Annotated in this window: 56 protein-coding genes, 10 tRNA genes and 1 other RNA gene (1 of these 67 only partly in view); 45 read left to right on the forward strand and 22 right to left on the reverse strand. The window is 60.0% G+C overall.

Features of this window, described 5'->3' with window-relative positions; all coding sequences use genetic code 11:
- From ffh to Q0W88_RS00585, 6 genes are all read left to right on the forward strand, one after another.
- The coding region (gene ffh / locus Q0W88_RS00560; protein ID WP_297798865.1) for a signal recognition particle protein at positions 1 to 1,367 on the forward strand (1,367 nt) is incomplete at its 5' end.
- Positions 1,368 to 1,464: 97 nt separating this feature from the next.
- Positions 1,465 to 1,719, forward strand: a complete 255-nt coding sequence (rpsP, locus tag Q0W88_RS00565) for a 30S ribosomal protein S16 (protein ID WP_297798867.1) — start codon at positions 1,465 to 1,467, stop codon at positions 1,717 to 1,719.
- 16 nt (positions 1,720 to 1,735) lie between these two features.
- Complete coding sequence (gene rimM / locus Q0W88_RS00570; protein ID WP_297798869.1) at positions 1,736 to 2,260, forward strand: ribosome maturation factor RimM; 525 nt, start codon at positions 1,736 to 1,738, stop codon at positions 2,258 to 2,260.
- A complete protein-coding gene (trmD, locus tag Q0W88_RS00575; protein WP_297798871.1) occupies positions 2,260 to 3,018 on the forward strand; it encodes a tRNA (guanosine(37)-N1)-methyltransferase TrmD in 759 nt (252 codons plus the stop codon). Before rimM ends, trmD begins: the two co-directional genes overlap by 1 nt.
- A 91-nt stretch (positions 3,019 to 3,109) precedes the next feature.
- A complete protein-coding gene (rplS, locus tag Q0W88_RS00580) occupies positions 3,110 to 3,469 on the forward strand; it encodes a 50S ribosomal protein L19 (protein WP_297798873.1) in 360 nt (119 codons plus the stop codon).
- Between the two features lie 60 nt (positions 3,470 to 3,529).
- Positions 3,530 to 3,931: an RNA-binding S4 domain-containing protein gene (locus Q0W88_RS00585; protein WP_297798875.1), complete on the forward strand. Its 402-nt coding sequence runs from the start codon at positions 3,530 to 3,532 to the stop codon at positions 3,929 to 3,931.
- Position 3,932: 1 nt separating this feature from the next.
- Here the strand turns inward: Q0W88_RS00585 and mutS are convergent, their stop codons facing one another.
- Positions 3,933 to 6,512, reverse strand: a complete 2,580-nt coding sequence (gene mutS, locus Q0W88_RS00590) for a DNA mismatch repair protein MutS (RefSeq protein ID WP_343212518.1) — start codon at positions 6,510 to 6,512, stop codon at positions 3,933 to 3,935.
- 50 nt (positions 6,513 to 6,562) lie between these two features.
- Between mutS and Q0W88_RS00595 the strand changes: the two genes are divergently transcribed.
- Both Q0W88_RS00595 and Q0W88_RS00600 read left to right on the forward strand, forming a co-directional pair.
- The gene (locus Q0W88_RS00595) at positions 6,563 to 7,069 is read left to right on the forward strand and encodes a CinA family protein (protein WP_297798877.1); all 507 of its coding nucleotides are present in this window, start codon (positions 6,563 to 6,565) and stop codon (positions 7,067 to 7,069) included.
- A gap of 54 nt (positions 7,070 to 7,123) precedes the next feature.
- On the forward strand, positions 7,124 to 9,004 hold the full coding sequence (locus Q0W88_RS00600) for a glycoside hydrolase family 13 protein (RefSeq protein ID WP_297798879.1): 1,881 nt from the start codon (positions 7,124 to 7,126) through the stop codon (positions 9,002 to 9,004).
- A gap of 46 nt (positions 9,005 to 9,050) precedes the next feature.
- Here the strand turns inward: Q0W88_RS00600 and Q0W88_RS00605 are convergent, their stop codons facing one another.
- From Q0W88_RS00605 to Q0W88_RS00620, 4 genes are all read right to left on the reverse strand, one after another.
- Positions 9,051 to 10,742 carry a hypothetical protein gene (locus Q0W88_RS00605; RefSeq protein ID WP_297798881.1) on the reverse strand — a complete coding sequence of 564 codons (1,692 nt, stop codon included), beginning with the start codon at positions 10,740 to 10,742 and terminating at the stop codon, positions 9,051 to 9,053.
- Between the two features lie 8 nt (positions 10,743 to 10,750).
- Positions 10,751 to 11,161 carry a hypothetical protein gene (locus Q0W88_RS00610; RefSeq protein WP_297798884.1) on the reverse strand — a complete coding sequence of 137 codons (411 nt, stop codon included), beginning with the start codon at positions 11,159 to 11,161 and terminating at the stop codon, positions 10,751 to 10,753.
- An 89-nt stretch (positions 11,162 to 11,250) separates the two neighbouring features.
- Positions 11,251 to 11,589, reverse strand: coding sequence for a hypothetical protein (locus Q0W88_RS00615; RefSeq protein WP_297798886.1), 339 nt, complete (start codon positions 11,587 to 11,589; stop codon positions 11,251 to 11,253).
- A gap of 1 nt (position 11,590) precedes the next feature.
- Positions 11,591 to 13,702: a toll/interleukin-1 receptor domain-containing protein gene (locus Q0W88_RS00620; protein WP_297798888.1), complete on the reverse strand. Its 2,112-nt coding sequence runs from the start codon at positions 13,700 to 13,702 to the stop codon at positions 11,591 to 11,593.
- Between the two features lie 130 nt (positions 13,703 to 13,832).
- Here Q0W88_RS00620 and lexA point away from each other — a divergent pair, with 130 nt between their 5' ends.
- From lexA to Q0W88_RS00725, 21 genes are all read left to right on the forward strand, one after another.
- Positions 13,833 to 14,489 carry a transcriptional repressor LexA gene (lexA, locus tag Q0W88_RS00625; protein ID WP_297798890.1) on the forward strand — a complete coding sequence of 219 codons (657 nt, stop codon included), beginning with the start codon at positions 13,833 to 13,835 and terminating at the stop codon, positions 14,487 to 14,489.
- 150 nt (positions 14,490 to 14,639) lie between these two features.
- Complete coding sequence (recA, locus tag Q0W88_RS00630; protein WP_297798892.1) at positions 14,640 to 15,671, forward strand: recombinase RecA; 1,032 nt, start codon at positions 14,640 to 14,642, stop codon at positions 15,669 to 15,671.
- On the forward strand, positions 15,671 to 16,162 hold the full coding sequence (locus tag Q0W88_RS00635) for a regulatory protein RecX (protein ID WP_297798894.1): 492 nt from the start codon (positions 15,671 to 15,673) through the stop codon (positions 16,160 to 16,162). The genes recA and Q0W88_RS00635 overlap by 1 nt, the downstream gene beginning before the upstream one ends.
- 73 nt (positions 16,163 to 16,235) lie before the next feature.
- The gene (gene alaS / locus Q0W88_RS00640) at positions 16,236 to 18,902 is read left to right on the forward strand and encodes an alanine--tRNA ligase (RefSeq protein ID WP_297798896.1); all 2,667 of its coding nucleotides are present in this window, start codon (positions 16,236 to 16,238) and stop codon (positions 18,900 to 18,902) included.
- A gap of 82 nt (positions 18,903 to 18,984) precedes the next feature.
- Positions 18,985 to 19,179, forward strand: coding sequence for a carbon storage regulator CsrA (gene csrA / locus Q0W88_RS00645; protein WP_297798899.1), 195 nt, complete (start codon positions 18,985 to 18,987; stop codon positions 19,177 to 19,179).
- Between the two features lie 66 nt (positions 19,180 to 19,245).
- Positions 19,246 to 19,338: transfer RNA gene (locus tag Q0W88_RS00650), tRNA-Ser, on the forward strand.
- A 112-nt stretch (positions 19,339 to 19,450) separates the two neighbouring features.
- Positions 19,451 to 21,220 carry a copper resistance system multicopper oxidase gene (locus Q0W88_RS00655; RefSeq protein WP_297799032.1) on the forward strand — a complete coding sequence of 590 codons (1,770 nt, stop codon included), beginning with the start codon at positions 19,451 to 19,453 and terminating at the stop codon, positions 21,218 to 21,220.
- Entirely contained in the window at positions 21,217 to 22,029 is an 813-nt protein-coding gene (locus tag Q0W88_RS00660; protein ID WP_297798901.1) for a copper resistance protein B, read from the forward strand. The genes Q0W88_RS00655 and Q0W88_RS00660 overlap by 4 nt, the downstream gene beginning before the upstream one ends.
- Before the next feature lie 97 nt (positions 22,030 to 22,126).
- Positions 22,127 to 22,203: transfer RNA gene (locus Q0W88_RS00665), tRNA-Arg, on the forward strand.
- Positions 22,204 to 22,221: 18 nt separating this feature from the next.
- Positions 22,222 to 22,298 (forward strand) — tRNA-Pro (locus Q0W88_RS00670).
- A gap of 56 nt (positions 22,299 to 22,354) precedes the next feature.
- A tRNA-Arg gene (locus Q0W88_RS00675) sits at positions 22,355 to 22,431 on the forward strand.
- Positions 22,432 to 22,443: 12 nt separating this feature from the next.
- A tRNA-His gene (locus Q0W88_RS00680) sits at positions 22,444 to 22,520 on the forward strand.
- Positions 22,521 to 22,646: 126 nt separating this feature from the next.
- Positions 22,647 to 22,731: transfer RNA gene (locus tag Q0W88_RS00685), tRNA-Leu, on the forward strand.
- Between the two features lie 86 nt (positions 22,732 to 22,817).
- Positions 22,818 to 24,116: a trigger factor gene (gene tig / locus Q0W88_RS00690; protein ID WP_297798903.1), complete on the forward strand. Its 1,299-nt coding sequence runs from the start codon at positions 22,818 to 22,820 to the stop codon at positions 24,114 to 24,116.
- 36 nt (positions 24,117 to 24,152) lie between these two features.
- Entirely contained in the window at positions 24,153 to 24,776 is a 624-nt protein-coding gene (gene clpP / locus Q0W88_RS00695) for an ATP-dependent Clp endopeptidase proteolytic subunit ClpP (RefSeq protein ID WP_297798905.1), read from the forward strand.
- Positions 24,777 to 24,853: 77 nt separating this feature from the next.
- Positions 24,854 to 26,137: an ATP-dependent Clp protease ATP-binding subunit ClpX gene (gene clpX / locus Q0W88_RS00700; protein WP_297798907.1), complete on the forward strand. Its 1,284-nt coding sequence runs from the start codon at positions 24,854 to 24,856 to the stop codon at positions 26,135 to 26,137.
- A gap of 130 nt (positions 26,138 to 26,267) precedes the next feature.
- A complete protein-coding gene (gene lon / locus Q0W88_RS00705; protein WP_297798909.1) occupies positions 26,268 to 28,730 on the forward strand; it encodes an endopeptidase La in 2,463 nt (820 codons plus the stop codon).
- A gap of 194 nt (positions 28,731 to 28,924) precedes the next feature.
- Positions 28,925 to 29,200, forward strand: coding sequence for an HU family DNA-binding protein (locus Q0W88_RS00710; protein ID WP_188448939.1), 276 nt, complete (start codon positions 28,925 to 28,927; stop codon positions 29,198 to 29,200).
- Between the two features lie 71 nt (positions 29,201 to 29,271).
- A tRNA-Val gene (locus Q0W88_RS00715) sits at positions 29,272 to 29,346 on the forward strand.
- A gap of 20 nt (positions 29,347 to 29,366) precedes the next feature.
- Positions 29,367 to 29,443: transfer RNA gene (locus Q0W88_RS00720), tRNA-Asp, on the forward strand.
- A gap of 100 nt (positions 29,444 to 29,543) precedes the next feature.
- The gene (locus Q0W88_RS00725) at positions 29,544 to 31,487 is read left to right on the forward strand and encodes a SurA N-terminal domain-containing protein (protein ID WP_297798914.1); all 1,944 of its coding nucleotides are present in this window, start codon (positions 29,544 to 29,546) and stop codon (positions 31,485 to 31,487) included.
- A 63-nt stretch (positions 31,488 to 31,550) separates the two neighbouring features.
- On the opposite strand, the gene Q0W88_RS00730 is transcribed toward Q0W88_RS00725, so the two are convergent.
- Positions 31,551 to 32,306 (reverse strand): lytic transglycosylase domain-containing protein, encoded by a 756-nt coding sequence (locus Q0W88_RS00730; RefSeq protein WP_297798916.1) that lies wholly within the window; start codon positions 32,304 to 32,306, stop codon positions 31,551 to 31,553.
- Between the two features lie 5 nt (positions 32,307 to 32,311).
- Positions 32,312 to 33,076: a hydroxyacylglutathione hydrolase gene (gene gloB, locus Q0W88_RS00735; RefSeq protein WP_297798918.1), complete on the reverse strand. Its 765-nt coding sequence runs from the start codon at positions 33,074 to 33,076 to the stop codon at positions 32,312 to 32,314.
- A 60-nt stretch (positions 33,077 to 33,136) separates the two neighbouring features.
- Between gloB and Q0W88_RS00740 the strand changes: the two genes are divergently transcribed.
- Genes Q0W88_RS00740 through dnaQ form a run of 3 tightly spaced genes read left to right on the forward strand, consistent with a single transcriptional unit; the run spans position 33,137 to position 34,904 of the window.
- A complete protein-coding gene (locus Q0W88_RS00740) occupies positions 33,137 to 33,748 on the forward strand; it encodes a methyltransferase domain-containing protein (RefSeq protein ID WP_297798921.1) in 612 nt (203 codons plus the stop codon).
- Positions 33,745 to 34,200 (forward strand): ribonuclease HI, encoded by a 456-nt coding sequence (gene rnhA, locus Q0W88_RS00745; protein ID WP_297798923.1) that lies wholly within the window; start codon positions 33,745 to 33,747, stop codon positions 34,198 to 34,200. Before Q0W88_RS00740 ends, rnhA begins: the two co-directional genes overlap by 4 nt.
- An 8-nt stretch (positions 34,201 to 34,208) precedes the next feature.
- Entirely contained in the window at positions 34,209 to 34,904 is a 696-nt protein-coding gene (dnaQ, locus tag Q0W88_RS00750) for a DNA polymerase III subunit epsilon (RefSeq protein WP_297798924.1), read from the forward strand.
- Here dnaQ and Q0W88_RS00755 read toward each other — a convergent pair.
- Positions 34,901 to 35,569, reverse strand: coding sequence for a SpoIIE family protein phosphatase (locus Q0W88_RS00755; protein ID WP_297798925.1), 669 nt, complete (start codon positions 35,567 to 35,569; stop codon positions 34,901 to 34,903). The genes dnaQ and Q0W88_RS00755 overlap by 4 nt on opposite strands.
- Positions 35,570 to 35,683: 114 nt before the next feature.
- Here Q0W88_RS00755 and Q0W88_RS00760 point away from each other — a divergent pair.
- Positions 35,684 to 35,773 (forward strand) — tRNA-Ser (locus Q0W88_RS00760).
- A 55-nt stretch (positions 35,774 to 35,828) separates the two neighbouring features.
- Here the strand turns inward: Q0W88_RS00760 and Q0W88_RS00765 are convergent.
- The gene (locus Q0W88_RS00765) at positions 35,829 to 36,527 is read right to left on the reverse strand and encodes a response regulator (protein ID WP_297798926.1); all 699 of its coding nucleotides are present in this window, start codon (positions 36,525 to 36,527) and stop codon (positions 35,829 to 35,831) included.
- 178 nt (positions 36,528 to 36,705) lie between these two features.
- Here Q0W88_RS00765 and Q0W88_RS00770 point away from each other — a divergent pair, with 178 nt between their 5' ends.
- Entirely contained in the window at positions 36,706 to 37,392 is a 687-nt protein-coding gene (locus tag Q0W88_RS00770; protein WP_297798927.1) for a response regulator transcription factor, read from the forward strand.
- A 13-nt stretch (positions 37,393 to 37,405) separates the two neighbouring features.
- Here the strand turns inward: Q0W88_RS00770 and Q0W88_RS00775 are convergent, their stop codons facing one another.
- The 7 genes from Q0W88_RS00775 to Q0W88_RS00805 all read right to left on the reverse strand — a co-directional run bounded on the left by Q0W88_RS00775 (position 37,406) and on the right by Q0W88_RS00805 (position 43,332).
- Entirely contained in the window at positions 37,406 to 38,803 is a 1,398-nt protein-coding gene (locus Q0W88_RS00775) for a glycosyltransferase family 4 protein (protein ID WP_297798930.1), read from the reverse strand.
- 102 nt (positions 38,804 to 38,905) lie between these two features.
- Positions 38,906 to 39,325, reverse strand: coding sequence for a hypothetical protein (locus Q0W88_RS00780; RefSeq protein WP_297798931.1), 420 nt, complete (start codon positions 39,323 to 39,325; stop codon positions 38,906 to 38,908).
- Between the two features lie 119 nt (positions 39,326 to 39,444).
- Complete coding sequence (gene rfbC, locus Q0W88_RS00785; RefSeq protein ID WP_297798932.1) at positions 39,445 to 39,993, reverse strand: dTDP-4-dehydrorhamnose 3,5-epimerase; 549 nt, start codon at positions 39,991 to 39,993, stop codon at positions 39,445 to 39,447.
- The gene (gene rfbA, locus Q0W88_RS00790) at positions 39,990 to 40,877 is read right to left on the reverse strand and encodes a glucose-1-phosphate thymidylyltransferase RfbA (RefSeq protein ID WP_297798934.1); all 888 of its coding nucleotides are present in this window, start codon (positions 40,875 to 40,877) and stop codon (positions 39,990 to 39,992) included. Before rfbA ends, rfbC begins: the two co-directional genes overlap by 4 nt.
- A complete protein-coding gene (rfbD, locus tag Q0W88_RS00795; protein ID WP_297798936.1) occupies positions 40,874 to 41,764 on the reverse strand; it encodes a dTDP-4-dehydrorhamnose reductase in 891 nt (296 codons plus the stop codon). Before rfbD ends, rfbA begins: the two co-directional genes overlap by 4 nt.
- Positions 41,761 to 42,822, reverse strand: coding sequence for a dTDP-glucose 4,6-dehydratase (gene rfbB, locus Q0W88_RS00800; protein WP_297798938.1), 1,062 nt, complete (start codon positions 42,820 to 42,822; stop codon positions 41,761 to 41,763). Before rfbB ends, rfbD begins: the two co-directional genes overlap by 4 nt.
- 132 nt (positions 42,823 to 42,954) lie before the next feature.
- On the reverse strand, positions 42,955 to 43,332 hold the full coding sequence (locus Q0W88_RS00805) for a hypothetical protein (RefSeq protein ID WP_297798940.1): 378 nt from the start codon (positions 43,330 to 43,332) through the stop codon (positions 42,955 to 42,957).
- A gap of 197 nt (positions 43,333 to 43,529) precedes the next feature.
- On the opposite strand from Q0W88_RS00805, the gene Q0W88_RS00810 reads away from it, so the two are divergent.
- Entirely contained in the window at positions 43,530 to 43,928 is a 399-nt protein-coding gene (locus Q0W88_RS00810; RefSeq protein ID WP_297798941.1) for a DUF6165 family protein, read from the forward strand.
- Positions 43,929 to 43,930: 2 nt separating this feature from the next.
- On the opposite strand, the gene Q0W88_RS00815 is transcribed toward Q0W88_RS00810, so the two are convergent.
- Complete coding sequence (locus Q0W88_RS00815; RefSeq protein ID WP_297798944.1) at positions 43,931 to 44,974, reverse strand: glycosyltransferase family 9 protein; 1,044 nt, start codon at positions 44,972 to 44,974, stop codon at positions 43,931 to 43,933.
- Positions 44,975 to 44,990: 16 nt separating this feature from the next.
- On the opposite strand from Q0W88_RS00815, the gene Q0W88_RS00820 reads away from it, so the two are divergent.
- The 6 genes from Q0W88_RS00820 to Q0W88_RS00845 are packed head-to-tail and all read left to right on the forward strand — an operon-like array spanning position 44,991 to position 48,630.
- Positions 44,991 to 45,722 (forward strand): 3-deoxy-D-manno-octulosonic acid kinase, encoded by a 732-nt coding sequence (locus tag Q0W88_RS00820; RefSeq protein ID WP_297798946.1) that lies wholly within the window; start codon positions 44,991 to 44,993, stop codon positions 45,720 to 45,722.
- Positions 45,719 to 46,474 carry an MBL fold metallo-hydrolase gene (locus tag Q0W88_RS00825; protein WP_297798949.1) on the forward strand — a complete coding sequence of 252 codons (756 nt, stop codon included), beginning with the start codon at positions 45,719 to 45,721 and terminating at the stop codon, positions 46,472 to 46,474. Before Q0W88_RS00820 ends, Q0W88_RS00825 begins: the two co-directional genes overlap by 4 nt.
- Positions 46,471 to 47,487 carry a GTP 3',8-cyclase MoaA gene (moaA, locus tag Q0W88_RS00830; RefSeq protein ID WP_297798951.1) on the forward strand — a complete coding sequence of 339 codons (1,017 nt, stop codon included), beginning with the start codon at positions 46,471 to 46,473 and terminating at the stop codon, positions 47,485 to 47,487. Before Q0W88_RS00825 ends, moaA begins: the two co-directional genes overlap by 4 nt.
- 1 nt (position 47,488) lies before the next feature.
- A complete protein-coding gene (moaC, locus tag Q0W88_RS00835) occupies positions 47,489 to 47,986 on the forward strand; it encodes a cyclic pyranopterin monophosphate synthase MoaC (protein WP_297798953.1) in 498 nt (165 codons plus the stop codon).
- A complete protein-coding gene (locus tag Q0W88_RS00840; protein ID WP_297798955.1) occupies positions 47,983 to 48,219 on the forward strand; it encodes a MoaD/ThiS family protein in 237 nt (78 codons plus the stop codon). Before moaC ends, Q0W88_RS00840 begins: the two co-directional genes overlap by 4 nt.
- On the forward strand, positions 48,220 to 48,630 hold the full coding sequence (locus Q0W88_RS00845; RefSeq protein ID WP_297798957.1) for a molybdenum cofactor biosynthesis protein MoaE: 411 nt from the start codon (positions 48,220 to 48,222) through the stop codon (positions 48,628 to 48,630). It begins immediately after the preceding gene.
- 14 nt (positions 48,631 to 48,644) lie between these two features.
- On the opposite strand, the gene ffs is transcribed toward Q0W88_RS00845, so the two are convergent.
- An RNA gene (ffs, locus tag Q0W88_RS00850) (signal recognition particle sRNA small type) lies at positions 48,645 to 48,736 on the reverse strand.
- Between the two features lie 37 nt (positions 48,737 to 48,773).
- Positions 48,774 to 48,866, reverse strand: a tRNA-Ser gene (locus Q0W88_RS00855).
- Between the two features lie 126 nt (positions 48,867 to 48,992).
- On the opposite strand from Q0W88_RS00855, the gene dnaX reads away from it, so the two are divergent.
- The 4 genes from dnaX to Q0W88_RS00875 are packed head-to-tail and all read left to right on the forward strand — an operon-like array spanning position 48,993 to position 51,895.
- Positions 48,993 to 50,618, forward strand: a complete 1,626-nt coding sequence (gene dnaX, locus Q0W88_RS00860) for a DNA polymerase III subunit gamma/tau (protein WP_297798959.1) — start codon at positions 48,993 to 48,995, stop codon at positions 50,616 to 50,618.
- Between the two features lie 7 nt (positions 50,619 to 50,625).
- Entirely contained in the window at positions 50,626 to 50,946 is a 321-nt protein-coding gene (locus Q0W88_RS00865; RefSeq protein ID WP_297798961.1) for a YbaB/EbfC family nucleoid-associated protein, read from the forward strand.
- Entirely contained in the window at positions 50,943 to 51,542 is a 600-nt protein-coding gene (gene recR / locus Q0W88_RS00870; RefSeq protein ID WP_297798963.1) for a recombination mediator RecR, read from the forward strand. Before Q0W88_RS00865 ends, recR begins: the two co-directional genes overlap by 4 nt.
- A gap of 8 nt (positions 51,543 to 51,550) precedes the next feature.
- The gene (locus Q0W88_RS00875; protein ID WP_297798965.1) at positions 51,551 to 51,895 is read left to right on the forward strand and encodes a histidine triad nucleotide-binding protein; all 345 of its coding nucleotides are present in this window, start codon (positions 51,551 to 51,553) and stop codon (positions 51,893 to 51,895) included.
- A 16-nt stretch (positions 51,896 to 51,911) separates the two neighbouring features.
- On the opposite strand, the gene Q0W88_RS00880 is transcribed toward Q0W88_RS00875, so the two are convergent.
- The 3 genes in view from Q0W88_RS00880 to Q0W88_RS00890 are tightly spaced (at most 27 nt apart) and all read right to left on the reverse strand, a layout consistent with a single transcriptional unit that may run on beyond the window.
- Positions 51,912 to 52,508 (reverse strand): hypothetical protein, encoded by a 597-nt coding sequence (locus Q0W88_RS00880; protein WP_297798967.1) that lies wholly within the window; start codon positions 52,506 to 52,508, stop codon positions 51,912 to 51,914.
- Between the two features lie 27 nt (positions 52,509 to 52,535).
- On the reverse strand, positions 52,536 to 54,482 hold the full coding sequence (locus Q0W88_RS00885; protein WP_297798970.1) for a DUF3488 and transglutaminase-like domain-containing protein: 1,947 nt from the start codon (positions 54,480 to 54,482) through the stop codon (positions 52,536 to 52,538).
- Positions 54,475 to 55,296 carry the 3' portion of a DUF58 domain-containing protein gene (locus tag Q0W88_RS00890; RefSeq protein WP_297798972.1) on the reverse strand. 144 nt of this gene lie beyond the right edge of the window, so 822 of the gene's 966 nt are visible here — the last part of the coding sequence; its start codon lies beyond the right edge, outside the window; the stop codon is at positions 54,475 to 54,477. Before Q0W88_RS00890 ends, Q0W88_RS00885 begins: the two co-directional genes overlap by 8 nt.

A 55,296-nucleotide genomic window follows, 5' to 3' on the forward strand; every position in this document is an offset into this window, starting at 1 on the left:
AATCGCTGACCCAACGCCTGTCCGGAACCCTGCAACGCCTGCGCGGCGTCGGCCGGCTGACCGAAGACAACATCAAGGATTCCCTGCGCGAAGTGCGCATTGCCCTGCTCGAAGCCGATGTCGCCCTGCCGGTGGTGATGGCCTTGATCGAGCGCATCAAGGCGCGCGCGGTCGGTCAGGAAGTGCTTAGTAGTCTCACCCCCGGGCAGGCTCTGATCAAAATCGTGCACGACGAACTCGCCGCGGTGATGGGTGCCGAGGCGGTCGATCTGAACTTCAATGTGCCGGCGCCGGCCATCATCCTGATGGCGGGTCTGCAGGGTGCGGGTAAAACCACGACGGTCGGCAAGCTGGCCAAATTCCTGAAGGAAAAGCGCAAGAAGAAAGTCATGGTGGTCAGCTGCGACGTCTACCGTCCGGCCGCGATCGCCCAGCTGGAAGCCTTGGCCAAGCAGGTCGGGGTGAACTTCTTCCCCAGCCAAGCCAGCCAATCACCGGTGGACATCGCCAAGGCCTGCATCAGCGAGGCCCGTAAAACCTACATGGATGTGGTGCTGGTCGATACCGCCGGCCGTCTGGCCATTGATGCCGACATGATGGCCGAAATCCAGCAGCTGCATGCGGCCCTGAATCCGGTGGAAACCCTTTTCGTGGTCGATGCCATGACCGGCCAGGATGCCGCCAATACCGCCAAAGCGTTCAGCGAAGCGCTGCCGCTGACCGGTGTGATCCTGACCAAAACCGACGGCGACGCCCGCGGCGGTGCCGCCCTGTCGGTCCGCCACATTACCGGCCAGCCGATCAAGTTCGTCGGCGTCGGTGAAAAGCCCGAGGGTCTGGATGTGTTCCATCCGGACCGGGCCGCCAGCCGCATCCTCGACATGGGCGATGTGCTCAGTCTGGTCGAGCAGGTGCAGTCGCAGGTCGATCACGAAAAGGCCGCCAAGCTGGCCCAGAAAGTGGCCAAGGGCAAGAAATTCGACCTGAATGACATGCGCGAGCAGTTCCAGCAGATGCAGTCCATGGGCGGCTTGTCCGGCCTGATGGACAAGCTTCCGGGCATGGCGCAGGTGCCGGATCACGTCAAAAACCAGGTCACCGGCAAGGAAATGCCGCGCATGATCGCCATCATCAATTCGATGACCCCGAAAGAGCGCCGCAATCCTGGGCTGCTGAACGGCTCGCGCCGGGCCCGCATCGCCCGCGGTTCGGGCACCACCCCGGCCGACGTCAACCGCCTGCTCAAGCAGTACCAGCAGATGGAAGGCATGATGGCCAAGCTCTCGCGTGGCGGCATGAAGGGCATGATGCGCGGCATGAAAGGCATGCTCGGCGGCGGCTTTCCGGGCGGATTCGGCGGTCGTTAAGCTTCCGGCTTTCCATAAGGCCGGTTTGGGGCTATAATATCGGGCTACCCGAGGCTTCGGCCCCGATTCCACCCCGAACTACAGAGCACATTACATTATGGTCAAGATCCGACTGACCCGCGGCGGCGCCAAAAAGCGTCCGTTCTACCACATCGTGGTGACCGACCAGCGCAACAAGCGCGATGGCCGTTCCATCGAGCGCGTGGGCTATTACAACCCGGTTGCCCAAGGCAACGAAAAGCGCGTCGAGCTGAACACCGACCGCGTCAACCACTGGGTTTCCCAAGGCGCGCAGCTGACTGACAAAGTCCGCATGCTCGTGAAAGAAGCCTCGAGCCAGGCCGCTGCCTGAGCCCGTCCTCGCGGCCATGACGCGAGGGCCTGACATTACGCCGGAGCGCCGCATCCTCATTGGCAGGATGGTCGGCGCTTTCGGCATTTCAGGCGAAATCAAATGCCAAAGCTTCGCCGATCCGCCCCAGCAGCTGCTCAAATACAAGCCGCTGATTCTGGTCAATGCGGGTCAGGAGCGCATTCTGGAAAGCCTGAGCGGACGCATGACCGCGAAAGGGCCGGTGATTCGCCTGCCCGGTGTGGATGACCGCGACGCGGCCGAAGCCCTGCACGGTGCCGAGTTGTGGGTGACCCGCAGCCAGCTGCCCAAGGCCAAGCCGGGCGAATACTACTGGATCGATCTGGAAGGTCTGCGCGTGACTAACCGCGAAGGCGTCGATTTCGGCACGGTCTCGCATCTGTTCGACACCCCGGCCAATCCGGTCATGGTGGTGGTCGGCGAGCGCGAACGCCTGATTCCCTTCCTGCTGGACCGGTTCGTGGATACCGTCGATCTCGAGGCCGGCGAAATCCGCGTCGATTGGGATGCCGATTTCTGATGCGCTTCGACGTCATCACCCTGTTTCCCGATTATTTCCGCCAGTGCCTGCAGGTCGGTGTGGTCGGCCGCGCCTTCGAGCGCGGTCTGGCCGGTTTGCATGTCTGGAATCCGCGGGATTTCACCCATGACAACTACCGCCGCATCGATGAGCGCCCGTTCGGCGGCGGGCCGGGCATGGTGATGATGGCCGATCCGCTGATGGAATGTCTGGATGCGGTGGTGCAGGCCGATGTGGCGCCCGCACATACCGTTTATCTGAGTCCGCAGGGACAGCCATTCACCCAGGCCAAGGCCCGCGAACTGGCCGGCCGGCCGCGTCTGGTGCTGCTGGCCGGACGTTACGAGGGCGTCGATCAGCGCTTTGTCGATGCCCGTATCGATGAGGAAATTTCGCTCGGGGATTATGTGCTGTCCGGTGGCGAGCTGCCGGCGGCCACCGTGATCGATGCCGTGGTCCGGCTGCTGGACGGCGTGCTCAATGATGCCGACTCGGCCATTCAGGACAGTTTTGAAGACGGCCTGCTGGACTGCCCGCATTACACCCGCTCCGAGGCCCTCGGCACGCAGGGGGTTCCCGAGGTGCTGTTGTCCGGAAACCATGCCCTGATCGCCCGTTGGCGGCGCAAGCAGAGTCTGGGCCGGACCTGGCTGAAACGCCCGGATTTGCTGGATGAAACCCGGCTGAGCAGGGCCGATGCCGCGCTTCTGGCCGAGTTCAAAGCTGAACAGACCGGCAATTCCCCGGCCAATGCCTGAAACCCCTAGTCAAAACCGCAACTTTCGGGCTATAATAAGCGGCTAAACACGCCGAGAGGCGTCCCCCAGAACGACTGAATCGTGGTGTCCTATGAACCTCCTGCAAAAATTCGAAGCCGAACAAATCACCCGCAAGCTGCCTGACTTCGGTCCCGGCGACACCGTCGTGGTCAACGTCAAAGTCAAAGAAGGCAACCGCGAGCGCGTGCAAGCCTACGAAGGCGTGGTCATCGCGATCAAGAACCGCGGCCTGAATTCCGCTTTCACCGTCCGCAAGATTTCGCACGGTTTCGGCGTCGAGCGCGTGTTCCAGACCCACAGCGCCACCATCGACTCCGTGTCGGTCAAGCGCCGCGGTGACGTCCGTCAGGGCAAGCTGTACTACCTGCGTGACCTCGAAGGCAAGAAAGCCCGCATCAAGGAAGACCTCAACTACGGCAAAAAAGCCTGAGTTGATGCCTGACCGTTTTGCACACACGGCCGCTCACGCGGCCGTTTGCATTTAAAGCGCATGAACAAAGACCCCCTCACCGAAGTCCGTGCCGATGTCTGGCTATGGGCCGCCCGCTTCTTCAAGACCCGGAGTCTGGCCAAGCAGATGCTGGCCGGCGGCAAGGTGCAGATCGGCGGTCAGGCCATCAAGCCCTCGCGCATGCTGCGCCGCGGCGATGTCCTGCAGATCACGCGCGCCAATGAGCTTTATGAAATCAGCGTGCTCGGCCTGAGCGAGCAACGCGGTCCGGCACCCGCGGCGCAGGCCCTGTATTGCGAATCCGAAGCCTCGCGCATCCGGCGTGAAAGCGAACGCGAGATGAAGCGCCTGGCCAATGCCGGCTACAAGGCGCCGCTGACCAAGCCCGACAAGCGCGCACGCCGGCTGATCCAGGCGCTCGGCGACATCGACGCGCTCTGATTCAGCGCAGCTGTTTCAGACGATACAAGGCTTCGAGCGCCTGCTTCGGCGTCAATTCATCCGGTTGCAGGGCGTCCACGGCATCGGCCAGCGCATTGTCGGTCACGAACAGGCCGAGCTGCGCGGGCTGCTCAAGCGCCTGCGCCTGCAGGTTCAAGGGCTGCTGCGGCTTGTTTTCCAGCTGGGCCAGCGCCTGTTTCGCACGGGTCAGCACCGGCCTGGGCAGACCGGCCAGCGAGGCCACCTGCAGACCGAAACTGCGGTTGGCCGGCCCGTCCTTCACCGCATGCATGAAGATCAAACGGTCGCCATGTTCCACCGCATCCAGATGCACGTTGCGGATGCCGGCGTGGGTTTCAGGAAGTGCGGTCAGTTCGAAATAATGGGTGGCGAACAGGCAGTAGGCGCGGTTGCCGTCACACAGGGCTTCCGCGCAGGCCTGCGCCAGTGCCAGACCGTCGTACGTCGACGTGCCGCGTCCGATTTCATCCATCAGCACGAATGAACGGGGTCCGGCATTACGCAGGATGAAACTGGTTTCCGCCATTTCCACCATGAAGGTCGACTGGCCGCGCGCCAGATCATCGCCGGCACCGATGCGGGTCAGGATGCGGTCGATCGGGCCGAGCTGGGCGGACTCGGCCGGAACGAAACTGCCGATGTAAGCAAGCAGGATGATCAGCGCATTCTGCCGCATGTAGGTGGATTTACCGCCCATGTTCGGACCGGTGATCAGCAGCATGCGCTGCTCGCCATCGAGAATAAGATCATTTGGTTCGAAAGCCTGCTCGCGGACCTGCTCCACCACGGGATGCCGGCCACGTCGGATGCGGATGCCATCGTCGTCCAGCAACTGCGGACGGCACCAGTTCAGGGCCTCGGCGCGCTCGGCGAAGGCTGCCAGCACATCACATTCGGCCAGGGCCTGGGCGCAGGCTTTCAGGCTCTGCAAATCGTCATTGAGCCGGTCGAGCAGCTGTTCATAGAGAAAGCGTTCGCGCGCCAGCGAACGTTCCCTCGCCGAAAGCACTTTGTCTTCGAAGGCTTTGAGTTCTTCGGTGATGAAACGCTCGGCGCCGGTCAATGTCTGGCGTCGGGTGTAGTGTGCCGGTGCTTTTTCGGCCTGGCCTTTGCTGATTTCGATGTAATAGCCATGCACGCGGTTGTAGCCGACCTTCAGCGTGGCAATGCCCGTTGCGGCTTTTTCACGCGCTTCCAGATCCACCAGAAACTGATCGGCATTGGTCGAAAGCACGCGCAGTTCGTCGAGTTCGGCATCGAAACCGCCGGCAAAGACGCCGCCATCCCGCAACAGGACCGCCGGTTGTTCCAGTAAGGCCGCCTGCAGGTGTGCTGCCAGTTCAGGATGCCGTCCCAGCGCGGCGCGCAACTCCCGCAGCCGGGGCGCTTCGGCCGGTTGCAGCACGGCTTCGATGTCGGGCAGACGCAGCAGTCCGTCGCGCAGGCCGCTGAGATCGCGCGGCCGTGCACTGCGCAGGGCAACACGGGTCAGCATCCGTTCCAGATCGCCGATGCCGCGGAACACGGCCCGAAGCGGCTCGGACCATTGACGGTCGAGAAGTTCGGCCACGGCCTCATGACGATGCCTGACGGTGTCGGCATTCCGCAAAGGACGGTGCAGCCAGCGCCGCAACAGGCGTCCGGCCATTGGACTGCAGGTCGTATCGAGGACGCCCAGCAAGGTGTGCTGCAATTGACCATCGAAGCGCTCATCCAGCTCCAGATGCCGGCGGGTGGCGGCATTCATGGCGATGGCATCATCGCTTGCTTCCCATTGCAGCGAGCTCAGATGCGGCAGCCGCTGTTTCTGGGTTTCTTCCAGATACCCAAGCAAAGCCCCGGCGGCGGCGATCCCGGCGCTGTAAGAAGGCGTGTTTTCATCCAAGCCGAAACCGCTGAGGTCGGCGACCCCGAAAAACTGCAGAAGCTGCCGTGCGCTGGTTTCAGCATCGAAATACCACACCGGCCGCCGGCGCAGGCCCTTGCTGCCGGCCAGAAGATTGGCGAGTTCATCGGAGTCCGGTATGAGGATTTCGGCGGGGTTCAGACGCGCCAGTTCCGCCGTCAGTTGCTCGGCATCGCCGGCATAACTGAGCAGGAAGCGTCCTGCGGCAACATCGGCCCATGCCAATCCGAATCCCTGTTTGGTCCGGGAAACCGACAGCAGCAGTTGTTCACGCCGGTCGTCCAGAAGGGCTTCATCGGTCAGCGTTCCGGGCGTGATGACCCGGACCACTTTGCGTTCCACCAGGCCCTTGGCCAGTGCCGGATCACCGATCTGCTCGCAGATGGCCACCGATTCACCGAGTGCGACCAGCCGGGCCAGATAGCCGTCGGCGGCATGGTAGGGCACGCCCGCCATCGGAATGGCGTTGCCGCCGCTCTGGCCGCGCTGGGTCAGGGTGATGTCGAGCAGACGCGCGGCCTTACGGGCATCGTCGTAAAACAGTTCATAGAAATCGCCCATGCGGAAAAACAGCAGCACATCGGGGTATTCGGCTTTGGCGCTGAAGAACTGCCGCATTAGCGGCGTGTGCTGGGATAAATCGTTCGAAGCCATGGGGTTTTCGCTTATGCTATGGCCATAGTCTAACCCGAGGCAGACCCTGCTTGAACGCTTTCGTTGATGGATCCGATATTGCCCTGCAACAGCTGGCCCGGCAGCTCGGCGACCGCCTGTTGGCGGAACACCTTACCCTGTGCACGGCCGAGAGCTGCACCGGCGGCTGGATCGCCAAGATCCTGACCGACATCCCGGGCAGCTCGGCCTGGTTCGATTGCGGCATGGCGGCCTACAGTTACGAGGCCAAACAGGCTTTGTTGCGGGTGCGTCCGGAAACCCTGATGGAACATGGCGCGGTCAGCAAGGAGACTGCCCTGGAAATGGTCTCCGGCGCGTTGATTACGTCCGGTGCAAGCCTGGCCGTGGCGGTAACCGGCATTGCCGGCCCGGGCGGCGGTCTGCCGGGCAAGCCGGTCGGCACGGTTTGGATTGCCTGGAAGCGGCGCGGCCATTATCCGAGCGCCCAGGTCTTTCATTTCGAGGGAGACCGCGAAGCCGTGCGCCGGCAAACGGTCGCAGTGGCTTTGCAGGGATTGATGCCCTTAATTGGTTAGAGTTTCCGATTTCCGGCCACGGCTTGACCGGGGCTTTCAACGAAGGAAAATGTCATGCGATTCCATCAATTTCTTACGGCGGTGCTGTTAGGCTGCGCTGCATCGGCTTCTTCGGCCGCGGAAACTTCACCGGAGTTCGTGCCGCAATGGGCGAAATCCGCCGTGTGGTATCAGATCTTTCCCGAGCGCTTCCGCAACGGCGATCCGTCGAATGATCCGACCGTGGCCGACATCGCCGGTGCCGATCCGATGGATCCGCCGAAGCAGTGGCGCGTTCATCCCTGGGGCAGCGACTGGTATCAGCTGCAGGACTACGAAAAAGCCAACGGTGAGCCGGAACTGTGGAAACATATGCAGCGCCGCCGTTACGGCGGCGACCTGCAGGGCGTAATCGACAAGCTCGATTACCTGCAGGATCTCGGCATCAATGCCATTTACCTGAACCCGGTCTTCGATGCGCCCTCGAACCACAAATACGACGGCGCCAGTTACCATCACATCGATCCGAATTTCGGTCCCGACCCCAAAGGCGACCGTGCTTTGATGGCCAAAGAAAACCCCGGCGATCCGAAAACCTGGGTGTGGACCAAAGCCGATGAGCTGGCGCTCAAGCTGATTGCCGAAGCCCACAGGCGCGGTATCCGTGTCATTTTCGACGGCGTCTTCAATCACATGGGCTTCAACAGTTTCGCGCTGCAGGACGTCCGCCGCAATAAGATGAAATCGCCGTATCTGAGCTGGTTCACCATCAAGAACTTCGATGACCCGGCCTCAGGGGTTCAGTTCGACTACGAGGGCTGGTGGGGCAACAAGTCGCTTCCCGAACTGCGCGAGGACGCCAACGGCATCGTTGCCGGTCCGAAGGCCTACATCTTCGCCGCCACCCAGCGTTGGATGAACCCGAAGGGGCAGGGCACGCAGCACGGCATCGACGGCTGGCGTCTGGATGTCGCCTACATGGTTGCGCATCCGTTCTGGAAGGACTGGCGCCGTCATGTCAAAGCCATCAATCCGGAGGCCTACCTCACTGCCGAGATCGTCAATACGCCCGAGGTCGTGAAACCGTACCTGCAGGGCGATGAATTCGACGCTGAAATGCATTACAACTTCGCATTCACGGCCGCCGAGTTCCTGTTCAACGAAGGCAAATACCGCATCAGTGCCCGCGAATTCGACCGCAAGCTGGCCGAGTTGCGCACGCTGTACCCGCCAGGCGTGGCCTATGTGAACCAGAATCTGTTCGGCAGCCATGACACTAACCGCATCGGGTCCTACATCGTCAACCGCGGCTTGGGCAACTTCCGCGACTGGGGCAAGTGGTTCCAGATGTCACAGCCGATCAACAATCCGGCATTCAGCGTGCGCAAACCGAATGCCGCCGAGCTCCAGCTGCAGAAACTGTTCGTGGTGCTGCAGATGACCTATGTCGGTGCTCCGATGGTGTATTACGGCGATGAAGTGGGCATGTGGGGCGGCAACGATCCGGATGACCGCAAGCCGATGATCTGGCCGGACATCGTCTATGAAAAAGAACGGGCTCTGCCGAAGCAGGACCTGCGGCCGGAATCCGAAGCCGATACGGTGGTGCAGAATGCCGATCTCCATGCGTTCTACAAAAAACTGATCGGCATCCGGAACGCCCATCCGGCGCTGCGTACCGGAAGCTACAAGACCCTGCTGGCGGACAATGGCGACGAGGTGTTCGCCTATGAGCGGCAGTCGGGCGACGAGGTCCTGTGGGTCATCCTCAATAATTCGGAAAGGGAACAGACCGTGCGTCTGCCGCGTGCGGGCTTCGATGAATTCGAAGACCTGCTCAACGGCCGGACCTATGCGGGGCAGCGGGCGGAGATGGAATTCAGCGTATCCGCCAAACAGGCGGCGGTATTGCGTGCTGTGCGTGTTCCGCTCAATGGCAGCGCTCCGGGCCGCTAGCCGGGACCGGCGGTAGCTGTCCCGGGTAGAGGCTCCGGCGGGCGTCCTAGAACTTCGACTTATCGAGGGGGCGTTCCCGGTGCATCAGCGTCCATTCGGCATGTTCGGCCAAGGCGGCCTCGCCCAGCGTACGCAGGATACGCCGCCGTTCCTCATCGGACCGGCTGCTGTCGAGCCGGCGTTTGGCGGCGTTGAAAATGCGGGCCATGAACCGGTACTGTTTGATCAGCTCTTTGTCGGCTTTCTTGTAAGCGTAGGCTTCATGCACCGCCGCCGTTACCGACAGCAGCCCCATGGTGGCGACCATCACGTTCTGCGCCAGGCCATCGATGGCGCGCGCGAATACCGCCAGAACCACGCTGATGCCGATGCCGATCCACAGGCAGGAAGCGGCCAGCCATTCATTGCGCCGGTGATGGCGGACGCGCTTTTCGGAAGTGGCCGAATAATACGCCAGCTGGCCGGGTGAATCCGAAGTGCCGATCCATTCGCGGATGACCGTATCGATGCCATCCAATGAAGGATCCAGCGGTTTGAGCATGCCTTCCAGGCTGGCTGCACGCATCACATTGCGGATCCAGCCCAGCTCCACATCCTGCTTCTGCAGGAAATTGTCGTGGGCGAAAGCCGGCCGGCCGGTATCGACAATGCCGGCGCGGCGCCAATACGATTGCACGCGCAGTCCTTCAGCAAGGGCACGGTAATCGATGTACTGGCGATGCCACTCACGCCGTGTGGCAACGCTGTTGATGCCGATGCCGGCCAGGAAGAACAGCAGGAACAGATAGATCATCACGTCCTTGGCCATGATGTCCGAGTACATGATGAAGGCATAGCCCATCAGGGCCGCAAGAACGTAGGTGATCAGCAGAATACGGCTGACCCGGCGCCGGTAGGTCGTCGCCAGCCAGTCGGCGCCGCCGAAGTAAACGCCGATAGGGCAGTCGGTTTTACCCAGGGATCCGGCTTCGAGGATTTCATCACGGTATTGCCGGCAATCATGATGGTATTCGACCTGTCGGCGGAACATGGTAGCGAAGGATTCCGGTATCCGTTCTGAAGGCTGGGCATCATCGCCCGAGGTCAGCCAACGGCCTTCGCCATCGAGGTCGGTTTCGCTGCTCTGGCGGCCGGCCGGAATGTGGAAAACCAATGATTCTTCATCGAGGCCCAGGTTTCCCGTGGCGGCTTGACGGCGGTCGACGGTCCCGGGCAGGGTGCCGTGCAGGTGGTATTCGACCACCTGCGCGGTTCCGCCGAAATGGCCGTTTTCGGAACCATCCCAGAGCGCCAGCAGGATATGGCAATGGCTGGAGGTGAACATGCCGGCATGGGCATACTGACGGTTGCGGGCATAGCCGCCATGACGGATATCATCCGGACTCCGTGCATCCTGCAATGCGAGCTCGAGGCAGGCGCATTGCTGCAGCTGCCGGTCGAATTCCGCCAGTTCTTCAGGGTCGTCGAAGTCACTCCGGTAGAGGACAGCCGGTACCGGCAGGGCGGCGATCACGCGGATGCCGCGTTCCAGCGCGATGCCGGCCACCAGCTGATCGGCGCCGGCCGCCAACGGGCAAAGCACCGTCAGCGGCAATTCGGGATAATCATGCTCCAGCAGATCGAACAACGCATGGATCTGTTTACGCAGGCGCGGTAATTCAGTGGCCCGCAGGTTACGGTGTCCGGTTACGCCAATGACCAGGCCTGCCGTTTCAGCGGTTTGATGAGTTTGAGCCATGGTCGCAATTACTTGTTAATGACCCTGGGGTCGCAACTCAGGAGCTCGCCGGTCTGCTTGTTCCTGAGGTTTATTTGGTAGTAAACATCGGCCGGACCGGTGTTTGCATTGAATATGTTGAGTACATTGCCGTTCCCGCCAGCCGCCTCCCTGAGCTGATCCGAACCTGGACCCTTGAATGAGGTCGGTTCGAAGACCAGGTCGTCGCCGTACAACACTTCGACCTGGATCTTCTTGCCGCCTGTTTTTTGCATGACCTCGACGTTCCCGTACCCATCCGTACCGCCGCTGAATTGGCAGCCGTTGATATTAAGTCCGACTTTGAAGTCCGGCACATTGCCATCCTGTGCGGATAGGCAGCTTGACCCAGCAATCATCGCCAACGCAAGGCCATGAAGATGAATTTGACTGAGGCGCATGTGATGTCCTTTGGATGATGAACGGCGTCGAGGTTCTGGGATGGCTTGGAATGGGCGGATTGCCGATGGACGGTCCGCGCCGTCATACTTTATTGATTGACAATCCTCGGGTCACAAAGCACATCGGGACCGCCGCTGGAGTCGCCGACGATGACCGTATATTTGACGTCGGCCGATGTTTGGCAATTGTCGTCGATATCGACCCGGCGCTCGTTGCCCTTGATGTCGAAGCTGAAATTTTCCTGTCCTGAACCCTGGAACTGGACGTCCTTGATGAAGTAGTTTGCGGCGGCATTCAGACTGACATGGATTTTCGAGGGTCCCTGGCCGACTGAGTTTTCGACATTGCCGTTGCCTTTGTTGCCACCGGAATACTGGTAGTTGCCGTTCTGTACGGATAATGAAACCTGCTGGTCTGAGTTGGGCATCTTAGTTCTCCTTGGAGGGGTTGATGGGTGAAGCGGATGAAACCAAAAATCCGGTCCCGCCAGGGTCCGGAGCGAAACGGGGGTCTTTGTAGCCGGCTTTCGACAATGCGGATTCGGTTTCTAAAGCTTTTGCGGCATCGCCAAGATTGATTGCCAGTAGACGGCGTACAGGACTGAAATCAAAAATCCGTATGGTCTGGTTGTCCAGATGCTTGGCGGTCTCGCCCCAGGTATCCTTCGCCAGGCCGGCTTTGCCATCTGCCATCTGCGCAGAACCAAGAATCAGGGCCGATTTCGCCAGTTCCGCGACAAGCAGAGGGGATTGCTCGGATTCTTTAAGCAGAACGGCAATCTGGTTGTGGCTCATTTCGGCAGATGCGAGGGCTTCCGCGGTTTTGCCGTTCTGGAGTTTACGCAGCGCTTTTTCACGATGCATTCCGGAAAGTATGGTTTTATTTTTGGTGTTTGATGGATCCCTTTCAATCAGGGTATTTAATCGGCTGATCAAACCATCCAGTTCAGCATCATGACTGCTCGACCAGCCACCACGGGGGATCATCGACAGACGTAGCAATTCGGCCTTGTGCAGCACCTGAAGCCAGTCGGCATTGTTCGGATCCTTCTGTGTCAGCATCGAAAGGATTCTCAGGGATTCCGCATTGAGGCGCTTTGCAGAATCGACATCGCCGATATAGAGTTTCGCATCCGTCTGGAATGTCAGGTTGGAGGCAAAAGTGAAAGTTGCACGCGCATTTTCATCTTTCAGGTAAATGGGTCGGAGCAGTTTCGCGATTTCGGTAAAGGCCTCATCGCTTCCGGCGAGATCGCCAAGGTCCATCTTGCTCGAACCGATCCAGGACCAGGCCTCGGCAAGGCTGTAGGCGAGTTCGACATCTTCTGGATTCTTTTTCAGCTCTTCGGCATTGATGTCGCGGCTTCGGATGAAATTATCGAGTGCTTCACGTGTATTTCCGCGCGCACGCGCCAGGCTGCCGAGATTGGAATACGCGTAGGACAGCTCCATGTTGTAGACCGAGTTGCCTGGGTCGCGTGCGAGCAGCTCGCGGCTATGCTGCATGTATTTGTTGAATGCATTTTCCGCGAGTTTCAGGTCGCCCCGTTCCCAGCCGACCGCGCCGACCCAGAATTCGGCCTGGCCGAGTTCGAACAGATTGTCATTGCTTTTCGGGTCGGCTTTGTAAAGGGCCTGCATTTGTTTAAGCGATTCCTCGAAGGCGGTCAGGGCAGCTTTCAGATCGCCTTTCGATTTGCGGACTTCGCCGATCTGGTGCAGGGCCTTGCCGCGCTCACGCAGTTCCTTGGGGGTGCCTCGGTCGCCGAGCGTTGCGAAATAATTCATGGCCTGGTCGCCGATGGAATCCAGGATTTCGAGCTTGCCGATGGGCTCAAGCCGTTCACGCAGGTCGCCGAGCATGAAGCCGATCAGGTTCTCGGCCTGGCTGCGGCGTATTTCCGATTCGCGTTTGGCATTCAAGGCGTAGACTGCCAGGCCGATGGTCAGTACCGAGATGAAGATCGCGCCGGCGGCCACGATCGACCAGAATCGGGCCTGTCGCTGGGCATCCCGGCGTTTGAGGTCATCAACGCCGACATCGAGCAGGCCTGCCGCGATTTTAAGCATCGCATTGCGTTTTCCATCCCCGCCCGGGGCGGCATCGGCGGCCAGAGGCTCATGAATGATGTTGCCGTTTTCATCCTGCAGAATGGCCGATGGAAATGCGCAGTCCGATGCGTGCGGATCCGGACTGCCGGCGACCAGCAGACAGAAAATGCGGTGACCCCGGCCGGAGGCCCGGAAGCGGCGGATTTCCTCATTGACCCAATGCGAGGCGCGTGCCGCTGGGGAGCAGATCACAATTAGCGCATCCGAGTCATCCATTGCTTTGCGGATCGATTCGGAAAGGTCGCCGCCGGAAGCCAGTTCATCGCGGTCACGGAACACCGGAAACAGGCGGGCGGGGAGTTCAGGTTTGCTCTGGCGAAGCGATTTCGGCAGCCGGTAACCTTCCAGCGCACGCTGAAGCCAGCGCGCCCAGGCCTCGTCGCTGTGGCTGTAACTGATGAATGCCCTGTAATGCCGTTGAACCGCCATGCCTTTACTGATCCCCTCGGCCCCCTTGCCTTGGCTAATACTACCCTTGAATCAAATGCTTGGGGTTTAATCAGGAATTATTCTTGCAAAGGGCTTGACAGGCCGTAATTTGTTAGTAGTATTACTACTAATGGACATTTCAGACAACCAACAAGCCATACTTGCCTTCATTGCCCAATGCATCGAGGAGCAGGGCGTGCCGCCCTCCCAGACCGAAATCGCCAACGCGCTCGGCTTCCGTGGCGTCCGTGCCGCACAATACCATTTGGACATTCTCGAACAAGCCGGATACATCCGCCGCCTGCCCGGTCAGGCCCGCGGCATCCGCCTGTGCCACCCGCAATCCGATGAGGATGTGGAGATTCCCCTGCCTCGAACCCGGGTGGAATCGGCCAGCGATGCCCTGCGTCTGCCCGTTTTGGGGCGGGTGGCGGCCGGCCTGCCGATCGGTGCCGATATTCCGTCGGATGACTTCGTCCTGCTCGACCGCGCCTTCTTCTCTCCGGCGCCCGATTACCTGTTGAAGGTGAAGGGCGATTCGATGCGCGATGACGGCATCTTCGACGGCGATCTGGTCGGCATTCATCGCACCCAGCAGGCCCTGTCCGACCAGATCGTGGTGGCCCGCATCGATGATGAAATCACCATTAAACGCCTGAAAATCGGCAAGCATGGCATTCGCCTGATGCCGCGCAACCCCGATTTCAAGCCGATCGAGGTTCGCCCGGACCAGGACTTCGCCATCGAAGGTCTTTACTGCGGATTGATCCGCCCTTCCGGAAAATGAGTACGCCGGTTTCCGACACCGGATTCCGTGTTTGCCTGACAGCGTGCCGGTCAGGCATGCAGCAAGATGATGTTACGGCGGTCTCAGCTTCTGCGACAGCCGTCGATTACGATTCAATCACCCCCACGAAACAACCCTGAGGAACCGACGATGGATGAGAACAAGAAACGCGCACTGGCTGCGGCCCTGGCCCAGATCGATAAACAGTTCGGTAAAGGCACGGTCATGCTGATGGGTGACAAAAGCATCGAGGCGGCCGAGGTCATCGGCACCGGCTCGATCATGCTGGATCTGGCGCTCGGTATCGGCGGTCTGCCGAAAGGCCGTGTCGTTGAAATCTACGGTCCGGAATCCTCGGGCAAAACCACGCTGACCCTGCAGACCATCGCCCAATGCCAGAAAGCCGGCGGAACCGCGGCTTTCGTCGATGCCGAGCACGCGCTCGATCCGGGCTATGCCCAGAAACTCGGCGTCAATGTCGATGATCTGCTGATTTCGCAACCGGATACCGGTGAACAGGCCCTTGAAATCGTCGATATGCTGGTGCGCTCGAATGCCGTCGACATGGTCGTCATTGATTCGGTGGCGGCCCTGACCCCGCGCGCCGAAATCGAAGGCGAGATGGGCGAAATGCAGGTCGGTCTGCAGGCCCGTCTGATGAGCCAGGCCCTGCGCAAGCTGACCGGCAATATCAAACGCAGCAACTGCATGGTCATTTTCATCAACCAGCTGCGCATGAAAATCGGCATGATGATGCCCGGCCAGAACCCGGAAACTACCACCGGCGGCAATGCTCTGAAATTCTACGCCTCGGTGCGTCTGGACATCCGCCGCATCGGCTCGGTCAAGAAGGGCGATGAGATCATCGGCAATGAAACCCGGATCAAGGTAGTCAAGAACAAGATGGCGCCACCGTTCAAGCAGGTCATCACCGAAATCCTTTACGGCGAAGGCATTTCCCGTGAGGGCGAAATCCTTGATCTCGGCGTGGATGCCAAGTTCGTCGAGAAATCGGGTGCCTGGTACAGCGCGCTTGGCGAGCGTATCGGTCAGGGTAAGGAAAATGCCCGTCAGTACCTGAAGGACAACCCGAAAATGGCCCTCGAGCTCGAAGCCAAAATCAAAGATAAGCTCAAGCCGGTCATCGTGCCGAAGAAGCCCATTGAAGATATCGAAGCCTGATGCGCAGAAAAGTTTCGGAGCTGCCGGCGTACCAGCAGGCCATGGGTCTTCTGGTACGCCGCGAGCATTCGAAGCGGGAGTTGAAGCAGAAGCTTCGACAGCGCGGCAAGGAGGACGGCGAAATCGACACCGCGCTGGAAACCCTGTCACGGCAGGATTTCCAGAATGACGAGCGTTTTGCCATGGCCCTGGCGCGATCTAGGCAGGCCGCGGGATACGGTCCGGTCCGTATCCGGGCCGAAATGGCCCAGCACAGCCTGGCAGCCGAGATCATCGCTGAGGCCATTGCCGCACTGCCAGTTGATTGGCTGGAAACCGCCCGGAGCCTCGTCGCTCGGCGCTATCTGCGCAAAATCCAGACGGACCCGGCACAAAGCCGGAAAGCCGTTGACTTCCTGCTCCGGCGCGGATTTGAGCAAAAAACCGCCTACAGTGCCGTAAAAATCACGGAATGGCCGGCGGAGCCGGATTTAATCGACGAAAGTCCCTAAAAGCATCGGCAAATGGTTTAAAATCAAGGCGTAGCGGCACATTCGGCGCCGCGTTCCACGCTTCAGGTTGACCATGACACAGATGACGTCGCGCTCGAGTGCGCAAATCCGCCAGGACTTTCTGGATTTCTTTGCCGGCAAAGGCCACACCGTCGTTCCCAGCAGCCCTCTGGTTCCGGGCAATGATCCGACCCTGCTGTTCACCAATGCCGGCATGGTGCAGTTCAAGGATGTCTTCCTCGGTGCCGAGAAACGCAGTTATAGCCGCGCCGTAAGCTCGCAACGCTGCGTCCGCGCGGGCGGCAAACACAACGACCTCGATCAGGTCGGTTACACCGCACGCCACCATACCTTCTTCGAAATGCTGGGCAACTTCAGTTTCGGCGATTATTTCAAGAAAGACGCGATTCAGTATGCCTGGGAGCTTCTGACCGAAGTCTGGAAGTTGCCCAAAGACAGGCTTCTGGTGACCATCTACCACACCGATGACGAAGCATTCGACATCTGGCATAGCCAGATCGGGCTGCCGGAATCACGCATCATCCGCATCGGTGACAACAAAGGCGCCCCGTTTGCCTCCGACAACTTCTGGCAGATGGCCGATACCGGACCCTGCGGGCCGTGTACTGAAATCTTCTTCGATCACGGTGAGCACATCGCCGGCGGCCCGCCCGGATCCCCGGATGAGGATGGCGACCGCTTCATCGAAATCTGGAACAACGTGTTCATGCAGTTCGACCGCCAGCCCGATGGTTCCCTGTTGCCGCTGCCGGCGCCGTGCGTCGATACCGGCATGGGTCTGGAACGTATCGCCGCGGTGCTGCAACACGTCCACAGCAACTACGAAATCGATCTGTTCGATCACCTGATCCGTTCGGCGGCCGTCTTGACCGGTACCGATGATCTCGGCAATAAATCGCTGCGGGTGATCGCCGACCACATCCGTGCCTGCAGCTTCCTGATTGTCGATGGCGTCATGCCTTCCAATGAGGGGCGCGGCTATGTGCTGCGCCGCATCATCCGCCGTGCCGTCCGCCATATCTGGAAGCTCGGTGCGCTGCGCCCGGATGGCCTGTTCTGGCGCATGCTGCAGCCGCTTTCCGAGAAAATGGCCGGCGCCTATCCCGAGCTGGAAAGCAAACGGGCCTTGATCGAGCAGGCGCTGAAAGCTGAAGAAGCCGCCTTCGCGACCACGCTTGATGCCGGCATGCTCCGGCTGGACGGCATGTTGGCCGCAGGCGGTCCGGCGGTCACCGGCGAGCAGCTGTTCCTGCTGCACGATACCTTTGGTTGCCCGCCCGATCTGGTCATCGACATTCTGCGTGAACGCGATCTGGAGCCTGCGCAGGATGCACTGGCGCAATACGAAGCCTTGATGGAGCAGCAGCGCGAACGGGCCCGCGGCGCCAGTAAATTCGCCGGAACGACCGGACTGCCCGCAGAGCTTGTCGCCACCCTGCATGCTACCGAGTTCAAAGGCTACGAAAAGCTCGAATGCGACGGTTGTCGGGTCGTTGCCGTGCTGCGTGACGGTCAACCGGTCCCCGCACTCGAGTCCGGCCAGCGCGGCATCGTCCTGCTCGACCGCACCCCGTTTTATGCCGAGTCCGGCGGCCAGGTCGGCGATGCCGGCGTGCTGTGCTCAGCGGATGGCGTTCATTTCAGGGTAGAAGACACCCAGAAACTATCCGCCATATTCCATGCCCATGTCGGCGTGCTGGACAGTGGCCGAATCGCTACCGGAGACAAAATCTCCGCCCGCGTCGATGCGGCGCGCCGCCAGGCCACGGTCATCAACCACTCGGCGACCCATCTGCTGCATGCGGCGCTGCGCAGCGTTCTGGGCGATCATGTCAGCCAGAAGGGCTCGCTGGTCAGTCCGGAACGCACCCGTTTCGACTTCTCGCATTTCCAGGCCGTTACCCCCGAGCAGCTGCAGCGCATCGAAGAAATGGTCAATAGCGAAATCCGCCGCAATGCCGAGGCCGAAGTCCATCACATGGGCATGCAGGAAGCCCTCGATTTCGGAGCCATGGCGCTGTTCGGCGAAAAATACGGCGAGCGCGTTCGTGTTCTGCGCATGGGAGATTTCTCCACGGAGCTGTGCGGCGGCACCCATGTGCATCGCACCGGCGATATCGGCGTGTTCAAGATCCTGTCCGAAGCCGGCGTTGCCGCCGGCGTTCGCCGCATCGAGGCCACCACCGGCGCCAATGCCGTTGCTGCGTTCAAACACAGCGAGTCGGTCCTGCATAGGGCTTCGGAGCTGATCGGTGCCCGCGGTCATGATGTGCTGGACAAACTGGCACAGCTGCTCGAACGCCAGAAGAAACTCGAGCAGGCGCTGGAGGCGTTCAAAGCCAAGGCCGCTTCCGGCCAGAGTGCCGACATGGCCGCAAAGGCGACCGACATTGCCGGAATCAAGCTGGTCAAGCTCCGCATTGAGGGGGGTGACCCCAAGACGCTGCGGGAACTGGTCGACAATCTGAAGGTCCAACTTCCGGATTCGGTCATTGTTTTGGCCGCCGCGCAGGACGGTAAAGCCTCCCTGGTCGCTGGCGTACAGGGCAAAGCGCAGGCCAAACTGAAAGCCGGAGATGTGCTGGCGCACATCGCCGCCCAGATCGGCGGCAAAGGCGGCGGCAGGGCGGATTTCGCGCAAGGCGGCGGCGAGGATGGTCCGGCCTTGGTCAAGGCCATGGCCGAGCTGGATGATTGGTTGGCCGGGCGTCTGGCCTGAGCCTATTTGCCCTCGGCCCGAATGTGGTCTAGGATTTGCTGGCAATGATGGAAAATAGCAGTACCGAAAAAGGAGTGCGCCCATGTTAATCCTGACCCGACGTGTCGGAGAAACGCTGATGATCGGTGATGAAATCACCGTGACCGTACTCGGCGTGAAGGGCAATCAGGTCCGATTGGGCATCACCGCGCCCAAGGATGTCGGCGTCCATCGGGAAGAGATTTACCAGAAAATCGGCAGGGATTCCGCGGAAAACGCCGAACCCAAAGCAGATTGAGGTTTACCGGACCGGCCAAAAGCCGTATCATGGTCAGCCTGTAGCGGTTCCGCCGTTTCAGACCCCGGAGAGATGCCCGAGAGGCTGAAGGGGCTCCCCTGCTAAGGGAGTATAGGGTCAAAAGCCTTATCGAGGGTTCGAATCCCTCTCTCTCCGCCACCTTCCAAAAGCCACCCCTGCGGGTGGTTTTTTTATTGGCGTTCACATCGCCTCGGCAACCTGCCGCGCCAACGGCGGTATGATGGTTCATCTGCATTTGATGGGCCAGAGCATGCCGTTCCCGGACACCAACCGCCGCCGTTTCGTTCAAGGTCTTGCTGCCGGCGGCATCGTTACCGGTCTGGGTGCGTGGCCGGCAGTTACGCATGCTGCGACCTCGGGCCCGGTCCTGCGAAGCAGCGATCTGCATTTGCGCATCGGCGAGCAACCGGTCAACTTTACCGGCAAGGCCCGGACTGCAGTCACCGTCAACGGCCGTCTGCCGGCTCCCGAAATACGCTGGCGGGAAGGCGATACCGTGACCGTGCGCGTCGATAATCTGCTGCCGCGCGGATCCCTGTTCGGCGACACCACTTCGATCCACTGGCACGGCATCCTGTTGCCGGCCAACATGGACGGCGTGCCGGGCATGAGCTTCGACGGCATCCGCCGCGGCGAGTCCTGGCTATACCGTTTCCAGCTCCGGCAATCCGGAACCTATTGGTATCACAGCCATTCCGGATTCCAGGAACAGGCCGGTCTTTACGGCGCGCTCATCGTCGAGCCGCGCGAGCCGGAACCCTTCAAATACGACCGCGACTACACGGTTCTGCTCAGCGATTGGACCGACTTGTCGCCGGCGGACCTGTATGCCCGGCTGAAGAAGATGTCGAGTTACGACAACTACGGAAAGCGCTCGGTGTCGGACTTCCTGCGTGATGCCGAGAACAAAGGGCTGGCGGAAACATTGGATGACCGCGGGGCCTGGGGTCGCATGCGGATGACGCCGACTGATCTGTCGGACGTCAATGCCAATACTTACACCTACCTGATGAACGGAACCACGGCATTGGGCAATTGGACCGGCCTGTTCCGTCCGGGCGAAAAAGTCCGCCTGCGCTTCATCAATGGCGCGGCGATGACCTATTTCGACGTCCGCATCCCGGGCCTGAAGATGACCGTGGTCGCCGCCGACGGCCAGAACGTGCATCCGGTCACGGTCGACGAGTTCCGCATCGCGGCGGCGGAAACCTTCGACGTCATCGTCGAGCCCGCGGGGCAGGACGCGTTTACCGTTTTCGCCCAGGACATGGGCCGGACCGGCTACGTCAGCGGCACCTTGGCGGTTCGCGAGGGACTGCGAGCACCGATTCCGGGGCTTGATCCGCGTGTGATCCTCAGCATGGACGACATGGGGCACGGCGGAATGGATCATTCTTCGCATGGAACATCGGCAAAACCGGATACCTCTGCAGCCACGGATCACAGCGGCCACGATATGGCCGCAATGCCGGGCATGGATCACGGCGGCACGGCGATGCAAAAACACCCCGACAGTGAAGCGGGCAATCCTCTGGTCGATATGCAGACCATGGCGCCGGTACCGAAGCTGGATGACCCGGGCATCGGCCTTCGCGGCAACGGCCGGCGCGTGCTTTCCTATGCCGATCTGCACAGCGGTTTTGACGATCCCGACGGCCGCTGGCCGAAGCGCGAGATCGAATTGCACCTGACCGGACACATGGAAAAATTCGCCTGGTCCTTCGACGGCATTCCTTTCGCCGGTGCCGAGCCCTTGAAGCTCAACTATGGCGAGCGCGTGCGCATCGTACTGGTCAACGACACCATGATGACGCATCCGATCCACCTGCATGGTCTGTGGAGCGATCTGGAGGATGACAAGGGCGCCTTCATGGTGCGCAAGCACACCATCGATATGCCGCCGGGCAGCAAGCGCAGCTACCGCGTGCGTGCCGATGCGCTGGGCCGCTGGGCCTACCACTGCCATCTGCTGTACCACATGGAATCGGGCATGATGCGCGAAGTGCAGGTGGTCGAGTGAAAGGTTTGATATTCGGTCTTTGCATCGCGTGCGCTCTACCGGTTCTGGCGCAGGAATCGGGCGAGAAAGCCGTGGATGATTTCTGGAACATGGAAACCCCGAAAACGCCGATTCCGCCGGTGACCGAAGCGGACCGGGCCGCGGCCTTTCCGCCCTTGGCGCATGACCATGCGCATGCCCCGCAGTGGCAAAGCAAAGTGCTGATGGAACGGCTCGAATTCTGGGATGCCGACCCCGGCACCGGTCTGGCCTGGGAAGGCAAGGCCTGGATCGGATCCGATATCAATCGGCTCTGGCTTCGGAGCGCCGGAGAGCGCGTTGCCGGCGAGACCGAAGCCGCCGATATTGAACTGCTTTACGGGCGTGCGGTTTCTGCCTGGTGGGATGCCGTGGTCGGCGTGCGCCACGACCTCGACCCCGGCCCATCCCAGGACTTTCTGGCCATTGGTGTGATCGGTCTCGCGCCCTACAAGTTCGAGGTCGAGGCCACGGCCTACTTGGGGCAGGGTGGACAGAGCGGCCTGCGCCTGGGTGCCGAGTACGAGACCATTCTGAGCCGCCGCTGGATGCTGCAACCTTCGCTTGAGGCCGAGTTTTACGGCCAATCCGATCCGCAGCGCGGTGTTGGCGACGGCCTGAATACGCTCGAGGCGGGGTTGCGCCTGCGTTATGAAATCAGCCGGAAGTTCGCGCCCTATGTCGGTTGGAGTCATGTACGCCATTTCGGTGAAAGTGCCGAGTGGCGGCGTCTGGCCGGTGAGTCGACCCGTGAAAACCAGCTCGTGCTCGGCCTGAGAGTGTGGTTTTGAGGGCAATCGGGTCGATTTTGGGCCTTAACCGCCGATGACTTGCCGCAAATGGCGGTTGACGGCAAAGCCGCTTTCATTCATAATTTCATCCCTCAGCGCGCCCGTAGCTCAGCTGGATAGAGCAACAGGCTACGAACTTGTAGGTCGGGAGTTCGAATCTCTCCGGGCGCGCCATTTTTTTCAACAGCCCGTCGGGGTTTAGCGCAGTCTGGTAGCGCATCTGGTTTGGGACCAGAGGGTCGGGGGTTCGAATCCCTCAACCCCGACCAACTGATGCACGAAAAGGCTTCCCTGAAATCCCGTCGTGGTGCAGAATCCCCTTTGAGCGCCTGTAGCTCAACTGGATAGAGCAACGGACTTCTACTCCGTTGGTTGGGGGTTCGAGTCCCTCCGGGCGCGCCAGTTTCTCCAGTGGTGGATGTAGCTCAGTTGGTTAGAGCATCGGATTGTGATTCCGAGGGTCGCGGGTTCAAATCCCGTCTTCCACCCCAGTTCAAATTACGGCATAATAGCGGCAGTCCGTTGTTGTAACGAAACGGCGCCGGTCTGCGCTTTGCGAGTCCCTGTCTTCAGGGGGTGTGAAGCCGTCTTGCGTCCGAATCATCTGCTCGGTCCATGCGAAAGTGGCGGAATTGGTAGACGCCCTGGATTTAGGTTCCAGTGGGGTAACCCGTGAGAGTTCGAGTCTCTCCTTTCGCACCATCTGCATGGAAGGGTGCTTCAGTCGTCAAGCCCGCTTTCCGCGGGTTTTTCATTTTTAGCTGCGCAATGCGCATGTAGGAGTTGCAATGCAAATTTCAGTCGAAAACACCAGTACGCTCGAACGCCGCATGACGGTGTCCATCCCCTCCGATCGCCTGTCCTCGGTTATCGATGGCCGGCTGCGCGATATGGCCAGCAAAGCCAACCTGAAAGGTTTCCGCAAAGGCAAAGTCCCGACCAAGGTGATCGAACAGCGTTTCGGCCCGCAGGTCCGTTCAGAAGCCTTCGGTGAACTGATCCGCGCCAGTTTCGACCAGGCCGTGCGTCAGGAAAACGTCCGCATCGCCGGCCAGCCGAGCATCGAAGCCGAGCCGACTGAAGCCGAAAATGAAATCCGCTATACCGCAACCTTCGAAATCGTCCCCGATTTCGGCACCATCGACGTCACCCAGCTGCAGATCACCCGCGTCCAGGCCAAGGTCGCCGATGCCGACATCGACCACATGATTGACACCCTGCGCCAGCAGCGCCGTACCTGGGAGCCGGTCAGCCGCGCCGCCCAAGTCGGTGATCTGGTGGCCGTGGAAACCTTCGCCAGCACCGCCGCGGCACGCGTGCCGGAAGTGGGTACCGAGAAGGGCGCTACCGTGATCGGTTCGGGCGTGATGTTCCCGGAACTGGAAGCCCAGCTTTCGGGCATGACCGCCGGTGACGAGCGTTCCGTGGAAATCACTTTCCCGGCCGACTGGCGCGTTCCGGCACTGGCCGGCCAGGCCGCCAAAGTCACCATCAAGGCCACCCAGGTGTCCGAACCGCGCATTCCGGAAGCCGACGAGGCCTTCGTCAAGAGCTTCGGCGTCAAGAGCGGCAAGCTGGAAGTGTTCCGCAATGAAGTGCGCGCCAATCTTGAGCGTGAACTGAAAGGCATGCTGATGAGCCGCCTTCGTGCGGAAGTGGCCCAGAAACTGGTCGCCGCCTACAGCCACGTCGAACTGCCGGCCAAGATGATTGAGCAGGAAGCCCGCAAATTGGCCGCCAATGCCCAGGAACAGGCCCGTCAGCAGGGTCAGGCCGATGCGGTCTATCCGTTCGACCAGTTCATGGTGCCGGCCCGTAACCGCACCGCCGCCGGCCTGTTGGTCGGTGAAATCGCGCGTCAGAATGCCCTGCAGCTGGATTTCAACCGCGTCAAGGAAACCCTGTCGCTGATCGCCTCGACCTACGAAGAGCCGAAACAGGTCATTGAATTGTACCGAAACGACCCCAACTTAATGTCAGGGCTGCAAAACCGCGTGATGGAAGAGCAGGTCATCGATTGGGTTGCCGAGCGCGCACAATCGACCGACCAGGAACTTTCCTTTACCGAAGCGATGCGTCCGGTTTAATCTACCCTGACCACTGCGCATTCGAAGGAGACCGCCATGGCCGTTACCGAAGGACTCAACCTGATCCCCATGGTGGTCGAACAGACCCCGCGCGGTGAACGCTCGTTCGACATCTACTCGCGCCTGCTGAAAGAGCGCGTCATTTTCCTGGTCGGCCCGATCGACGATTACGTGGCCAATGTCGTGGTCGCGCAGCTGCTGTTCCTCGAGGCCGACAACCCGGAAAAAGACATCAGTCTTTACATCAACTCGCCGGGCGGCGTTGTAACCGCCGGCCTGGCGATTTACGACACCATGCGTTTCATCAAGCCGGATGTGTCCACCATCTGCGTCGGCCAGGCCTGTTCGATGGGCTCGTTTTTGCTGGCTGCCGGCACCAAGGGCAAGCGTTACATCCTGCCGAATTCGCGGGTGATGATTCACCAGCCGTCAGGCGGCACCCAGGGTCAGGCCAGCGATATTGCCATTCAGGCCAAAGAAATTCTCTATCTGCGTTCCCGCCTGAATGCCGAACTGGCCGCCAATACCGGCCAACCCATTGAAAAAATTGAGCTTGATGTCGAGCGCGATTACTTCATGGCCGCCGAAGAAGCCAAGGCCTACGGTGTGGTCGATTCCGTCATCGATCGGCGCCCTGCAGACAGCATCCAGCCGGCCTAATCCCCATTCCCAGGTACTTTCACCCTGAGCCGCTTGTGATATGCTCAGGGTGAGTGTCCTTTGCCGAAATACAGACTATGACAGACGACCGTAAAACCCGCTCCGGTGACACGACCAAAATCCTGTACTGCTCGTTCTGCGGCAAGAGCCAGCATGAGGTCACCAAGTTGATCGCCGGCCCGAGCGTGTTCATCTGTGATGAATGCGTCGCGTTGTGCAACGACATCATCCGCGAAGAACTCCAGGAAAAAGCCGGTTCGGCCCGCAGCCATCTGCCGAAGCCGAAGGAAATCCTCGAGGTGCTCGACCAGTACGTCATCGGCCAGCCGCGCGCCAAGAAAACGCTGTCGGTAGCCGTTTACAACCACTACAAACGCATCGAGTCGCGTGCCAAGAACGACGATATCGAGCTGTCCAAATCCAACATCCTGCTGATCGGTCCGACCGGTTCAGGCAAGACCCTGCTGGCTGAAACGCTGGCCAGGCTGCTCAATGTGCCGTTCACCATCGCCGATGCCACGACGCTGACCGAGGCCGGCTATGTCGGCGAGGATGTCGAGAACATCATCCAGAAGCTGCTGCAGAAGTGCGATTACGACGTCGAGAAAGCGCAATCCGGCATTGTCTACATCGATGAAATCGACAAAATCTCCCGCAAGTCGGAAAACACCTCGATCACCCGCGATGTGTCCGGTGAAGGCGTGCAGCAGGCCCTGCTGAAACTGATCGAAGGCACCGTCGCTTCGGTGCCGCCACAGGGCGGGCGCAAGCATCCGCAGCAGGAATTCCTGCAGGTCGATACCAAGAACATGCTGTTCATCTGTGGCGGCGCGTTCGCCGGTCTCGACAAGATCATCCAGCAGCGCAGTACCGAATCCGGGGGTATCGGTTTCGGCGCCAAGGTCAAATCCTCCGAGCGCAAGATGGACCTGTCCAAACTGCTGCACGACGTCGAGCCGGAAGATCTGATCAAATTCGGTCTGATCCCCGAGTTCGTCGGCCGGTTGCCGGTCGTGGCCACGCTCGAAGAACTGGACGAGGCCGCGCTGGTCAAGATCCTGACCGAACCGAAGAACGCCATAAGCAAGCAATTCAAGAAACTGTTCGAGATGGAAGGCGTCGAGCTGGAAATCCGGCCGGACGCCTATGCCGCAGTGGCCCAGAAAGCGATGAAGCGCAAAACCGGCGCCCGCGGGCTGCGCACCATCCTCGAATCGGTTCTGCTCGATACCATGTATGAGCTGCCGTCGCTGGAAAACGTCAGCAAAGTGGTGGTCGATGAGTCGGTCATCAATCATCAGGCCGAACCCTACCTGATTTATTCAAACAGCAGCGCCCCGAAAGCCGCCTCCGGCGAGTAACCGGCGTGTTGCCGGGGTAAACCGAAACGGAGCCGGATCGGCTCCGTTTTTTTTGTATAAAGGCACTTGCAAGACGCACGGAAAAGCCCCATAAAGGAAGCATGGCGGGCATTCCCGCGTTGGAGCTGATATGGATAAAAAACCGGCAAACGATACCCTTCTTCCCGTGCTCCCCCTGCGCGATGTCGTGGTGTATCCGAATATGGTGATTCCCCTGTTCGTCGGCCGCGAGCGTTCGATGAAAGCGCTGGAGCTGGCCATGGAAGGAGCGGACAAGCACATCGTGCTGCTGGCCCAGCGTAGTCCCGACATCGATGATCCGCAGTCCGAGGATCTCTACGATATCGGCACCGTGGCAACGGTCATCCAGTTGCTGAAGCTGCCCGATGGCACCATCAAGGTGCTGGTCGAAGGTCTGCATCGCGTGCAGGCTACCGGCATCGGCCTGCACGACGATACGCTGATGGCCAAGGCGGTCATGCTCGACACCGCAACGGTGAAGGATGCGCGCGAAGCCGATGTCGCGCAGCGCACGCTTCTTAATCTGTTCGAGCAGTACGTCAAGACCAACCGCAAACTGCCGCCGGAGCTGCTTGCGACATTGGCCGGAATCGATGAACCCGGACGATTCGCCGATACCGTGGCCGCACATCTGAGCGTGCGTCTCGCCGACAAGCAGCGTCTGCTCGAAACGACTTCACCGGATGCGCGCCTGGAAATGCTGATCGGCCTGGTCGAGGGCGAAATCGATGTCCAGCACATTGAAAAGCGCATCCGTTCGCGTGTTAAAACGCAGATGGAGAAAAGCCAGCGCGAATACTACCTCAACGAGCAGATGAAGGCCATCCAGAAGGAGCTCGGTGATTCCGAGGATGCTCCCAATGAGCTTGAGGAACTGGCCCGGAAAATCGCCGAAGCGAAAATGCCGAAAGCCGTTGAAACCAAGGCCAAAAACGAACTGAACAAACTCAAGCAGATGTCGCCGATGTCGGCGGAAGCCTCCGTGGTCCGCAATTACCTCGAATGGCTGGTCGGCGTGCCCTGGGAGAAGCGCAGCAAGGTGCGCAAGGATCTCAAGCTTGCCCAGCAGGTTCTCGATGAAGACCACTACGGTCTTGAAAAGGTCAAGGACCGCATCCTCGAGTATCTCGCGGTACAGGCGCGCGTGCAGAAAATGAAGGGCCCGATTCTCTGTCTGGTTGGACCTCCGGGTGTCGGCAAGACATCGCTCGGCCAGAGCATCGCCAAGGCCACCAACCGCAAATTCGTGCGCATGGCGCTCGGCGGCGTGCGCGACGAGGCCGAGATCCGCGGCCACCGGCGCACCTATATCGGTTCGATGCCGGGACGCATCGTGCAGAATCTCAACAAGGTCGAAAGCCGCAACCCGCTTTTCGTGCTCGATGAAATCGACAAGATGAGCAACGACTTCCGCGGCGATCCGGCGGCAGCCCTGCTGGAAGTGCTCGATCCGGAGCAGAACCATAACTTCAACGACCATTATCTGGAGGTCGATCTGGACCTGTCCGAGGTCATGTTCATCTGCACCTCGAATTCGATGAACATTCCGGGCCCGCTGCTTGACCGCATGGAAGTCATCCGGATTCCGGGCTATACCGAAGAGGAAAAGCTGAACATCGCCGTGCGCTACCTGCTTCCGAAACAATTGAAGGCGAGCGGGCTCAAGGACGGCGAACTGCGGGTCGACTCCGAGGCCGTACGCGACATCGTTCGCTATTACACGCGTGAATCCGGCGTGCGTTCGCTGGAACGCGAGCTGGCCAAGATCTGCCGCAAGGTGGTCAAGGAAATCGCACTGGCCGGGCCGGTCAAGAAAGCGAAAGCCGGCGGGAAAGCGAAGTCTTCGAAAACCCAGGCGGTGAAAAAGGTCGGTTCCGCCAATCTCGACCGCTATCTCGGTGTCCGCCGCTTCGATTTCGGCCGTGCCGAGGAGCAGAGCGAGATCGGTCTGGTTACCGGTCTTGCCTGGACCGAAGTCGGCGGCGAACTGCTGCAGATTGAAGCCACGCTCATGCCGGGCAAGGGGCAGCTGATTCTGACCGGGCAGTTGGGCGATGTCATGCAGGAGTCGGTGAAGGCCGCCTATACCGTGGTCCGTGCGCGCAGCCTGCAGCTCGGTCTGGATGTCGAATTCCACAACAAGTTCGATACCCATGTGCATGTTCCCGAAGGAGCCACGCCCAAGGACGGACCGAGTGCCGGTGTCGCCATGGTTACGGCGCTGGTTTCCGCCCTCTCGAAAGTGCCGGTGCGTGCCGATGTCGCCATGACCGGCGAAATCACGCTGCGCGGACGCGTGCTGCCGATCGGCGGATTGAAGGAAAAACTGCTGGCCGCCCTGCGCGGCGGCATCCGTACGGTTTTGATTCCCGAAGAAAACCGCAAGGATCTTGCCGACATCCCCGAGAACGTCACACGCGATCTGGAAATCATTCCGGTCAAATGGATCGACCAGGTGCTTGATATCGCGCTGGTCAAGCCGCTTTCGGAACCGAAGAAATCCCCGTCTGTCAAGAAAAAAGTCGCGAAAACGCGTTCAAAACAAACGCATACCGGCGTGCGCCCGCACTAAGTTGCCATAAACCCTGCAAAGCCTGCAAATAAAGGCTTGCAGGGTATTGCACATCACAAGATTCACTGGTATAAATTGTTGCAACCGGGCTCTGGACCTTAATTTCAGTGCTTCGGCGATATGGTTAAGTTGCGGGACGACCTGGACTTAATTTCTACATTTTCGCGAATAATCGCATTGGGAGATTTATAAAAATGAATAAAGCTGACTTTGTTGCTGCCGTAGCCGAAAAGGCCGACCTGTCGAAAGCCGCCGCCGCCGGCGCCGTCGATGCCGTCATCGAAGTGATCACCAAAGCCCTGAAAAAAGGCGATACCGTGACTCTCGTCGGCTTCGGTACCTTCTCGGTCCGTAAGCGCGCTGCCCGTCAAGGCCGCAACCCGCAAACCGGTGCCACCATCAAGATCAAAGCCTCCAAGAACCCGGGCTTCAAAGCCGGTAAAGCACTGAAAGACGCCGTCAACAAGTAATCCGGCGTTATTTCCGCCGATTTCTGTTGTCTTACGGCGGTAAAATGGTGTATGCTACGCATCCTGCTTGAGGGTGCTTAGCTCAGCGGTAGAGCGTCTCCCTTACACGGAGAGGGTCGGGGGTTCGAAACCCTCAGCACCCACCAGCGCTTCAAGCAAATGAACTGGAGTGGTAGTTCAGTCGGTTAGAATATCGGCCTGTCACGCCGAGGGTCGCGGGTTCGAGTCCCGTCCACTCCGCCACTGTTGAAAAGGCACCTTCGGGTGCCTTTTCTTTTTCGTGCGTTCCGGGGCCAAAAGCTTCATAATAGTGGCCTTGCCCAATCCGGTCCTGCGCCCCGCCATGCTTCAGAATATTCGTGAAAAATCCTCCGGCCCGATCGCCAAACTGATCCTGGTCATGATTATCGCCGTCATGGCATTTTTTGGTTACGAGGGCATGAATACCCCCGGTGCTGGCAACTATGTGGCCAAGGTAACCAAACCCGGTAAATTCCTCGGTTACGGCGAAGACTCGGTCGAAGTCTCCATGGCCGACTACAGCCGCCGCGTCGATCAGATCCGCCAGCAGCAGCGCCAGCAGCAGGGTGAATCATTCGATGCGGCCGCATTCGAAAAGCCTGAAAACAAACGCCGCATCCTCGAGCAGATGATCGATGAGGCCGTGATGCAGTTGGGCGCCAAGCAGGCCGGCATCAAAATATCCGATGCCATGATCCGTGATGAAATACTGAAAATCGATGCCTTCACCGTTGACGGCAAGTTCGACCAGTCCCGTTACCAGCTGGCCATCCAGCAGCTGGGTTATACGCCTTCCCAGTTCGAAGACCGCATCCGGCAGGATCTGATGACCCGGTTCATTGCCGATGAGTACGTCAGCTCCGGCATCGCCTCCTATGCCGATGCCGTTGGCATGCGCAAGCTTGCCGAACAAAAGCGCGATCTTTCCTACCTCGAAGTACCGCTGCCGGCATTGGATGCCAATGCGACCGATGCTGAGTTGATGGCCTGGTACAACAGCCACAAGACCGAGTACCGGACCGAGGAAACCGTGACCATCGAGTATGTCGAGCTTGACCAGAACGCCGTCCAGTCCGAGCTCAAGGTCGATGAAGCCGTTCTGCGTTCGCGTTACGAAGAACAGAAAGCCCAGTACGGCACCCCCGAGCAGCGCGTGGCTTCCCACATTCTCATTGAAGTTCCGGCCGGTGCTTCCGCCGCCGTGGAAGCCGCGGCCAAAGCCAAAGCACAGGCCATTGCCAAGCAGGCCCAGTCCAACCCGGGCAGTTTTGCCGAAATGGCCAAGAACTCCGATGATCTCGCTAGCAAAGATGCCGGCGGCGACCTCGGTCCGATTGAAAAAGGCATCTTCGGCGATGCGTTCGACAAGGCGTTCTTCGCCCTGAAGCCGGGCCAGGTTTCCGAGCCAGTCCGCCTGGAAGACGGCTGGCACGTGCTGTATTACCGCGAGCTGATCGCCGGCACCGCCAAACCGTTCGAAGCCGTCCGCGGCGAAATCGAAGCCGCATACCTCAGCTCCGAACTGGAGCGCCAGTTCAATGAGCTGGCCGGCAAGATGATCAATGCCGTCGGTGAAAATGCCAGCTCTCTCGAGCCGGCGGCCAAGGCCGTCGGCAAGCCCCTGCTTCGAAGCGGCGCATTCACGCGGCGTGGCGGAGAAGGCATTGCCGCCCTTGAGCCGATCCGGAAAGCGGCCTTTTCGGAGGATATTCTGGTCGACCGCCGGGTCAGCGATCTGATTGAACTGGAACCGAACCACGTGGTCATTCTGCGCGTGGTCGATCACAAGCCCGTGGCCACGCTGCCATTTGCACAGGTCAAGGATGTGGTGCGTCTCGCCTTTGTCCAGGATCGTGCCGCCAAGCAGGCCGAAAAAGACGCCAAGGCGCTTCTGCAGCGTTTGAACAAGGGCGAAACGCTCGAGCAGCTCGCCGCAGCCCTGTCGCGTCCGGTCATTCCTGCGCTCGCGGTAAGCCGCCAGGCACCGGTGCCGCAATTGCAGCCGGTCGTCCAGGAAGCATTCCGTCTGGCGCGTCCGGAAAACGGCAAGCCCGGCGGCGCCGGAATCGCGAAGCTGCCGGACGGCGGGTATCTGCTGATGCAGTTGAAAGCCGTGAACGAGCCCGATCTGTCGGCGCTGCCGCCGCAGGAACGCTCCGAAATGACCCGTTATCTCGGTCAGGTGCGCGGAGCCCAGCAGGTCGCCGAATACATCAAGGCCCTGCGCAGCAGTTTCAAAGTGGTGATTGCCGAAGACCGGCTCTGATTGCGTAAAAGCAAGTGCGGATTACGAAAGCGCCCGGCAATGCCGGGCGCTTTCATTCAGGGATCAGTTGCCGTTATCGGGCACCGGCGCCAACGGGTCGGTATCGATTTCCAATGGCGTGAACACGGTTTCATTCGGCAGTGTCACGCCGAAGCTGGCCGGATTGAACATGAAGCAGCTCAGCGCCTGGATTTTCTTGACATAGGCGTAGGTGTGCGGCGCCAGACCCGTCGGTAGCCGCCGGTCGGCATCGGCCTTGTCCAGACCCTGGCGTCTCAGGCTTCCGCGCAAGCGGCTGTCACCGGCATTGTAGGCCATGATGCCGGTCTGCCAATCACCGAACATGTTCTGCAGTTTCTGCAGATAGGAAAGCGCGGCATCGGTTGATTGGATCACCGATAGCCGTCCGTCTTTTTTCCCGCCGATGCGAAGTCCGTAGTGCCGTCCGGTTTCCGGCATCAGCTGCCACAGGCCGGTCGGCCCGCCCTTGGCAACGGCTTTCGGCTGGAAGCGGCTTTCCACGAAAGGGATCAGGGCGTATTCCATCGGCAGGCCGCGTTTTTGAGCCTGATAACTGACATGGTCGAGTATCGGCAGCATCACCGACAGTTGCTGCCCGAACCGACCCGTGTCATGGATGTAGTCTTTCATCCACCGGCTCGAGGCGGCCGCTTCGGTGCAGGATGCGGGATCCAGGGCGCCGCTGATGCGCAGGAATACATCCTGCCCGCTGCGTTGGAATGCGGCCGGTTTCGGCGCGTCCTGCGCAGCCGATGATCCGGCAATGCCGAGCAGCATCAACAGAAGCCCTGGCCGCATCGGATTCACTGGAACCGGTCTTTCCAGGCGCGCAATGCGCTGAAACGCGCCTGGCGGGTCTCCGGCATGTAGCCGAGGTGTCTGGCCAGGCCACTGAGTTGCTCGGGATGGTCCGAACGCAGAAACGGATTGCAGGCTTTCTCGACGCCGATCCGTGACGGCAGGCTCGGTTGTCCTGTGGCACGCAGGGCGCTAATTTCGGCAATCAGCCGGTCCCGCTCCGGATTGACCGGTTCCGCGGCGACTGCAAACCGGGCATTGGACAGCGTGTATTCGTGGGTGCAGCAGACCCGGGTGTCATCCGGCAGGGCGGCCAGCCGGTCCAAAGACATCAGCATCTGGTCCGGCGTGCCTTCGAACAGGCGGCCACATCCGAGGCTGAACAGGGTATCGCCGCAGAACAGCACATCGTCATCCGTATAGGCAAGGTGGCTGCGGGTGTGACCGGGGACTGCCAGAACCCGGAATGGCCGGAATCCGGGGGTATGAACGGTATCGCCATCCCCGACAATCCGGTCGATGCCGCTGATGCGCGCATCCGCAGGTCCGAACACCGGACCGTTGAAAACTGCGCGCAGCGCCGGCAGGCCGCCGATATGGTCGTTATGGTGATGGGTGATCAAGATGGCTTCGATGCGCAGGCCGTCGGCCATGGCGGCAAGGACGGGACCGGCATCGCCCGGATCAACCACGATGCTTGCGCCATTGCTGCCGCGGTAGCACCAGATGTAGTTGTCTTCGAAAGCCGGAAGCGCAAGCAGAGCTGTCATGAAAGGTGACCATGGCCGTCATTTGACGCACAATAGTCCTAGTTTAAACGGTGCCGGCACATGACGGGCGAAAACAACTGGTTCGAGACCGACAAAGGCCAGGCCTTGGCGGCCGAGGGCGTTTCTCTGGCCGCGCCCTGGCTGTGGCCCCTGTGCGGCCATAATGCCCTTGTGCTGCAACCGTGCGCGCAGGGGCTTGAACTGCCCGGACTGCAGTGTTCCCCCGGCTATCAGCTCCAGCGTGCGAACGGACGGTTCTACGGGGATGTCATTGCCGATGATGATCGGCTGCCTCTGGCCAATGAATGCATGGCCCTGGTGCTGGCGGTATTCGTTCTGGAAACCGCTTCCGATCCGGCGGCACTGATCGCCGAATGCGAACGGATTCTGGTTCCCGAAGGACATCTGGCGGTGCTGCTGCTGAATCCTTTCGCTCCGGTACGCTTTACCGGGGTCTGGTCCGGCATGCGCCTCGAAACGGCGCCGGTCTGGTCGGCGATGCTGCGCGATGCCGGTCTGGATCTGATTCGGCATGAGCAACTCGGCAGTGCTCGACTGCCGGTGTTGCGTTCGGTAAACTTCCTGTTGTTGCGGAAACGCAAATCCGCTCTCACTCCACTGCGCAAAAATGCCGCGGCCGTCGCCCTGGCCCGGGAAGAAACAAGCTCATGAACGAGTCCACGACGTCCGTCCCCCATATAGAAATCCATACGGATGGGGCCTGTTCCGGAAACCCCGGGCCCGGCGGGTGGGGTGCGCTGCTGCGCTATGGAAAAACAGAGAAGGAACTCTCCGGCGGCGAGCGGCACACGACCAATAACCGGATGGAGCTGCTGGGCGCCATCTGTGCGCTGGAATCGCTGAACCGGAAGTGCAAGGTGGATCTGTATACCGATTCGCAGTACGTGCAGAAGGGCATTACCGAATGGCTGCCGGGCTGGATCAGACGCGGATGGAAAAACGCCAAGGGTGAGGCGGTCAAGAATCAGGATCTCTGGCAGCGTCTGCACGAAGCCAATGCACGGCACAAGGTCCATTGGCATTGGGTGAAAGGGCATGCCGGCCATGCCGAAAATGAGCGTGTCGACGCCCTCGCGCGTTCCGCGGCCGAATCGTACAAATAGGAAAAAGCATGCGCCAGATCGTTCTCGACACCGAAACCACCGGCCTTTCCTGGGAGAAGGGAAACCGCATCGTTGAAATCGGCTGCATCGAACTCATCAATCGGCGGCCTACCGGCAGAACCTACCAGCAATACCTAAATCCGGGCCGCGAAATGGAACCGGGCGCGGCCGAAGTCACTGGATTGACCTTGGATTTCCTGGCTGACAAGCCCCGCTTCGAAGAATGCGCCCAGGACTTTCTGGCGTTCATCGCCGGTGCCGAGCTGGTCATCCACAATGCCGAGTTCGATGTCGGCTTCCTGAATTACGAACTGGGCCTGCTTGGGGCCGACTATGGCCGCATCGACCGGCATGCGGGTGTGCTGGATACCCTCAAGATGGCGCGGGAACTGTATCCGGGGCAGCGCAATTCCCTGGATGCACTCTGCAAACGCCTGGGGGTTGATAACAAACACCGGCAGCTGCACGGGGCGCTTTTGGATGCGGAATTACTGACCGATGTCTATTTGGCCATGACATCCGGCCAAACCGGGTTCGGTTTCGACGACGCGGTTCCGGCGGCCGGTGCGGCCGATGCGGAAGTCATTGTTGCGGTTTCAGGTTCCGCGCTTGTGCTGAAGGCAACGGCGCAGGAGCTTGAAGCCCATCTCGCCCGGATCGGCAAAATCGCGGGCAAGTCGGGAAAAACCCTCTGGCCGGATTAAGCGAGGCGCAGCAGCAGGGCGGTCAGGTTGTTGTTTGCTTCGCCGCGAAGGGCGTGCATCAATAGAATTTCTACCGCTTCCTGGGCGCCGAGACGCGCATCGCATAGACTGGCTTCCAGCTCAGGCCCGCTGCAGGCCTCCAGCATGCCGTCTGTGCACAGCATGATGCTCTGTCCGCGGCGGAATGCCATGCGTGCTTCGAATATGCAGAGTTTTTCGGTCGGGGTGACACCGAGCGCCTGAATGACATTGGCTCCGGTACCGGTGGCCTTGCCCGCTGTAGCTGCACCCGCATCCGCCGCAACCGTCCGGAAATGCCTGCCGTCCGAAAATATCGCCCTGCAGGTTCCGACCCAGGCCAGGTGCAGTCCGTCTTCGCTGTATCGTGCCGCAATGGCACTGGCACCGCTCGGTTGTGAGCCCTGCTGCGGACGCTGGATGCGCAGCGCCTGTCCGGCATTGCGCAGCGCTTCGGAGGGGCTGTCGCCCTGTTGCAGGCCCTTGCGCAGCTGGTCACGGACAAATGAAGCGGCGATATCGCCGGCATCCGGGCCGCCCATGCCGTCGACCACGACGGCCAGACCCGATGCGGAATCCAGATCGTAGGTGTCTTCATTCAGCAGGCGTTTTCTGCCGGGGTGGCTGATGTGGCCGATTTCAAACATGTCTGGAATGGCAGTGGGGCATGCCGACATTATGAACGGTTTGGTCCGTTTCGGGGATATACGGCTAGCCAAAAAGCCGCCGGGAACGCTATAATTGCCCTCTACCATGACGCCGGAGAGGTGGCAGAGTGGTCGAATGTACCTGACTCGAAATCAGGCGTAGGTGTGAGCCTACCGAGGGTTCGAATCCCTCCCTCTCCGCCAGTAGTTCTAAAGCCCCTGCCAGCAGGGGCTTTTCATTATCGAATTGCTTGCGCAATCATGAGTGTTCTGAAAGGACCGCCAGCTGGTTATCGATCCAGTCAATCAATTGCAACAGCTCTTTCGAGCTGGCATTGGCCTGAATTTTTTTCTCCAGAGCTAGCGTTAACTCACTCAGAGCATTAAGGCCAATGGTCGCCGCGGATCCTTTCAATGCATGTGCAATATTTGTCAGTTCCGTGTAATTGCCATTGAAGAGCATGTTTCTCAATTTCATGCCGTCATCGCGATGACAGTCAACGAAAGCCTCATGCGCGCGCCGCAGTGCGCCAACATTCCCCAGAAAACGGGCTTCGGAAGCACTATTGAAAAACTCGACAGACGGGTCGGCTACCAGCTCGATTATTCCGCATGGTTTCAGCCAGCGAGTCAGGCATCCCCATAGTTCATCGACATCAATGGGTTTTGCCAGGAAGTCACTCATACCGGCGGCCAGGCAGGCGTTCTGATCTGCTCTGCTGCTCGCGGCCGAAAGTCCGACAATCGGCCTTCTGAAGCCACTCATGCGCATCTGATGCGCAGCTTCGATACCGTCCATGCCCGGCATCCTGACGTCCATGAAGACCAGATCGGGATCAGCTACCTCGAGTGCCAAGCAGGCTTCCCCGCCGGTCCCGACCATTACCACGTCGATGCCCGCCATCGTCAGCCATTGGCGGATTATGGTCTGGTTGAACGCATTGTCTTCTGCGACCAAAATGCGAAGGCCACGGAACTCCTGAGGAACTGATAGCGATAGCATTTGTGCTTGAAAAATGTCATGGCATATATCTAAATCGATTCTAGCACGGACGCTTCGGCGCTCCGAGGCTTGTGGGCCATGGATTTTGCTTTACAATAGGTAGGGGGATGATCAGGGGTGTTTCAAGTCAGACATGCATATCGGAATCCTAGAAGACGAAATCACGCAGCAGGAGATGTATCGCCTGTGGTTCAGTGCGGGTGGGTTCAATTGTGATTGTTTCGACACGGCACGGAATTTTACCGATGCTCTTCAGACCCGGAAATACGACATTCTGATTATCGATTGGATGGTTCCAGACGGTAATGGAATAGATGTGCTTGCCTGGGTCCGCAAGAATATCGGATGGAATATTCCTGTGATTTTCATTACTGCAAAGGATGCCGAGCTGGATATCGTGTCTGCACTCAAGGCCGGTGCCGATGACTATGTGGTCAAGCCGCCAAAGAGCCATGAATTGAAGGCGCGGATCGAGTCGCTTGCCCGTCGCTCAAAGCCGGCTCAGGTTTTGAATTTCGGCGACTACCGGGTCGATCGCGACCGGCGGTGCATCGAAGTCGATGGCAAGGCGGTAGAGCTTACCCAGAAAGAGTTCGAGTTGGTCTGTCATATGTTCCAGAGTCCCGGCGTTTTACTGTCTCGGGTTGCCCTGCTAGAAAAGCTGTGGGGTCTGAATGCCGATGTCGATACCCGCACCGTCGACACCCATGTCAGCCGTATCCGGCGCAAGCTCGATATCGGACCGAAGCATGGCTGGCAGATATTCCCGGTCTACGGCTGGGGTTACCGCATCGAGAAGGTCAATAAAACCGTAGAGTGAGGTTCGCTCAACATCATCGATCGGACGGATTGAATAACAGGTCAAGTTTCATCGGATGGCCATTGGCCGTAACCGATTTTCTGCGATGGCCTTGCCGGGTCGACAATCGGGTCTGGAACAGATTCCCAAAACGTTCAGACGTCCGTAAAAGACTGTATTTCTGGAGTATTCGGGCTCGGCCGTAAACAGCCAGGCGCGTTCTGAGTTCATCGTCGTCCATGAGGCGAAGAATGGCGCCTGCAAGCTCCTGGGCGTTATTTGGCTCGACTAGAAGTCCATCGGATCCCTCACGAATCAGTTCCAACATGCTAATTGTTCTTGAGCTTACGCAGGCCAGGCCGCTTGCCATCGCCTCCATTACGGGCAATGACATGCCCTCAGCCAGGCTTGAATTGACGAAGGTGTCAGCGCGTCCGTACCAGTCACTGAGGCGCTCTTGATGCAGGGCTCCGGCGAAAGTTACAGCATGTTCCATGTTCTTTCCCTTTGCCCGGGATTTAAGTTCAACCTCATCGCAGCCGTTGCCAACGAAGACCAGCCGGATTTCTCGTCCATATTCTCTTAGCAAGCTGCAGGCTTCCAAGAGTGTTCTCTGGCCATTGTGAGGTTCGAGCTGGCCAACACAAAGGACTGTGAATATGCCTGGCTTCAATCGAAGCGGCTTTGGCTGATAACGCTGTGTATCAACCCCCAGGGCGCAGACATCATATTTATGCCAGTGTTGAGGGTGCGTAAGACGCATGAGGAGGTTTTTGGTGGCGGTTCCGACACAAATGATGAAATCAGCCGCTTCGACTTTTTGTTTCAACCGAGTTGGCCCGGCATGATGAAGCTCATCCGAGTTGCTCAGGGTTAGTGAAACGGTAACAGGACGAAAGTGACTCATTAAAACAGCAACACGTGCCGCTTCGGTCCCAAAATGGGCATGCAGATGACCGATTCCGTTTTGACGCATCCATTGCGCCAAGTCAAGTACATCAGCGATATGTCGGTTTCTTATGAGGCCAATCCAGCCATCAAGTCGGATAGCATGGTAAGCAAGGCGAAGATAAGACAGTGGTTTGGAAACTGCTCGCAGATGGTTGGCAATTTCATGTATTGCCCCGCGGGCTCTCACATAATGCGTTGCCTTGATTTCCGCTTTGATTTCCGAGCTTAAATCTTTGCAGTCCTGCAGTGTTGAGTCCAGTGCGGATAGTGCGATGTCGTATCCGACCCTGCGAAGGCAGCGTATTTCTTCGGCAGCGAATTGATTGCTGTGACAAGGATGCTTGGTCAGTAATACTGTTATTTTATTAGGTAAATCAATAGCATGATTTTTGGACGTCGATAATCCTTGATCGCCGTCAATGGACTGTTCCGACCGAAAGGAGGGTAATGCCGCCGCAAATGCGCGCTCTTGGAATTTCATGACGAAGGATTGACAAAAGTGTGATTTCTGTCACATTAAGCCGGCACCAAGTGCGATTTGTGTCTTAACTGAAAACTCTTCGTGATAATTTCGTGAAGTGCGTCAATTTTTTTCCAAGGCCCAGCCATAACTGGTATTGAACGATTCGACCGGGCAGGCGCTGTTCCGGCTGGCGATGCTTTTTTCATCGACGAAGTAAAGTTCAGCGATAATGTTCTTGAACGGATAGGTCTTGCACGGTGCATCAAAGACGATACTGACTTCCGTGACATGACCATCGGCGGCGGTCACCGGATTGCAGGCCTTGGGAGTCAGCAATTCCGGCTCGTCACGGCCACGCTGGATTTTCAGCTGGCATTGGTTGGCCCCGGTCATCACGATGGTGCGTTTGACTTCGATATTGGGATCGTCGACTGGTGGCGGCCGGCTGGCCTGCGCCTCCGGCGTGCTGCTGTTGCATCCGGCGGCAACTGCCGCAAGCATGCCGATACACAGAAATTCAGTGAACGATTTCAATGACATTGCCCCATCCCCGGAGTGTTCCCTATCTTCATAGTAGGGCAAATCCGGGTTTTTGTGAACCGATTCACATTCTGCCCCGGGAAAGGGGCCAGTGGCGACAATCCGCATCGTCCGCTGACTCAAGATTTCGGAAGTTCGGCTTCAGCCAAGGATACGCCTTTGCCGTCCTTTTCTGATATGAGTGGAGTTGCGGTAATCGGCCAATCAACTGCCAATTTCGGGTCATCCCAGCGAATGCACCTCTCATGTTCCGGCATCCAGTAATCCGTGGTTTTGTAGACGAATTCGGTGCCGTCGGCAAGCGACAGGAAACCATGTGCGAATCCCGGCGGTATCCAAAGCTGGCGTTTGTTTTCAGCGGACAATTCGATGCCGACCCAACGGCCGAAGCTCGGAGAGTTGCGCCGGATATCGACGGCGACATCAAAGGCGGCACCGGCAACGACCCTGACCAGCTTGCCCTGCGCATGCGAGACCTGGTAGTGCAGACCGCGCAGGACATGCTTGCCGGACCGGGAATGGTTGTCCTGGACGAATTCCGGCGCGAAACCGGCGGCAGACTCGAATGCGCGCCGGTTGTAGCTTTCGAAAAAAAATCCGCGTTCGTCGCCGAAGATTTTCGGCTCGATGATCAGGACATCGGAAATCGCGGCAGGCGTGATGTTCATGGGCCGTGCTTCTCGATCAGCAGATTCATCAGATACTGTCCGTATCCGCTCTTCTGCAGCGGCCTGGCCAGCTCCTCCAGGCGGATGTCATTGATCCAGCGCTGGCGCCAGGCAAGTTCTTCCGGGCAGGCGACTTTCAGTCCCTGTCGGCGCTCGATGGTGGCGATGAACTGGGACGCCTCCAGCATCGATTCATGGGTGCCGGTATCGAGCCATGCGTATCCGCGGCCCATGCGTTCGACGTTCAATGTGCCGGCTTCGAGATATTTCCGGTTCAGATCGGTGATTTCAAGTTCGCCCCGGCTGGAGGGCTTCAGGGATCGTGCAATCCGCGTCACCGATTCATCATAGAAATACAGTCCGGTAACGGCGTAATTCGATTTCGGCTGCAGCGGCTTTTCTTCCAGGCTGACCGCCTTGCCCTTCGCATCGAATTCAATGACGCCGTAGCGTTCCGGATCCTGGACATGGTAGGCGAACACGGTGGCGCCTTCGCTGCGCATCATCGCCTGCTTCAGTTGACGGTGCAGGTCGTGTCCGTAATAGATGTTGTCGCCGAGGATGAGCGCACTCGGGCTGCCGTCGAGAAACGATTCGCCGATCAGGAATGCCTGCGCCAGTCCGTCCGGACTTTCCTGCACGGCATACTGGAGGGTAATGCCCCACTGGCTGCCATCGCCCAGCAACTGCTCGAAACGCGGGGTATCCTGCGGCGTGGAGATGATCAGTATTTCCCGGATGCCGGCCAGCATCAGCGTGGTCAGCGGGTAGTAGATCATCGGTTTGTCGAAGACCGGCAGCAGTTGCTTCGATACGGCCATGGTGGCCGGATAAAGCCGTGTGCCGGAACCGCCGGCGAGGATGATGCCTTTGCGCTGTTTCATGGGGTTGGTGTCTCCTGGAGCATGCGGATGATTCCGGACCGCCAGTCCGGAAGTACGAGATCGAAAGTGTTCTGGAACTTCTGGATTGAAAGCCTCGAGTTGCAAGGCCGCTTCGCGGGCAAGGGATATTCCGATGCCGGAATGGCCGATATGTTCTCCGGAGCAAGTTGCAGCGGCATGCCAAGCTGGAGTGCCTGCCCGATCAAAAAGCGGGCGTAACCGTGCCACGACGTTTCGCCGGCGGCCGTAAGGTGGTAGATGCCGCCGTCCGCACGTCCACGGATGAGATCATGGATGGCATGCGTCGAGGCGATCGCGATGGTATCGGCGGATGTCGGTGCTCCGTATTGATTAGCGACGATGGACAGGGCATCGCGGGAGCGAGCGAGATTCAGGATGGTTCTGGCGAAATTGCTGCCGTGCACGCTGTACACCCAGCTTGTCCGCAGCAGCAGGTGCCGGCAGCCTGATTGTCCGATTGCGGTCTCGCCGGCGGCCTTGCTCAGACCGTACTGGCTGAGCGGGCCGGTGCTGTCGGATTCCAGATACGGGCCCTGTTTGCTGCCGTCGAAGACGTAATCGGTCGAGTAGTGCACCAGCAACGCGCCGGAAGCGGCACAGTGCGCGGCCAGAATCTCCGGCAGGCCGGCATTGATGGCGAATGCTGTCTCGATTTCGGTTTCGGCGCGGTCCACCGCAGTGAATGCCGCGGCGTTGACGATGATGTCGGGCTTCACCGCTTGCAGCAGCCGGCCGACAGCTTCGGCATCGGCGAGGTCGCAGTCGGCACGGCCGACGGCATGCATATCCCCGAGCAGCGGCAGGGTGCGCTGCAGTTCACGGCCGACTTGGCCATGCATGCCCAGCAGGAGTATTTGTCGTTTCATCGCTGGCTGTAGTTCCTGTCGACCCATTCGCGGTAATCGCCGGTGCGGACGCGTTCGACCCACTCCGGGTTGTCCAGATACCAGCTTACGGTTTTCTCGATGCCGGTGGCAAAGGTCTCGGCTGGACGCCAGCCCAGCTCGCGTTCGACTTTGCGGGCATCAATGGCATAGCGCCGGTCGTGTCCGGGACGGTCTGTAACGAAGCTGATTAGCCGCTCGTAGGGACCATCCGGATCCGGACGCAGGCGGTCGAGGATGCGGCAGATGGTGCGCACGATCTCGATATTCGGCATTTCGTTCCAGCCACCGATGTTGTAGGTTTCACCGATCCTGCCGTTTGCCAGAACTTCCCGGATGGCGCTGCAATGATCCCCGACATACAGCCAGTCGCGGACATTCATGCCATCGCCATAAATCGGCAATGCTTTTCCCGACAGGGCATTGGTAATCACAAGCGGAATGAGTTTTTCCGGAAACTGGTAAGGACCGTAATTGTTCGAGCAGTTGGTAGTCAGCACCGGCAGGCCGTAGGTATGGTGCCAGGCCCTGACCAGATGGTCGGAGGCGGCTTTGCTGGCCGAGTACGGACTGTTCGGTTCATAGGTCTTGCTTTCTGTGAACGCCGGGTCTTCATCGCCGAGTGAGCCGTAGACCTCATCGGTCGAGACATGGATGAAGCGGAACGCATTTTTTTCGCCACCGGCCAGCTCGCTCCAGTACGCGCGTACCGATTCGAGCAGGTTGTAGGTGCCCACGATGTTGGTCTGGATGAAGTCGCCCGGCCCGTGGATGGACCGGTCGACATGGCTCTCGGCGGCAAAATGGATGACCGCGCGCGGCCGATGCAGGGCCAGCAGCCAGTCGGTCAGTTTGCGGTCGCCGATGTCGCCTTGGGCCAGAACATGCAGTCCGTTCTGCGCGACATCGCGCAGGTTGTCGATGTTGCCGGCATAGGTCAGCTTGTCGAGGTTGATCACGCGCTCGTCGCGGCTGGAAAGCCAGTCGAGTATGAAGTTGGATCCGATGAAGCCGGCGCCGCCGGTGACGAGAATGGTCATGGGTTGGAAGTTCCGTTATTTGAAGCGCTGAGACCGAGGCTAAGGAAGGACAGACCCGGAAGGAGTTGCCGCAGGACATAGCCCGCTTCGGCCAGGCCGCGCTTGGGCTCGGATTGCCTAAAAGGCCATCGATCAGCTTTTTTCGAGGGCCCAGCCATAACTGGTATTGAACGATTCGACCGGGCAGGCGCTGTTCCGGCCGGCGATGGATTTTTCATCCAGAAAATAGAGCTCTCCCTGGATGTTCTTGAACGGATAGGTCTTGCACGGCGCATCAAAAACGATGCTGACTTCCGTGATATGGCCATCGGCGGCCTTCGCCGGATTGCAGGCCTTGGGAGTCAGCAATTCCGGTTCGTCGCGGCCACACTGGATTTTCAGCTGGCACTGGCTGGCGCCGGTCATGACGATCGTGCGCTTGACTTCGATATTGGGATCATCGGTCGGTGCCGGCCGACTGGCCTGTGCCTCCGGTGTGCTGCTGCATCCGGCAGCAAATGCCGCAAGCATGCCGATACACAAAAATTCAGTGAACGATTTCAATGACGTTGCCCCATCCCCAGTCTGTTCCCTGACTTCATAGTAGGGCAAATCTGGGTTTTTGTAACCGATTCACATTTTGCCCCGGGAAAGGGGGGGGCGACAATCCGTTCCGATTTGCCAGCATAGACTATAATCCTGAAACCTCAATCGCTTACGAGTGCCCTATGTCTGAAATTCTCGCCCCCGTCTCCTTCGGTGAACTGCTTGATAAGGTGACCATATTGCAGATCAAATCCGAACGGATGAGTGACGCGGTCAAAGTCGCCAATGTCCGCAAGGAGCTCGGCGCTCTCGAAAAAACCTGGGCGGCGCATCCGGCCTCGGGCACCGACATCAGCGACCTGATGGGCCAGCTCAAGGCCGTCAATGAACGGCTCTGGGTCATTGAAGATGACATCCGGATCCTGGAAAAAGCCCAACGCTTCGATGCCGAGTTCATCCGTCTGGCGCGTGCGGTGTATTTCGAGAATGACGAGCGCGCACGCATCAAGAAAGACATCAATCTGGCGCTCGGTTCGGCCTATGTGGAAGAGAAGTCCTATCAGGACTACCGGAATCCCTGAGGTCAGCGCTGATCGGCGCAATAGCGTTCGAAGCGGGCGATGACCTCGTCCACTTCGATTAATTCCATCACCCCCGGAAACTCGACACGTTTGCCCCAGGGCAGGGCAGCGGCCGGTTTGTCCAGAAAGCGGATGGCCGCCTCCGGATAACGGTTGACCGTGTAGCGCAGGTCCGAATAGGGCCCAGATCGGGTGGCGTCGGTGCAGGCGTACAGCCCCAGTACCTTGGTGCCCATGGCATTGGCCATGTGCGCCGGTCCGGAGTCCGGGCTCATCACCAGGTCGGCGCGGGCGAGCAGCGCCGGCAACTGTTTCAGGGTGTCCTTGCCGATCAGATCGATGGGCTGTTCCGGCATGGCGGCGATGATGGCATCGCCCATGGCGCGCTCGAGGGCGCTTCTGCCGCCGCACAAAACCACCTGCCAACCCTTGTCGATGGCATGCGTCGCCACGGCGGCATAGCGCTCGGGAAGCCAGTTGCGCAACACATGGCTGGAACACGGCGAAATCAAGAGCGTCGGCTTGCCTGAAGGCCATTGTTGCATGGCCCAGGCGTGTGCTTCCGGCGGCACCGGCATGTCCCAGTGGATTTCCGTCTGCCGGAATCCCAGGGGTTCGGCGAATAGGCCGAACACATCGAGCACATGGTGCCGATCATGGCGGATGCGTTCATTGACGAATAAACCATGGCCTTCCTTGGCCCGTTCGCGGTCATACCCGATGCGGCGTTTGGCTGAAATCACTGCGGAAACCAGATTCGCGCGCAAGGCCAATTGCATCTGCAGCAGGACGTCGAAGCGCCGTCCGTCCAGGGCCTGCGTCAGGTCCTTCAGACCCTGCAATCCGGCCTTCTTGTCGAAAGCGATCAGTTCGACGCCGTCCAGACCGTCCATCAGCTTGGCTTCGCCCTTGCCGAGAATCCAGGTGATCTTGGCGTCCGGCAGGTTTTTCTGCAGGGTGCGGATCAACGGCAGGACATGAGTGGCATCACCGAGCGCCGATAATCGCAAAATGCACACGGTTTTTACGGCAGCAGCTGGGTTCACTTGGTACACTCTTGCAATGATTGAAAAGGATGGCCAAACCGGATGCATCAAGTTCAACGGAGCGGACGGTGTCTGCACCGTCATATACGCATCCCGGGTGCTGCAGGCGCCGGATGCCGCCCAGTTTAACGCAAGTGCCTATGTCTCGGCGCGACCGGTCTCCGGGCAGGGCGGACGCGGTTCGGCATGGTATGTGGAAACGCCGGCCGGTTCTGCGGTACTGAAGCATTACCGGCGTGGCGGCCGCGCGGCCTTGCTGTCCGAGGCCTCCTATCTGTTCACCGGAATCGCGCATGTCCGAAGTATTGCCGAATACCGCGTGCTCGCCGCACTCCGCCGCCTTGATCTGCCGGTGCCCGAACCGTTGGCGGCCTTTTGTCTGCGCTCCGGCCTGGCCTACCGGGCGGCCCTGCTGACCCGTTGCATTCCCGAAGCCCGCTCTTTGGCGGAATGCATCCGCGAAGGCAGTGCCCCCTGGGAGCAGGCCGGTACCCTGATTGCCCGTTTTCATCGTGCCGGTGCCCAACATGCCGATCTCAATGCCAACAACATTCTCTGCAATGCCGACGGCTTCCATGTGATCGATTGGGATAAAGGACGTCTGCACGGCCAGCCGGGAATCTGGACGGGTCGGGTGCTGGCTCGGCTGCAACGATCGATCACGAAAGAGTGCCCGCAAGTGGCCGCTGTCGCACGCGATGCCGGCTTCCAACGCCTGCTGGCCGCTTACGGCGAGGCGATGGCATGAGCTGGCATCTGCGCTTTCTCGGCGTCGGCAATTCCCAGGCCGCGCCTGTGCTGGGTTCGGCCAGCGCCGTGCTGGAACGCGACGGCAGCCCGCAGCTGCTGATTGACTGCGGCCAGGAAACCCTGACCGCCTATCTGACGCGCTACGGCCAGGCGCCGCAGGCCATCTTCATTACACATCTGCATCTGGACCACGTCGGTGGACTGGAACGCCTGTTCTACTCGGCCTATTTCGATGACGCCTTGCGCGGAAAAATAAAATTGTTCGTGCCTGCGGCGATCGTTCCCGCCATGCAGTCCCGCTTGGCCGATTATCCGGGGGTGCTGGCCGAGGGCGGCGCCAACTGGTGGGATGCGTTCCAATTGATTCCGGTCAGCACGGGATTCTGGCATGCCGGTCTGCAGTTCGCGGTGTTTCCCGTGCGCCACCACCAGCCGGAATCGGCGTTCGGTCTGCGCCTGCCCGGCAGCTTCTTCTGGACCGGCGATACCCGCCCGATCCCGGAACGGCTTGCAGAGGGCATAGATGCCGGCGAACTGATTGCGCACGACTGCGGACTGCACGGCAATCCTTCGCATACCGGACTGGCCGATGTCCAACGGGACTATCCCGCGTCATGGTGGCCATCACTGGTGCTTTATCACTACGCCTCTTCAGGCGATGCGGCCATCATGGCCGGACAGGGCTTTCGTGTCGCAGAGGCCGGTCAGGCTTTCGCGTTGAAGGCGCCAGAGCCGGGGCCGCTGGCATGAAACCGCATTTGCAGACGGTGGTGGCGGCACCCGTGACCGATGCACTCGGACGGCCGCTGCGGGATTTGCGCATTTCGGTGATGGAAACCTGCAATTACCGCTGCCCGTACTGCATGCCCGAAGGTTCCTTGGATGAGGCTGCGCTCGGTGCCAGACAGCGCCTGGATTTCGCCGATATCGCGCAGATCGCGAAAGCGTTCGTTGCCCAAGGGGTGCGGAAAATCCGCCTGACCGGCGGTGAGCCGCTGCTGCGACGGAATCTGCCGGAATTGATTGCCTTGTTGACGCAGATTGATGGCCTCGAAGATCTGGCCTTGACCACCAACGGTTCACTGCTCGCCGCGCAGGCGGCGTCTTTGCGCCAGGCCGGCCTCGACCGGATCACGGTCAGTGTCGATGCGCTGGAGGATGCGCTTTTCCGCCGCATGAGTGGCGGACGCGGAAGTCTGTCCCAGGTTCTGGAAGGAATCAGCGCTGCCGAACGCGCCGGGTTTTCGCCGATCAAGATCAACTGCGTCGTGCAGCGCGGCGTGAATGAATCCCAGATCCTGCCGCTGTTCGAATTCTTCCGGAACCGTGGCCACATCCTGCGCTTCATCGAGTACATGGATGTCGGCAGCTGCAATGGCTGGCGCAGCGCCGATGTGGTTCCGGCCGCGGAGATTCTGGCCCGATTGCAGTCCGCTTACGAACTGACCCCATTGGCGCCGACCGCTGCGGGCGAGGTCGCCGCGCGCTACGGGGTTGCCGGCGGCGGCGAGGTCGGATTCATCACCTCGGTCAGTTCGCCATTTTGCGGCGACTGCAACCGGGCGCGGCTTTCCGTTGATGGAAAATTATTCACCTGCCTGTTTGCCGGCGCGGGCTTCGACTTGAAGCCCCATCTGCGATCGCCGGAAAAGCTCGCGTCGGAGATTGTCGCGCTGTGGCGGCACCGGACGGACCGTTACAGCGAGATCCGTCATGCCGCCGATGTCCGCAAGAAAATCGAAATGTACTTCATCGGAGGCTGATGTGGCCGCAAAGAAACGCGTTAAACCGGAATTGACCCACCTCGATCCCGCCGGCCGGCCGGCCATGGTGGATGTCGGCGGCAAAGCCGTGACGGCGAGAACGGCCAGTGCCAGCGCCGATGTCCGCTTCCCCAAAGCCATTGCCGAGCAGCTGCGCGGGCAAGGCATGCGCAGCGCCAAAGGCGCCATCATCGATACCGCCGTCATTGCCGGCACCATGGCGGTCAAAAACACCGCGCAGTGGATTCCGTTCTGCCATGCCCTGGCCATCGAAGGCTGCGATTTCAGCGTGGACTGGCATGACCGGCAGACGCTGCGCATCCTCTGTACGGTCCGCGTCACCGGCAAGACCGGCGTCGAGATGGAAGCGCTGACCGGCGCTTCGGCTGCCGCCCTGACGGTCTACGACATGTGCAAGGCACTCAGCCATGCAATTGAAATCGGGCCGGTGAAGTTGCGTCACAAGAAGGGCGGCAAGCGCACGGTGGGCGTAAAGTGAGCGTGACCGTTCTCTATTTCGCGGGCTTGCGCGAAGCGGCCGGTCTCGGCGAGGAACAGCTGGATCGCCCGGAGTCTCTGCCGGCCCTGTATGCGACGCTGCGCGAGCGGCATGGCTTCACACATGGGCAGAACCAGCTGCGGGTGGCCTGCAACGGTGTGTTCTGCGATTGGCAACGGGTACCGGCGGATGGCGATGTCATCGCCTTCATCCCGCCAGTTTCAGGGGGCTGAATGCAGTTCCGCATCACGCAATCTGCAATCGACACTACGGCCTGGCGTGAGGCGCTTTGCGATTCGCGCTGCGGCGCGTATGCGGCTTTCGAGGGCTGGGTGCGCGATCACCATGATGGCCGGCCGGTGCTCGGCCTGCATTACGATTGCTATGCCGAGCTGGCCGAACATGAGGGCGGGTGCATTATGGCGGAAGCGATGGCCCGATTCGAGATCGTCGATGCCCGCTGCATCCACCGGATCGGCGATTGCCGCATCGGGGACATGGCGGTCTGGGTCGGGGTCAGTGCTGCACACCGCGAGGCGGCCTTTGCCGCCTGCCGCTGGATCATCGATGAGGTCAAAACCCGGGTGCCGATCTGGAAGCGTGAACGCTATGCCGACGGGGATGCGCTCTGGCGCGAGGCGTGAGGGTGGCAGCCCCTGCCGGTTGACCTCGTCGCCCGAATCAATCAATACCGTTGCTGCCTTCCGGCCCTGGCGGGGTTTTCAATCTATCGTCGCGAGGGCCGACAGGGGCCACCATTGAAACGCGGCGCAAGGCCGTTAAGAAGTGGCGGAGAGAGAGGGATTCGAACCCTCGAAACGGGGTTTAGCCGTTTACACACTTTCCAGGCGTGCTCCTTCGACCGCTCGGACATCTCTCCGCAGATGTAAATCGCCTGATGTGAGCCGCGAATTATACGCGAGCGGGGGCGTTTCCACAAGGCAAGCGCCCCTGTCCGGCGGCGGTCCAAATATGGCAAAATGAGCCTCTGAATACGGGAAAGCCCATGTCTTATCTGGTTTTAGCACGAAAATGGCGTCCGAAGCGGTTCGCCGAACTGGTCGGCCAGCAGCATGTGGTGCGTGCGCTCAGTCACGCCCTGGAGACAGGACGGGTTCACCATGCTTTCCTGTTCACCGGCACCCGGGGCGTCGGTAAAACCACCATTGCCCGGATTTTCGCGAAAAGTCTGAACTGTGAATCCGGCACCTCGAAAGACCCCTGTGGCGTTTGCGGCACCTGTACCGACATCGACAACGGCCGCTATCCCGATCTGATCGAAATCGATGCCGCCAGCCATACCGGGGTCGATGATGTCCGGGCCCTGATCGACAACGCACAGTACATGCCATCGCGCGGCCGCACCAAGGTCTACCTGATCGACGAAGTGCACATGCTCTCGAAGAACGCCTTCAATGCCTTGTTGAAGACGCTGGAAGAGCCGCCGGAGCACGTCAAATTCCTGCTCGCCACTACCGATCCGGAAAAGCTGCCGGTCACCGTACTGTCGCGCTGTCTGCAATTCAATCTGCGGCGTCTGGAGCCCGAACAGATTTCCGGGCAGATGGAGCATATTCTCGCTGCCGAGGGCATCGGCTTCGATGCCGAATCCCTTGCGTTGCTGGCCGATGCCGCCGACGGCAGTCTGCGCGATGGCCTGTCGCTGCTCGATCAGGCGATTGCCTACACCGGGGGCAGTCTGCAGGCCGAATTGGTGCAGTCGATGCTGGGCACGGTCGATCGCAGCCAGATCGAACAGGTGCTGAGTGCCTTGACCGCACGCGATGGCGAAGCCCTGATGGCGGCGATTGAACAGCTGGCCTCGTTCGCGCCCGACTTCGAACAGGTACTTGACCGGTTGGCGCAGGCCTTGCATGAAATCCAGCTGGCGCAACTGGTGCCGACTTACCGGCCGTCGCTGCAGCGGGTGTCGGTCAAGACCTTCGCGCAGCAGTTGGATGCCCAGCTGGTCCAGCTCTGGTACCAGATGGCGGTGATGGGACGGCGCGATCTGCATTTCGCCCCGGGAGCCCGCGTCGGTTTTGAAATGGCGCTGTTGCGCATGCTGGCGTTTGTTCCCGCAGGTGTCGATGCGCCGGATCCCGTGACGCGGCCGGCACCGCCGGTGCAGAAAGCACCCGCTCCGCCATCGGTTGCGGCCCCCCGTCATGAAGCCGCTGCGCCGCAGGCAGAAAGCCCGCCACCGGCTGCCGCGGCTACGGCAGCTCCGGCGGCACTGCCGGACACTCCCGAACAATGGCTGCAGCTGTTGGCGCGCTTGTCGCTCAAAGGACCGCTTGGCCAGATCGGTGCGCACACTGGATTTGTTGCCCGCAACGGCACTCAGCTGCGCCTGTCGTATCCGGCCGATCTGTACGACAGCCTCAGCCAGGGGCTTTGCGAACGATTTGAGAATGCCCTCGGAGAAGCTTTCGGCAGTCCGGTGCAGCTGAAATTCGAAAAACTGGCCGAAGCCGGCGTACAGACCCTGCACGGCCGTCAGACCGAAACCAAACTCAACCGGCAGAACGAAGCCGAGGCCGAGTTCCAGAACCATCCGGTGGTCAACGCCCTTCTGGCCGAAGGTGCGCAGATCATTCCGGATTCCATCCGTCCATTGGAATTGAAGTGAGAATGTTATGAGAGGCAATATCGCCCAGATGATGCAGAAAGCCCAGCGCATGCAGGAAAACATGCAGAAAGTGCAGGAAGAGCTGGCGCAGATGGAAGTGACCGGACAATCCGGCGGCGGTGCGGTGAAGGTCACCCTGACCGGTAAATTCGAAGCCCGCAAAGTGGCCATTGATCCCGGCGTTCTGGCCGATGCCGAAATGCTCGAGGATCTCATGGTCGCCGCCATCAACGATGCCGTGGCCAAAGCCAATGAGGAAAGCAATAAACGCATGGCTTCGGTCACCGCCGGCATGCCGCTTCCGCCGGGAATGAAGCTGCCGTTTTGAGCCAGAGTGATCTGCTCAGCCAACTGATGGAATCCCTGCGCTGTCTGCCCGGCGTGGGCCAGAAGAGCGCACAGCGCATGGCCTACCACCTGCTGGAGCGCAACCGCGAAGGCGGCATGCGCCTGGCCATCGCGTTGCAGGAATCCCTGAAACGCATCGGGCACTGCGTGCAGTGCCGTGATTTCACCGAGCAGGAGTGCTGCGCCATCTGTGCCAGCGCCGCCCGTGATCCGGCCCAGCTGTGTGTGGTGGAAACCCCGGCCGACCGTCTGGTGATCGAGCAGGCCACCGGTTACCGCGGCCTGTATTTCATCCTGCAGGGAAGGCTGTCACCGCTGGACGGCATCGGTCCGCGCGAGCTCGGGCTCGATAAGCTGGCCAAGCGCCTGGCGGAAGGTTCCGTCACCGAAATGATCATTGCCACCAACCCGACCGTGGAAGGCGAGGCGACCGCGCACTATCTCGCCCAGCTCGCCCGCCAGTTCGAGGTCAAGCCCTCCAAGCTGGCGCACGGCGTGCCGATCGGCGGCGAGCTGGAATACGTCGATCGCGGCACACTGGCGCACGCGTTCGGAACCCGCATCGATATGCCTTGAGGAACGTCATGAGCGACAGCATCTTCGAAAAAATCATCAAACGCCAGATCCCGGCCGACATCGTGTTCGAAAGCGATGACATCATCGCCTTCCGCGATATTTCACCGCAGGCGCCGGTGCATGTGCTGTTCGTGCCGAAACGCCGATTCAATACGCTCAATGATGTGCCCGAAACGGAAGCGCAGCTGCTCGGCAACCTGATGCTTTCGGCCCAGGCCTATGCCAAATCCATCGGCATCGCCGAAAACGGATACCGGCTGGTGATGAACTGCAACGGACATGGCGGCCAGACTGTATTCCACATCCATGTCCATCTGCTGGGCGGTGCACCGCTGACCGGCGGGTTTGCCTGAACAGCGCAACACAGGCTCAATCCGCATAACCCCATGGCGCGGGCGGCGGTGCTACCGGTTTGCTCAGGTCGAAATCCACCCGGAACTCGCGGCCTTCGCGGGTCAGCCGGTAGGTGAATTTTTCGGGATAGATGTACATCTGCCAGGTGTTGCCGTTGGATTGCGGATTGCCCGCTGCGGTGAACAGCTCTTTTGAATACTGGTCCGCCGGAAACGATTGCGCCGTTGCCCAGCCGGCGTCGAGCGTATGTCCGCCGTACATCGTCGACTTATCGCTGCTGCCATCCTTGTGGCGATGGTCGTGTTTCAGCTGCAGCCCCGAACCGGTCTTGCTGATCAGCCAGGTGCGTGAGCGGTCTTCGCCGACATGGAACGGAATCTGCAGCTGGCTGTCGGTGCATTTGCGGACATGCATCACCAGCCGGCCTTCGAAACCCGGCGATACCGGATTGTCGACGCTGACCTTGCCCTCGAATGCCTTGCCGCAATGGCGCCGGAGGGCATCGAAAAACGCATCATGGCTCGGAATCGAGACCGGTGCAGGCGGTGACGCCGTGCCCGCATCGGCGGATAACGGAAACAGCGCGGCGAGCAGTAATGCGTGACGCAACATGGCATTCTCCGAAAAAGATGATGATTACTATACCCGCTGTCCGCTTTCGGATATCCGTGCGCGGGTCATTTTCCCGGCCAGACGCCGGATATCGGCAATCAGCAATGCACGATCCCGCTCATCCAAGTCGGCCTTCCCGTAGCGCCATTGCGTATAGCGCGAAGCGATCGCCATCAGCTCGGAATCGACGCAGCGTGCCGCGAAATCCACAGCCGTTTCATGCACGGCCTTGTGCTGACCACAGTTTTCCAATGCCGCGACCAATCGGTGCCAGGCCGCATCAATCGGCTGTTCCGTGACGCGGGTCCTGCGTGACAGGCTGAATACGGCGAAAGAAATCAGACCGGCCAGGGTCAGCAGCATCAGCAGCATCTGCCAGCGTTCGGCCCGGGCGATGCCGATGTTCCGGAACAAAGTCATTTGCCGTGCGGCATTGAAGCCGATGACCCAGTCGTTCCAGCGTGCACGCATGAAGTCGCCATAGTCGAACAAGGGTGAAAAGGTGCCTCCGCCTCCCGCGTACTGTTCCTGTCCGGCCCTGCCTGCCAATGTATCCAGGATGTTTTCGGGAGACACCGCCGCAGTCGGGTCGATCCGCACCCAGCCCTCGCCCTCGAGCCAGACTTCAGTCCAGGCATGGGCATCCTTGATGTAAAGCACCCAGTAGCCGCCGTAAGGATTGCGGTAGCCGCCGGCATAACCGGTGACCACGCGCGCTGGAATGCCGGCGGCACGCATCAGCAGCGCAAAGGATGAGCTGAAATGCTGGCAGAAACCCCGGCGGTCCTCAAACAGAAACCGGTCCACGGCGTTGAATCGCGGCGGATCGGTGGCCAGCGTATAGCTGAAGTCACGCCGGATCCATTCCTGCACCCGGGCGATGTACGCGCGATCACTGCCGGCCTGCGCCCGCCACTGCAACGCCAGCGCTTGCGTGCGCTTGTTGAAGGCCGTAGGAAACGCCAGCGCCCGGCGGCGTTCGGCGTCACTGAGCGGTCGGAGGGTATCCGCCTGCGTCCAGGCGCTCGCCGAATATTGCGTCATTTTCTGAATCGGCGTCTGCGAGTAAAGTCCCGAATCGGCACTCAGGGTGTAGGGTTCGGGCGCCAGACGCGGCCAATCTAGAACCGGCAGGTATTTCTTTTCCGTTGGTTCCAGACTGACCCGGTAAGCAATCACGGTGTCGCCGGCTGCCGGGGAATTCATCGGCATGGCCGGACCGGGAAGACTGTCCTGCGGATTGCGCCGCCACTCCATGCCATCGAAATCCCAAAGCACCGGGCCGCGCCAGTAGCGTTGTTCCGGTGCCGGCACGCGTCCTTTGAAATCGACGCGGAAGGCGATGCGGTCGTCGGCGAGGATATCCAGCCATTGGCCGGGCTTCATGCTGTCGCCCAGCCCGGTTCCCTGTTCGGACAGGCCCGGAAGACCCCACAGCGGCGTACCGATCCGTGGGAACAGCCAGAACAACGCGGCCGCCATCGGCAGTGCCATGATCAGGGCGCGGAAAAGGGCTTTCAGGGATGACCCCGCTGATTTTTCCGGAAGGACGATTTTTCCCGTACTGCTGATTTGCAGGAGCAGCAGCCAGGACAACACGCTGAGCAAGGAAAGTACCAGCGTCATCGGCGTCTGTACGCTCAGCAATGCCGAAAACGGCAGGAACAGCGCGAATCCGAGCAGGGCGCGCAGGTCCCGCATGTGTGTCGTTTCCAGGCACTTCAAGGCCATCATCAAGGCCAGCATGGCCGCGGCCGTGTCACGGCCGAAGCGGCCGTTGTAGGCAAACAGCAAAAGCAGCAGTGACGCGATCAGTACGCCGAGTATGAGCAGCAGATGCGGCTTGGGCAGCAGGTAGGCGACGGCCAGAATCAGCCCGATCAGCACCAGCAGCGATGCCGGCAATTGCGGCGCCAGCGGCAGCAGGGCCACGCAGGTGGACAGCGCACCGGATTTGCGCAGGAGCTCAGTCATGGGGCAGCAGGGCCAGTGCTTCCAGGCAACGCCGCCGGTGTTCAGCGCCGGATCCGGTCTCCACGCGAAGCCCCGGAAGGCTCAGCGCGTATCGGCGTTGGCGTTGTTCGGCCTGCACGACCCAGAGGCACAGCTGGGAAATTCGGGCTTCGTATTCCAGATTGCCAAGACGGTTCCAGTCCAGCAGCAGGGCATCGGCATTGCCCTGCTCATATTCGCGAACCTGCAGGGTTCCGGTGCGTGCGCTGGGTTTCCAGGCAATCTGTTTGCGGGAATCACCGCTGCGGTAGGTGCGCAGATGATGCGGTTGTTCGCTGTGCTGCCGGCTTTGCCGGCCGCTGCCGGTCTCGGCACTGGAAAAATAAACATTCAGATCCTGACCCTGGGGTGACGGATAGACCAGCGCCTGTTCCTGCAAATTCAGGGTGCACCAGGCGCGTGCCAGACCCAGTGGGTGCAGGGTGGCGATCCGGAGACGGTCGATGTGAAGATGTCCGCGCTTTTCCGTGGGCAGCGATAATGTCGTGCTGATCGGTTCGGCGCCGAGGCTGAAGGTGGATTCGGTATCGCCCTGCGATACCGTATAGTCCCGGGGCTCGGTGCCGCGGGGCGACACCATGACGGTCAATGCCAGCGGCTGCCCGGCAAACACCGGTTCGGGTGGCTGCGATCGAAGTTGCAGGCCCAGCAGGGCCAGATGGCCGGAGATCAGGGCGTTGTTGCACAGACTGATGACCAGGAAACCGAGCAGCAGCGCGGCGTTGTTGTTGTAGTTCAGGCTGCCGAGATTCAGTACGGCCAGAGCCATGCCGAT

Origin of the sequence: Arenimonas sp. GDDSR-1, assembly GCF_025980345.1 — a bacterium.
In the GTDB taxonomy this organism is placed as follows: Bacteria; Pseudomonadota; Gammaproteobacteria; order Xanthomonadales; family Xanthomonadaceae; genus Arenimonas.

Bases quoted from the DNA above. Each gene is read 5' to 3' on its own strand.
- rpsP (WP_297798867.1), top strand. From the start codon at position 1,465: ATGGTCAAGATCCGACTGACCCGCGGCGGCGCCAAAAAGCGTCCGTTC.
- rimM (WP_297798869.1), top strand. From the start codon at position 1,736: ATGACGCGAGGGCCTGACATTACGCCGGAGCGCCGCATCCTCATTGGC.
- trmD (WP_297798871.1), top strand. From the start codon at position 2,260: ATGCGCTTCGACGTCATCACCCTGTTTCCCGATTATTTCCGCCAGTGC.
- rplS (WP_297798873.1), top strand. From the start codon at position 3,110: ATGAACCTCCTGCAAAAATTCGAAGCCGAACAAATCACCCGCAAGCTG.
- Q0W88_RS00585 (WP_297798875.1), top strand. From the start codon at position 3,530: ATGAACAAAGACCCCCTCACCGAAGTCCGTGCCGATGTCTGGCTATGG.
- mutS (WP_343212518.1), bottom strand. From the start codon at position 6,512: ATGGCTTCGAACGATTTATCCCAGCACACGCCGCTAATGCGGCAGTTC.
- Q0W88_RS00600 (WP_297798879.1), top strand. From the start codon at position 7,124: ATGCGATTCCATCAATTTCTTACGGCGGTGCTGTTAGGCTGCGCTGCA.
- Q0W88_RS00605 (WP_297798881.1), bottom strand. From the start codon at position 10,742: ATGGCTCAAACTCATCAAACCGCTGAAACGGCAGGCCTGGTCATTGGC.
- Q0W88_RS00610 (WP_297798884.1), bottom strand. From the start codon at position 11,161: ATGCGCCTCAGTCAAATTCATCTTCATGGCCTTGCGTTGGCGATGATT.
- Q0W88_RS00615 (WP_297798886.1), bottom strand. From the start codon at position 11,589: ATGCCCAACTCAGACCAGCAGGTTTCATTATCCGTACAGAACGGCAAC.
- Q0W88_RS00620 (WP_297798888.1), bottom strand. From the start codon at position 13,702: ATGGCGGTTCAACGGCATTACAGGGCATTCATCAGTTACAGCCACAGC.
- lexA (WP_297798890.1), top strand. From the start codon at position 13,833: ATGGACATTTCAGACAACCAACAAGCCATACTTGCCTTCATTGCCCAA.
- recA (WP_297798892.1), top strand. From the start codon at position 14,640: ATGGATGAGAACAAGAAACGCGCACTGGCTGCGGCCCTGGCCCAGATC.
- Q0W88_RS00635 (WP_297798894.1), top strand. From the start codon at position 15,671: ATGCGCAGAAAAGTTTCGGAGCTGCCGGCGTACCAGCAGGCCATGGGT.
- alaS (WP_297798896.1), top strand. From the start codon at position 16,236: ATGACACAGATGACGTCGCGCTCGAGTGCGCAAATCCGCCAGGACTTT.
- csrA (WP_297798899.1), top strand. From the start codon at position 18,985: ATGTTAATCCTGACCCGACGTGTCGGAGAAACGCTGATGATCGGTGAT.
- Q0W88_RS00655 (WP_297799032.1), top strand. From the start codon at position 19,451: ATGCCGTTCCCGGACACCAACCGCCGCCGTTTCGTTCAAGGTCTTGCT.
- tig (WP_297798903.1), top strand. From the start codon at position 22,818: ATGCAAATTTCAGTCGAAAACACCAGTACGCTCGAACGCCGCATGACG.
- clpP (WP_297798905.1), top strand. From the start codon at position 24,153: ATGGCCGTTACCGAAGGACTCAACCTGATCCCCATGGTGGTCGAACAG.
- clpX (WP_297798907.1), top strand. From the start codon at position 24,854: ATGACAGACGACCGTAAAACCCGCTCCGGTGACACGACCAAAATCCTG.
- lon (WP_297798909.1), top strand. From the start codon at position 26,268: ATGGATAAAAAACCGGCAAACGATACCCTTCTTCCCGTGCTCCCCCTG.
- Q0W88_RS00710 (WP_188448939.1), top strand. From the start codon at position 28,925: ATGAATAAAGCTGACTTTGTTGCTGCCGTAGCCGAAAAGGCCGACCTG.
- Q0W88_RS00725 (WP_297798914.1), top strand. From the start codon at position 29,544: ATGCTTCAGAATATTCGTGAAAAATCCTCCGGCCCGATCGCCAAACTG.
- Q0W88_RS00730 (WP_297798916.1), bottom strand. From the start codon at position 32,306: ATGCGGCCAGGGCTTCTGTTGATGCTGCTCGGCATTGCCGGATCATCG.
- gloB (WP_297798918.1), bottom strand. From the start codon at position 33,076: ATGACAGCTCTGCTTGCGCTTCCGGCTTTCGAAGACAACTACATCTGG.
- Q0W88_RS00740 (WP_297798921.1), top strand. From the start codon at position 33,137: ATGACGGGCGAAAACAACTGGTTCGAGACCGACAAAGGCCAGGCCTTG.
- rnhA (WP_297798923.1), top strand. From the start codon at position 33,745: ATGAACGAGTCCACGACGTCCGTCCCCCATATAGAAATCCATACGGAT.
- dnaQ (WP_297798924.1), top strand. From the start codon at position 34,209: ATGCGCCAGATCGTTCTCGACACCGAAACCACCGGCCTTTCCTGGGAG.
- Q0W88_RS00755 (WP_297798925.1), bottom strand. From the start codon at position 35,569: ATGTTTGAAATCGGCCACATCAGCCACCCCGGCAGAAAACGCCTGCTG.
- Q0W88_RS00770 (WP_297798927.1), top strand. From the start codon at position 36,706: ATGCATATCGGAATCCTAGAAGACGAAATCACGCAGCAGGAGATGTAT.
- Q0W88_RS00775 (WP_297798930.1), bottom strand. From the start codon at position 38,803: ATGAAATTCCAAGAGCGCGCATTTGCGGCGGCATTACCCTCCTTTCGG.
- Q0W88_RS00780 (WP_297798931.1), bottom strand. From the start codon at position 39,325: ATGTCATTGAAATCGTTCACTGAATTTCTGTGTATCGGCATGCTTGCG.
- rfbC (WP_297798932.1), bottom strand. From the start codon at position 39,993: ATGAACATCACGCCTGCCGCGATTTCCGATGTCCTGATCATCGAGCCG.
- rfbA (WP_297798934.1), bottom strand. From the start codon at position 40,877: ATGAAACAGCGCAAAGGCATCATCCTCGCCGGCGGTTCCGGCACACGG.
- rfbD (WP_297798936.1), bottom strand. From the start codon at position 41,764: ATGAAACGACAAATACTCCTGCTGGGCATGCATGGCCAAGTCGGCCGT.
- rfbB (WP_297798938.1), bottom strand. From the start codon at position 42,822: ATGACCATTCTCGTCACCGGCGGCGCCGGCTTCATCGGATCCAACTTC.
- Q0W88_RS00805 (WP_297798940.1), bottom strand. From the start codon at position 43,332: ATGCTTGCGGCATTTGCTGCCGGATGCAGCAGCACACCGGAGGCACAG.
- Q0W88_RS00810 (WP_297798941.1), top strand. From the start codon at position 43,530: ATGTCTGAAATTCTCGCCCCCGTCTCCTTCGGTGAACTGCTTGATAAG.
- Q0W88_RS00820 (WP_297798946.1), top strand. From the start codon at position 44,991: ATGATTGAAAAGGATGGCCAAACCGGATGCATCAAGTTCAACGGAGCG.
- Q0W88_RS00825 (WP_297798949.1), top strand. From the start codon at position 45,719: ATGAGCTGGCATCTGCGCTTTCTCGGCGTCGGCAATTCCCAGGCCGCG.
- moaA (WP_297798951.1), top strand. From the start codon at position 46,471: ATGAAACCGCATTTGCAGACGGTGGTGGCGGCACCCGTGACCGATGCA.
- Q0W88_RS00845 (WP_297798957.1), top strand. From the start codon at position 48,220: ATGCAGTTCCGCATCACGCAATCTGCAATCGACACTACGGCCTGGCGT.
- dnaX (WP_297798959.1), top strand. From the start codon at position 48,993: ATGTCTTATCTGGTTTTAGCACGAAAATGGCGTCCGAAGCGGTTCGCC.
- Q0W88_RS00865 (WP_297798961.1), top strand. From the start codon at position 50,626: ATGAGAGGCAATATCGCCCAGATGATGCAGAAAGCCCAGCGCATGCAG.
- Q0W88_RS00875 (WP_297798965.1), top strand. From the start codon at position 51,551: ATGAGCGACAGCATCTTCGAAAAAATCATCAAACGCCAGATCCCGGCC.
- Q0W88_RS00880 (WP_297798967.1), bottom strand. From the start codon at position 52,508: ATGTTGCGTCACGCATTACTGCTCGCCGCGCTGTTTCCGTTATCCGCC.
- Q0W88_RS00885 (WP_297798970.1), bottom strand. From the start codon at position 54,482: ATGACTGAGCTCCTGCGCAAATCCGGTGCGCTGTCCACCTGCGTGGCC.